The sequence below is a fragment of the Cobetia sp. 29-18-1 genome (assembly GCF_029846405.1).
GTDB lineage: Bacteria > Pseudomonadota > Gammaproteobacteria > Pseudomonadales > Halomonadaceae > Cobetia > Cobetia amphilecti.
Genome location: NZ_JARWKS010000006.1, coordinates 173,015 through 220,049, shown reverse-complemented (window position 1 = coordinate 220,049; position 47,035 = coordinate 173,015). Strand labels below are relative to the sequence as shown.

The 47,035-nt window shown below is 62.2% G+C and carries 35 protein-coding genes (1 of these 35 only partly in view); 16 read left to right on the top strand and 19 right to left on the bottom strand.

Features of this window, described 5'->3' with window-relative positions:
* Positions 1 to 15 precede the first annotated feature (15 nt).
* Both QD208_RS07045 and QD208_RS07040 read right to left on the bottom strand, forming a co-directional pair.
* Positions 16 to 363, bottom strand: a complete 348-nt coding sequence (locus QD208_RS07045; protein WP_279836339.1) for a DUF2971 domain-containing protein — start codon at positions 361 to 363, stop codon at positions 16 to 18.
* A 105-nt stretch (positions 364 to 468) separates the two neighbouring features.
* Positions 469 to 2,565 carry an NADH:flavin oxidoreductase gene (locus QD208_RS07040; protein WP_279836338.1) on the bottom strand — a complete coding sequence of 699 codons (2,097 nt, stop codon included), beginning with the start codon at positions 2,563 to 2,565 and terminating at the stop codon, positions 469 to 471.
* Between the two features lie 229 nt (positions 2,566 to 2,794).
* Here QD208_RS07040 and QD208_RS07035 point away from each other — a divergent pair, with 229 nt between their 5' ends.
* Positions 2,795 to 3,439 (top strand): TetR/AcrR family transcriptional regulator, encoded by a 645-nt coding sequence (locus QD208_RS07035; RefSeq protein WP_279836336.1) that lies wholly within the window; start codon positions 2,795 to 2,797, stop codon positions 3,437 to 3,439.
* A 136-nt stretch (positions 3,440 to 3,575) separates the two neighbouring features.
* Here the strand turns inward: QD208_RS07035 and QD208_RS07030 are convergent, their stop codons facing one another.
* The 3 genes from QD208_RS07030 to uraH all read right to left on the bottom strand — a co-directional run bounded on the left by QD208_RS07030 (position 3,576) and on the right by uraH (position 7,494).
* Positions 3,576 to 5,717 (bottom strand): methyl-accepting chemotaxis protein, encoded by a 2,142-nt coding sequence (locus QD208_RS07030; RefSeq protein WP_279836335.1) that lies wholly within the window; start codon positions 5,715 to 5,717, stop codon positions 3,576 to 3,578.
* 145 nt (positions 5,718 to 5,862) lie between these two features.
* Positions 5,863 to 7,131, bottom strand: a complete 1,269-nt coding sequence (locus tag QD208_RS07025; RefSeq protein ID WP_279836334.1) for a urate hydroxylase PuuD — start codon at positions 7,129 to 7,131, stop codon at positions 5,863 to 5,865.
* A gap of 9 nt (positions 7,132 to 7,140) precedes the next feature.
* Positions 7,141 to 7,494 (bottom strand): hydroxyisourate hydrolase, encoded by a 354-nt coding sequence (gene uraH, locus QD208_RS07020; RefSeq protein WP_153635690.1) that lies wholly within the window; start codon positions 7,492 to 7,494, stop codon positions 7,141 to 7,143.
* A 381-nt stretch (positions 7,495 to 7,875) separates the two neighbouring features.
* Here uraH and uraD point away from each other — a divergent pair, with 381 nt between their 5' ends.
* Positions 7,876 to 8,409, top strand: a complete 534-nt coding sequence (gene uraD, locus QD208_RS07015; protein WP_153635689.1) for a 2-oxo-4-hydroxy-4-carboxy-5-ureidoimidazoline decarboxylase — start codon at positions 7,876 to 7,878, stop codon at positions 8,407 to 8,409.
* A 78-nt stretch (positions 8,410 to 8,487) separates the two neighbouring features.
* Here uraD and QD208_RS07010 read toward each other — a convergent pair whose 3' ends face one another.
* Together QD208_RS07010 and QD208_RS07005 are read right to left on the bottom strand one after the other, a co-directional pair.
* Positions 8,488 to 9,825 carry an allantoate amidohydrolase gene (locus tag QD208_RS07010; RefSeq protein WP_153635688.1) on the bottom strand — a complete coding sequence of 446 codons (1,338 nt, stop codon included), beginning with the start codon at positions 9,823 to 9,825 and terminating at the stop codon, positions 8,488 to 8,490.
* Positions 9,822 to 11,105, bottom strand: coding sequence for an alanine--glyoxylate aminotransferase family protein (locus tag QD208_RS07005; RefSeq protein WP_277876254.1), 1,284 nt, complete (start codon positions 11,103 to 11,105; stop codon positions 9,822 to 9,824). The genes QD208_RS07010 and QD208_RS07005 overlap by 4 nt, the downstream gene beginning before the upstream one ends.
* A gap of 471 nt (positions 11,106 to 11,576) precedes the next feature.
* Here QD208_RS07005 and QD208_RS07000 point away from each other — a divergent pair, with 471 nt between their 5' ends.
* Positions 11,577 to 12,401 carry an inositol monophosphatase family protein gene (locus QD208_RS07000; RefSeq protein WP_153635687.1) on the top strand — a complete coding sequence of 275 codons (825 nt, stop codon included), beginning with the start codon at positions 11,577 to 11,579 and terminating at the stop codon, positions 12,399 to 12,401.
* Positions 12,402 to 12,589: 188 nt separating this feature from the next.
* On the opposite strand, the gene QD208_RS06995 is transcribed toward QD208_RS07000, so the two are convergent.
* The 3 genes from QD208_RS06995 to QD208_RS06985 form a co-directional block, all read right to left on the bottom strand.
* On the bottom strand, positions 12,590 to 13,654 hold the full coding sequence (locus QD208_RS06995; protein ID WP_324692383.1) for a ParA family protein: 1,065 nt from the start codon (positions 13,652 to 13,654) through the stop codon (positions 12,590 to 12,592).
* A 103-nt stretch (positions 13,655 to 13,757) separates the two neighbouring features.
* Entirely contained in the window at positions 13,758 to 14,423 is a 666-nt protein-coding gene (locus QD208_RS06990; protein ID WP_043332715.1) for a 7-cyano-7-deazaguanine/7-aminomethyl-7-deazaguanine transporter, read from the bottom strand.
* Between the two features lie 365 nt (positions 14,424 to 14,788).
* Positions 14,789 to 16,240 carry a sodium:alanine symporter family protein gene (locus QD208_RS06985; protein WP_043332717.1) on the bottom strand — a complete coding sequence of 484 codons (1,452 nt, stop codon included), beginning with the start codon at positions 16,238 to 16,240 and terminating at the stop codon, positions 14,789 to 14,791.
* Positions 16,241 to 16,747: 507 nt separating this feature from the next.
* On the opposite strand from QD208_RS06985, the gene QD208_RS06980 reads away from it, so the two are divergent.
* Positions 16,748 to 18,349 (top strand): Na+/H+ antiporter NhaC family protein, encoded by a 1,602-nt coding sequence (locus QD208_RS06980; protein WP_279836331.1) that lies wholly within the window; start codon positions 16,748 to 16,750, stop codon positions 18,347 to 18,349.
* A 115-nt stretch (positions 18,350 to 18,464) separates the two neighbouring features.
* Here QD208_RS06980 and QD208_RS06975 read toward each other — a convergent pair whose 3' ends face one another.
* A complete protein-coding gene (locus QD208_RS06975; protein WP_279836329.1) occupies positions 18,465 to 20,435 on the bottom strand; it encodes an acetate--CoA ligase in 1,971 nt (656 codons plus the stop codon).
* 567 nt (positions 20,436 to 21,002) lie between these two features.
* On the opposite strand from QD208_RS06975, the gene QD208_RS06970 reads away from it, so the two are divergent.
* The gene (locus QD208_RS06970) at positions 21,003 to 21,317 is read left to right on the top strand and encodes a metalloregulator ArsR/SmtB family transcription factor (RefSeq protein ID WP_054556050.1); all 315 of its coding nucleotides are present in this window, start codon (positions 21,003 to 21,005) and stop codon (positions 21,315 to 21,317) included.
* Positions 21,318 to 21,484: 167 nt separating this feature from the next.
* Here the strand turns inward: QD208_RS06970 and sohB are convergent, their stop codons facing one another.
* On the bottom strand, positions 21,485 to 22,588 hold the full coding sequence (sohB, locus tag QD208_RS06965; RefSeq protein WP_153635683.1) for a protease SohB: 1,104 nt from the start codon (positions 22,586 to 22,588) through the stop codon (positions 21,485 to 21,487).
* A gap of 572 nt (positions 22,589 to 23,160) precedes the next feature.
* Here sohB and QD208_RS06960 point away from each other — a divergent pair.
* Complete coding sequence (locus QD208_RS06960; RefSeq protein ID WP_043332726.1) at positions 23,161 to 23,478, top strand: SCP2 sterol-binding domain-containing protein; 318 nt, start codon at positions 23,161 to 23,163, stop codon at positions 23,476 to 23,478.
* A gap of 124 nt (positions 23,479 to 23,602) precedes the next feature.
* On the opposite strand, the gene nudC is transcribed toward QD208_RS06960, so the two are convergent.
* The 4 genes from nudC to QD208_RS06940 form a co-directional block, all read right to left on the bottom strand.
* Positions 23,603 to 24,376, bottom strand: a complete 774-nt coding sequence (gene nudC, locus QD208_RS06955; protein ID WP_107334885.1) for an NAD(+) diphosphatase — start codon at positions 24,374 to 24,376, stop codon at positions 23,603 to 23,605.
* Positions 24,376 to 25,197, bottom strand: coding sequence for a DNA polymerase III subunit epsilon (gene dnaQ, locus QD208_RS06950; protein ID WP_153635682.1), 822 nt, complete (start codon positions 25,195 to 25,197; stop codon positions 24,376 to 24,378). The genes nudC and dnaQ overlap by 1 nt, the downstream gene beginning before the upstream one ends.
* A 149-nt stretch (positions 25,198 to 25,346) precedes the next feature.
* Positions 25,347 to 25,781, bottom strand: coding sequence for a ribonuclease HI (rnhA, locus tag QD208_RS06945; protein ID WP_054556047.1), 435 nt, complete (start codon positions 25,779 to 25,781; stop codon positions 25,347 to 25,349).
* 341 nt (positions 25,782 to 26,122) lie between these two features.
* Complete coding sequence (locus tag QD208_RS06940; protein ID WP_279836327.1) at positions 26,123 to 26,989, bottom strand: class I SAM-dependent methyltransferase; 867 nt, start codon at positions 26,987 to 26,989, stop codon at positions 26,123 to 26,125.
* A 748-nt stretch (positions 26,990 to 27,737) separates the two neighbouring features.
* Between QD208_RS06940 and gloB the strand changes: the two genes are divergently transcribed.
* The 10 genes from gloB (at position 27,738) to QD208_RS06890 (ending at position 42,285) form a co-directional block, all read left to right on the top strand.
* Positions 27,738 to 28,526 carry a hydroxyacylglutathione hydrolase gene (gene gloB, locus QD208_RS06935; protein ID WP_107334887.1) on the top strand — a complete coding sequence of 263 codons (789 nt, stop codon included), beginning with the start codon at positions 27,738 to 27,740 and terminating at the stop codon, positions 28,524 to 28,526.
* A gap of 208 nt (positions 28,527 to 28,734) precedes the next feature.
* Positions 28,735 to 30,141: a LysM peptidoglycan-binding domain-containing protein gene (locus tag QD208_RS06930; protein WP_279836325.1), complete on the top strand. Its 1,407-nt coding sequence runs from the start codon at positions 28,735 to 28,737 to the stop codon at positions 30,139 to 30,141.
* Positions 30,142 to 30,512: 371 nt separating this feature from the next.
* Positions 30,513 to 32,498 (top strand): extracellular solute-binding protein, encoded by a 1,986-nt coding sequence (locus QD208_RS06925; protein ID WP_279836323.1) that lies wholly within the window; start codon positions 30,513 to 30,515, stop codon positions 32,496 to 32,498.
* A gap of 185 nt (positions 32,499 to 32,683) precedes the next feature.
* A complete protein-coding gene (yejB, locus tag QD208_RS06920) occupies positions 32,684 to 33,772 on the top strand; it encodes a microcin C ABC transporter permease YejB (protein ID WP_107334889.1) in 1,089 nt (362 codons plus the stop codon).
* An 88-nt stretch (positions 33,773 to 33,860) separates the two neighbouring features.
* Complete coding sequence (locus tag QD208_RS06915; RefSeq protein WP_279836321.1) at positions 33,861 to 34,943, top strand: ABC transporter permease; 1,083 nt, start codon at positions 33,861 to 33,863, stop codon at positions 34,941 to 34,943.
* Positions 34,940 to 36,577, top strand: a complete 1,638-nt coding sequence (locus QD208_RS06910) for a dipeptide ABC transporter ATP-binding protein (protein ID WP_153635678.1) — start codon at positions 34,940 to 34,942, stop codon at positions 36,575 to 36,577. Before QD208_RS06915 ends, QD208_RS06910 begins: the two co-directional genes overlap by 4 nt.
* Before the next feature lie 269 nt (positions 36,578 to 36,846).
* Positions 36,847 to 38,157, top strand: coding sequence for an imelysin family protein (locus tag QD208_RS06905; RefSeq protein WP_279836318.1), 1,311 nt, complete (start codon positions 36,847 to 36,849; stop codon positions 38,155 to 38,157).
* A 204-nt stretch (positions 38,158 to 38,361) separates the two neighbouring features.
* Positions 38,362 to 39,834, top strand: a complete 1,473-nt coding sequence (locus QD208_RS06900) for a di-heme oxidoredictase family protein (RefSeq protein ID WP_153635677.1) — start codon at positions 38,362 to 38,364, stop codon at positions 39,832 to 39,834.
* Positions 39,835 to 39,850: 16 nt separating this feature from the next.
* Positions 39,851 to 41,026: an imelysin family protein gene (locus QD208_RS06895; protein ID WP_172978655.1), complete on the top strand. Its 1,176-nt coding sequence runs from the start codon at positions 39,851 to 39,853 to the stop codon at positions 41,024 to 41,026.
* A gap of 92 nt (positions 41,027 to 41,118) precedes the next feature.
* Positions 41,119 to 42,285 carry a DUF1513 domain-containing protein gene (locus tag QD208_RS06890; RefSeq protein ID WP_279836317.1) on the top strand — a complete coding sequence of 389 codons (1,167 nt, stop codon included), beginning with the start codon at positions 41,119 to 41,121 and terminating at the stop codon, positions 42,283 to 42,285.
* Between the two features lie 149 nt (positions 42,286 to 42,434).
* On the opposite strand, the gene QD208_RS06885 is transcribed toward QD208_RS06890, so the two are convergent.
* The 3 genes from QD208_RS06885 to QD208_RS06875 form a co-directional block, all read right to left on the bottom strand.
* On the bottom strand, positions 42,435 to 44,360 hold the full coding sequence (locus tag QD208_RS06885) for a TonB-dependent siderophore receptor (protein WP_240548795.1): 1,926 nt from the start codon (positions 44,358 to 44,360) through the stop codon (positions 42,435 to 42,437).
* A gap of 579 nt (positions 44,361 to 44,939) precedes the next feature.
* Positions 44,940 to 46,697, bottom strand: coding sequence for a multidrug ABC transporter permease/ATP-binding protein (locus tag QD208_RS06880; RefSeq protein ID WP_279836316.1), 1,758 nt, complete (start codon positions 46,695 to 46,697; stop codon positions 44,940 to 44,942).
* 237 nt (positions 46,698 to 46,934) lie between these two features.
* A protein-coding gene (locus QD208_RS06875) for a DNA polymerase II (RefSeq protein ID WP_279836313.1) crosses the window boundary here: on the bottom strand, positions 46,935 to 47,035 show its final stretch. Its footprint extends 2,347 nt past the window's final position; only the last 101 of its 2,448 coding nucleotides appear in the window; its start codon lies off the right edge, out of view; the stop codon is at positions 46,935 to 46,937.

Sequence of the window (47,035 nt, the reverse complement as noted above, 5' to 3'; positions counted from 1 at the left end):
CCCCGTCGGTGGCGATCAGGCACCAACGGCAGGATTTGTGCAGTGTTTCCCTAAGTCTGTAAAGCCTGTACAGTCGACATCAACCCCGATCACTATTCCCCTATGAGAATCTCCATAATGAGACCACATTAAAGCATTAAGAGGATGTCTGGTTAAAGATAAGACACCATATTTTTCAGAAAATCTATTTCGATAAGCGCGCAAAGCAGCACTGGAAGAATTCCCTTCAGCAGGATTATCGGAAAAATCAAAGTATGTACATTCAAAAGGATCGTTAAAGTCTTTCAGGTGACTAAACCCTAGCGTATTACTTGATATTATCTTACGTGCAGCATCAAATGAAACATATTTATACAGAATCATTTTTACACCTATTCAAAATATAAAGAAACATAGAAATTGCAATCTAAAACAAAAAGCATTTATGCGTAAATTTTAACGAATTAAAGCATCCTTAACCATTAATAATTACACCACCTTCATCAGCCTCAGCGCGTCATGGATCGCCGCATGGGTATTGCGGGTCGCGACGGCGTCGCCGATGCGATAGAGCTGGAAGCTGCCCTCTTCTGCGCGCTCGGTGTGTTCCGGGCTCGGGCCGTCCGCCGGTTGGGCGAGGCCTGCGATCAGGGCGTCATAGTCTACTGCCCCGCCATTGCGTGAGTGAGGCTTGAGTTCGAAGTAGAGATCTTCCATCGGGCGGGCACCGTAGTTGACCACTACCTGGTCGACGAGGCGCTGATCCGCGTAGGCACCGGTGCCCTTGCCCTGCGCCACGGCGTCATCCAGATAATCACTGCCGATATGGGCGATCAGCTGGCCATCCTCACTGCGCGTGACACTGCCGAGGCGATAGGTCGGCGTGAAGGTGACGGCGAGACGTTGCAGGCTGCGCATGTAGGGCACCAGGTTCATGGCCATGATTTCCGGCGCGAAGGTGCGATCTGGCGTCATCATCTCGAGCCTGGCACCGGAGTTGGCGATCATCTCGGCGGCCTGAAGCGCAGCGTGATCTCCCGCGTCATCAAACAGCAGCACGTTGCGGCCAGGCGTGACATGGCCCGAGAGAATGTCCCAGCTGGAGACGACCAGCTCACTGCCGACCTGCGGCATGTCTTCCTCGGGATAGCCACCGGTGGCCACGATGACGACATCGGGTTGCTCCGCCAGCACATCCTCGGCCTCGGCGAAGACGTTGTAGCGCATCTCGACGCCGAGCGCCTCACAGCGACTGATACGCCAATCGATGATGCCGATCATCTCGCGTCGCCGCTCGCTCTGGGCGGTGAGGCGAATCTGGCCACCCGGCTGGTCCGCCGCTTCCAGCACCACCACCTGATGCCCGCGCTCACCGGCGACGCGAGCGGCTTCGAGCCCTGCAGGCCCCGCCCCGATGATCACGACCTTTCGGGTGACCTCGGCAGGCGTGATGTCATGGGGCTGCTCCAGCTCTCGCCCGGTCGCAGCATTATGGATGCAGTAGGCGGAGCCGCCCTGATAGATGCGATCGAGGCAATAGTTGGCGCCGACACAGGGACGGATGGTCTCCTCCTGCCCTGCCATCAGCTTGCGCACGATGTGCGGATCCGCCATGTGGGCGCGCGTCATGCCGACCATGTCGACCTTGCCAGTGGCGATGGCGTGACGCGCGGTGGCGATGTCCTGAATCTTGGCGCCGTGGAAGGTCGGGAAATCCATCGCTTCGCGAATCTGTCCGGCGAAGTCGAGATGCGGCGCACTGGCCATGCCCTGGATCGGGATGACATCGGTGAGGCCCGCATCGGTATCGATATGGCCGCGCACCACATTGAGAAAATCGACCTGACCGCTATCGCGCAGCAGTCGCGAGACTTCCAGGCCATCGCTGGCATCAAGCCCCCCACTCAGACACTCATCTCCGGTGTAGCGAACGCCGACGATGAACTCGCTGCCCACCCGTGCGCGAATGGCGCTCAACACTTCCATGGTGAAGCGCAGTCGATTCTCGAGACTGCCGCCGTAGGGGCCCTCCAGGGTATTGGTGAGCGGCGACCAGAACTGGTCCATCAGATGGCCATAGGCCTGCAGCTCGATACCGTCGAGGCCGGCTGCCTGCATGCGCTCGGCGGCGTCGGCGTAGTCCTGGATCAGCCGTGCGATATCCCAGTCCTCGACCCGCTTGGGAAAGGCGCGGTGCGCCGCCTCACGACGATGGGACGCCGAGACCGCCGGCAGCCAGTCGGCCTTGTCCCAACGCGTACGGCGCCCCAGGTGGGTGAGCTGGATCATCACCGCGGTGCCATGCTCGTGACAGGCATCGGTCAGCTCGCTGAGCCACGGCACCACCTCATCGCGATACGCCAGGATGTTGTTGAACACCGGCGGGCTGTCCTTCGCCACCGAGGCAGAGCCCGCCGTCATGGTCAGCGCAATACCGGCACGCACACGCTCCTCGTGATAGGCGCGGTAACGCGCCTTGGGCATGCCATCTTCCGGATAGGCAGGCTCGTGGGAGGTCATCATCAAGCGATTCTTGAGGGTCAGATGCTTGAGCGTGAACGGCGTGAGCAGCGGGTCCTGAGCCATGTGGCCTCCTGATGAGCAGACAGCGAGAACAGGGGTGTCTTTATTGCGTACACCTGTGTACATGTGCTGACTATAGTCCTAGGCTTCAGACCATGCGTCGCCGGACACGCCGTTCTCGCCCGCCTGACGCAGCCAGACTCGTCGCTGTCGCAAACAGCATGCTCATGCTGTCATCGCGCGATCGACCTCACATCAGCCCCACCATCCCCCGCCATTGAGGAGACCGCCCATGCCAGAGTCACCATGCGTCCCCCCGGCAAGTGACGGCGCCCAGGCTGCCGGGCGCGGCAAGGCCGAGGACTGGCTGGAAGCCGCCTATCAGCAGCTGTTGCTGGGCGGCGTGGATTCGGTGCGCGTCCTGACACTGGCCAAGACGCTGGGCCTGTCACGCACCAGCTTCTACTGGAGCTTCAAGGACCGCGACGCCTTGCTCACCGCGCTGCTCGCGCGCTGGGATGCTCACAATACCGCCGGCCTGATCGGTCGCTGCGAGCAATACGCCGCCACGGTGGTGGAAGCCATGCTCAATGTCTTCGATTGCTGGCTGGATGCGACACTGTTCGATTCACGCTTCGAGCTGGCGATCCGCAACTGGGCCTCTCAGAACGCGGAGGTCGCCGCTGCCGTCGCCCGCGCCGATCAGGCACGCATTCAGGCGCTGACCAGCATGCTGATGCGCTACGGCCAGCCCGAGCAACTCGCCAACGTGCGGGCGCGCACCACCTACCTGACCCAGATCGGCTATCTGTCGATGCGCACTCAGGAAAGCGTCAGCGAGCGCATCAGCCGCGTCGCCGAGTATGTCGAGGTCTTCGTCGGCGAGCGCTGCGAGCCTCAGGAGCTGGCACGCTTTGCGGCGCGACACCCGGCCTGAAAGGACAAAGCCCTCACCAACGGCAGTCGGCAAGGGCTTGGCAGAAACATCAACGGCTAGCTGTCACCTTCAATGACGCTCGATCAAGCTCTTGGCGCAGGGGCTAGCTCAGGGTTCAGCTTGGAACAGAGCGCGCTCAGAAGGCTTCCCACTCCTCCTCTTCGCGGCGCCGGGAGCCGCGCGTGGCGCTCGCCGGCGTCGGGTAAGCTGTCTGCTCGGCATCCGCCAGCGGCTGAGTGTTCATATGCGACATGGACTGGTGCGACATGGACTGACGCGACATGGCGTGTGTTGTCATGGTCTGTCCACCCGCCACCTTGAAGCCTGACATCAGCTGCTCCAGTGCCTGAGCCTGGGCGCTCATGCTGCGCGCCGCGCCACTGACCTGATTGACCAGCGTGGTGTTCTGCTGCGTCATCGCATCCAGTTCGCTGACCGCGGTATTCACCTGGCCGACGCCGGCACTCTGTTCACGCGCGCCGGCGCTGATCTCGGCGATCATGTCGTTGACACGCTCGACACTGGAGAGAATCTCGGCCATCGCCTGACTGGCGTCCTTCACCTGCGCCACGCCCTGCTGAGTGTGCGAGATCGACTCATCGATCAAGCCGCGAATCTCGCGGGATGCATCACTCGAGCGCGTCGCCAGGGTGCGCACTTCCTGCGCGACCACCGCAAAGCCACGCCCATGTTCACCGGCCCGCGCCGCTTCCACCGAGGCGTTGAGCGCCAGAATGTTGGTCTGGAAGGCGATGCCATCGATCAGGCTGATGATCTCGCTGATGCGCTCGGCGGAGCGATTGATGTCTTCCATGCTCGCCTGCGCCTTGCGCATGTCGTCATTGCCGCGGCGGGCCTGCTCGGAGGTCGAATTGACCAGCTGACTGGCCTGCTGCGCGGAATCGGCACTGTGCTGCACGGTGGTGGTGATCTCCTCCATCGAGGCCGAGGTTTCCTGCAGGCTGGAGGCGGACTGCTCGGTGCGTGCCGAAAGCTCCTCGTTGCCCTGGGCAATCTCGCCGGCGGCCTGATTGACGGCGCCCGTGGTGCCCCGCACCTGACCGACCACTCTGCTCAAGTCCTCGCCGACGCTGTTCATGGCCGCGGTCAGCTTGCCGATCTCATCCTGACGCTGACTGGTGATGCGCTGGGACAGATCGCCCCGCGCCAGCGCCTGAGCCAGTGACACCAGCGCATCCAGCGGACGACTGATCAGACGCCGCTCGAGGAAGTAGAGGATGCCGGCCACGGCCAGCGCCAACAGCAGTGCCAGCCCGAAGACCTGATTGCGGACCTGCGTGATGCCCGCCGTCACTTCCTGCTTGTCGATCGTGGTCGCCACCACCCAGTCCCAGGCGGGATAGTGCTGGAAGCTGGTGATGCGATCACTGTCTTCACCCGCCAGGCGGTAATCGATCTGACCGCTGTCGGCGGCGAAGAGCGGCGCGAAGGCCGGCTCGCCCTGCGCATTCTTGAAGTCCATCAGCGAGCGGCCCTGCCACTGACCCGTCGTCAGCACCTTGCCCTGCTGGCCCGGCGCCGTGCTCGCCACCAGACTGAAGTCCTTCTCATGCAACTGGATATTGGTGATGGTGGCATACAGCTCATCGATCTGCTCGCCGACATCCATCCCGATGAACGAGGCCCCGATGAGGTTGTCATTGAAGTCGGTGATCGGACGATAGCGCGTCATGTAGTGACGGCCCGCCAGATAGAGCATGCCGGTATAGGGCTGGCCGGCATTCAGCGCATCCTTGACCCCACCACTCAGCGTCAGCCCGAGCAGGCTTGAGCCATCTTCGGTCTTGAGGGTGGTGGCAATGCGCACGAAATCCTCACCATCGCGCACGAAGAAGCTGACCGGCGCACCGGTTCGATTGGCGAAGTCGGCCAGATAACCGGATTGATTGTTGAGCATGAAGCCGGCATTGAGCAGCGCCGGTGCATCACGCTCGCCGATCGGCAGACGTCGGTCCTCGATCAGCGTGAAGTTGTCAGGAATGGTCGCCAGGAAGGCATTGAGCATGCGCGTCACGCTGGACTGCATGGTGGTGTCGAACAGCTCGATGGTGTTGGTGATCTGTTGCTGCTGCTGAGCGAGAGCGCGTTCGGTGCCCTCTTCTACCTGCATCTTGCTGGCCGTCGAGAACACCAGGCCCAGCGCCGTGAAGGCCGCCATCATCAACATCAATACCAGCAAGGCGAGCTTGCTGCCGACACTGGCGCGGGCCAGACGCTTTTTTATTGTCATCACTACGCGATACCCCGATCGATCCATGAGAGAAGTATCACGTCTATCGGCCACCGGACTCAGAACTGTAGCGTTGCTGCTGACGAGTGGGTGCTGACGAGTACTGACGACTGGGCTCAGACCAGCGGCGACTGGAGCGCCGCTGGTCAGTACGCCCGCATTCATGACTCTCTCAGCCATCGCCCCTCAGCGTGTCGCGTGTCGCCTGCCACCAGTCATCCAGCATCTGGCGTTCGGCATCGGTCATCTGGGTCATGTTGGCTAGCGGCATGCTCTTGTCGACCACCGTGCGCTGGTGGATACGCATGGCCTGACGCTGGATGTCATCCCAGCCATTGAAGGCCACGCCGGCTGCCGGAGCCGTCAAGCCGATCAAGTTCGGCGTGTCACTGTGACAGCCGGCGCAGCGTTGCTCGACGATATGACTGACCTTGTCTCGCAAGGCCTGATTCTCCCCCGGGGCCTCATTGTCAGCGGCGCTGCTGGCCGCCACAGTTACTGAAGGCGCGCTTGTCTCGGCAGTTGCAGGCGCCGTCTGTGAGCGCGGCGCGCAGAGCAGGATCACGCCGATCAGCGCCAACACTGCCCCTACGGGTACCCACAGGCGCTTGACGCCCTTGTGGTGATCCACCGTGGCGATGCGGATCAGACCGCCCGTCACCAGCAACAGCAGAATGACGCCCAGGCGATAGTCATTGGCATACAGCAGCGGGTAGTGGTTGCTGATCATCATCAGCACCGCAGGCAGCGTGATGAAGGTGTTGTGCACCGAGCGCTGCTTTGCGCGCTGGCCGTGGATCGGGTCCGGCGTTTCCCCACGCTGGGCAGCAGCCAGCATAGCCTTCTGACCCGGGATGATCACATTGAAGACGTTGCCCGCCATGATGCTGCCCATCAGCGCGCCCATCAGCAGGAAGGCGGCACGCCCCGAGAACAGTTCGGTCGCCACCCACGCTGCCAGCGTCAGCCACACACCGACGGCGACGAACAGCGCCCCGGCATGGCGCTTGAAGGGGCTGCGACACAGCGCCTCGTAGCCCAGCCAGCCGCCGACGAGCACGCCCAGAGCGCTGCACACGGCGAGCGTGCCGCTCATCTCGAACACGCGCGTGTCGATCAGGTAGGCGTGCGGCTGCAGCAGGTAGATCAGCGTGAAAAGTCCCATCCCGGAAAGCCAGGTGACATAGGCCTCCCACTTGAACCAGTGGGTCTCGCTGGGCAGCGTTTCACTGACCCCATCATGGCGAAACAGATGATAGAGACCGCCACCATGCACCGCCCACAGCTCGCCGCCGGGGCGGCCATCTACCGCATGAGCAGCAGGCTTTCGCCGGTTATCGAGCCAGATGAAGAAGAACGATGCGCCGATCCAGGCGATCCCCGCCATGACATGCAGCCAGCGGGTCAGCAGCATCGCCCAATCGAGAAGATATGCGCTCATGCCGGCTCCTTAGCTGCCGCGGTAGACACTGTAGGCCCACGGAGTGACCAGCAGCGGAATGTGATAATGGCCACTGGCCTCGAGGGTGAACTCGACCGGCACCCGGCCGAGCATGCCCTTGCCCACCGTGCGGCTGGCAAAGTAATCCCCGACCTGAAACGTCAGACGATAGACGCCGGAGAGATCAGCGGAAGCCTCGGTTTCCTCAAGCAGCGGCGCATCGAGACGCCCATCGGCATTGGTCGTGACCTGCGCGATCTCGTGAAAGTGACCCTGCGCATCCTGGCGCTCCAGGGTGATATGCACACCGCTGGCAGCGATGCCTTCGGCCTGATTGAGCACATGCGTCGTCAGTCTGGGCATGGCGATTTCCTGTTCTTGTGTGGATGTGGCGGGTACGACTCGAATCTGGGCAGATGGAAGCTGTACGAATGAAGACTGTGTTCTGTTTTCTGGCCAGGCCTGCTCTGGCCTGCCGTCAGCGGTTGGTGGTATTGCACCCGATGAGTGCATTGCTGCATTCTGACCGATCGGTCAAGGTGCAGGCCGTATCGCCCCATGACAGACGCCGCTCGGCGCCGTCAGGCAGGTCAGTGGCGATACAGCCTTGTCGTCAACCGCTGGCATGGCGATGCAGCGTGTGACACAGCGTTGGTCAGACGCGTTGCCAGCGACGGCATGCGCCTTGCAAGCTGATGATTCCGTGAGCTTTTCAAACCTATCCCCCTCTCTGGAGCAAGGCGCATGCCAATCGAGACCCCGATGCACTATCTGGTGATGCTGGACACGCTCAACGCCCTGCCACCCGAGGCGCTGGCACGACGCTTGAGTGGTCTCTATGAGCACTCGGACTGGGTGGTGGAACGCGCCGCGGCAGAGCGCCCGTTCGCGAGCATGGAAGTCCTGCTGACGGCGTGTGCCAATGCGGTACGCCAGGCCAGTGATGCCGAGCGCCACCAATTGATTCTGGCCCATCCTGAGCTGGCTGCCGGCAAGCTGGAGACCCTGACGCCCGCCTCGCAGGGCGAGCAGCGTGGCGCAGGGCTCGATCAGCTCGATGACGCCACCCGTGAACGCTTCCTGACGGCCAATGCCGACTACCAGGCGCGCCATGGCATTCCGTTCATCATCTGCGTCAAGGGCCACAGCGCCAGCAGCATTCTCGAGGAACTGGAGCGCCGCCTGCCGCAATCCACCGAGGCGGAATACCAGGAGGCTCTGGCCCAGATAAATGCGATCGCCGCAGTGCGCCTGCCGGGGCTGCTCGAGGCTAGTTAGTGACCAGCGCCCCTGCGGCCGCCAATGGGTGCTGTCTTACGCGTTCTGTCTCATGCGTTCTGTCTCATGCGTGCTGTCCTACACGTGCCTGACGGCCACGGCCTCGATACTGGCGATCAGTGCCGCCAGGGCCTTGGCGACATCGTCTTCGGTCACCGCCTCCAGCGGGTGGTGGCTGATACCGCGCTCACAGCGCAGGAACAGCATGCCCACCGGACACAGATGACTGACCGCCATGGCGTCATGCCCGGCACCACTCGGCAGCCGGAATGGCGCCTGACCGGTAGCCGCGATACCGGCATCGACGGCCTGCATCAATCCCTCGTCACAGGCCACGGCATCGGCCGCATGCGTCTGCTCGCAGTGGAAGGTGAGGCCCCGTCGCGCCGCGATTCTATGCGCCTCGTTCAAGAGTTCATCCAGCGCACGATCCCGCTGCGCATCGTCCAGCGCGCGGATATCCAGACTCAGTGCCGCCCCCCCGGGGATGACATTCACCGCCCCGGGACGCAGCTCGCAACATCCCACGGTCGCGACCAACGAGTGGTCCGCCATGTCAGCGCGCTTGCCCGCCTGGACATCACACGCCAGCGATTCCACCGCCAGTGTCCACTCCGCCGCCGCACACAGCGCATCCTGACGCAGCGCCATCGGCGTGGTGCCGGCATGCCCCGCCTGGCCGACGAAGTTGACCGCGAAGCGTCGCGCGCCGGCGATGCCGGTCACGGTGCCCAGCGCCAGATTCTCGGCTTCCAGCACCGGGCCCTGCTCGATGTGTACTTCCAGATAACCCAGCGGCGGATTCGCCTGCAGGCTGGCCCTGGCAGCCGTCTGCCCGGAAAGCCCGAAACGTTCGAGCGCGTCGCCAAGCGGGATGCCGTCCTCATCCTCTACCCGCTCCCAGTCCGACTGCCAGCGTCCGGCGATGGCATGGCTGCCGAGCAGGGTCGCACCGAAGCGGGCGCCCTCTTCATCACCGAAACCGACCACTTCCAGCGCGAAGGGCAAGCTCTGCTCGCCGGCATCGGCGCGCTGCCTGAAATGTGTCAAGGCGGCCACCCCGAGCAGGACACCAAGAATGCCGTCATAACGGCCGGCGTCCGGCACACTGTCCAGATGCGAGCCGATCACCAGTCGCGGCACGCCGGCTTCGCTGTCAGCGGCAGCGATGAGAGCGGGTGGACACCAGCGGCCCCAGAGATTGCCGGCGCCATCCTGCCAGCTGCGCAGACCGGCAGCCTTGAGCCAGCCAGCCGTGGTGGCATTGGCGGCGGCGTGTTCCGGCGTCAGATAGCGGCGGTTGATCCCGCTGTCGCTGCTCGAGATCGCCGCCAGGGTGTCGCAGGCGGTCAGCACATCGGCGGCCGTTTCCAGCGGCGCGGTGACGTCCGGGGGTATGGATCCGGCATCACTCATGACTGGCCTCCCGCGCTGGGATTGGCACGGCCATTGGCCGCCTGTCTCTGATGCTCCTGATAGAAGTCCAGCGCGGCGCCAACGCCACCGCCGGCCACTGTCTTGACGCCACCCCGGCGCAGAGTCTGCTCCAGCGCCGCCAACGTGGTCAGTACGGTATCGCGACGCGCGTTGTAGCCCATCACGCCGAGACGCCAGACCTTGCCGTGCAGCGGGCCGAAGCTGGTGCCGATCTCGATGCCGAAGTCCTCCAGCATGCTGCGGCGCAGACCATCGCCATCCAGGCCGTCGGGAATCATCACCGCGCTGACGTTGTTCATGCGGTGGGCCTGATCGCCGAACAGCGCAAGCCCCAGCCCCTTCAAGCCTTCGACCATCGCCTGACCATGCAGCGCATGGCGCGCGATGGCGTTGTCCATGCCTTCATTGACCAGCAGGCGCGCACACTCACGTGCGCCATACAGCATGCTGGTGGCTTCGGTGTGGTGATTGAGGCGCAGCTCTCCCCAGTAGTCGAGCACCATGGAGAGATCGAAATAGTTGGAGCGGATGCGCGCGCCCGGCTCCGCCAGACGATCACTGCCGCTGCTGATGCCCGCCTCGACATGCCGCCGGGCATGCACCACCTCCACCGCACGCGGCGACAGCGTCAACGGCGAGCTGCCTGACGGCCCCGCCAGACACTTCTGCAAGCCTGCGGTGACGGCGTCCAGCCCCCACTCATCGGTCTTGAGCGGATTGCCCGCCAGCGAGGCCGTGGCATCGCTGTAGAACAGCACGCCTTCGCGGCGACAGATGGCGCCGATGTCTTCCAGCGGCTGGCACATGGTGGTCGAGGTATCGCCCTGCACCAGCGCCAGCACACTGGGCTTGACCTCGCGAATGGCGGCTTCGATCTGCTCCGGGCGGAACACCTGGCCCCACTCGCATTCCAGCGTATGCACCTCGGCACCGCAGCGCTCGGCGATCTCGCGCAGCAGATGACCGAAACGGCCGAAGATCGGCACCAGCACACGCTCCCCCGGCTGGATCAGCGAGACCAGCACCGCCTCGATACCGGCACGCGAGGTGCCATCGATCAACAGGGTGGCATCATTGGTGGTCTCGAAGACGCCGCGATAGAGCTGCATCGTCTCGTTCATGTAATACGTCATCGCCGGGTCGTACTGGCCGATCAAGGGAGCGGAAAGCGCTCGCAATACACGCGGGTCCGCATTGATCGGACCGGGGCCCATCAGCAGGCGCTGGGGAGGATGAATCTGGTCAAAGGTCGGGCTCACGGTCGCTCCTCGTGCAGCAGGGCATGGAATGCAGGAAGACTCGCCAACTCGCCGAGCCTCATGCTCAGACTACTGCAACAAGTGCGCCAGAATTTCAGAAATGAAACAAATGTTGAATTTCTGATGTATTCGACGGGCGCCCCCGCCCTGTCATGGCGTGCGCATCGAGGGGCAAAAGGCAACCTGGCAACCGAGTGACAGAAAGCCAGCTCGGCAAAAGACGGCATGCCTGCAAGATAACGCTATAACTCTGGTATCCACACTGACCGGTGTCGCTTTGACAGTGCATCCCTTGCCTGCCAGGCACCATGACGGGGCATGAATGAGCTGAATCGACGCTTTCATTACCTGTTTCATGCGCCGGCGCTCACTGCCCGAGGCTGAACTCGCCACATGAGTCTGTTATACAAGGAGGCATCGGATGAGTGAGGGTTGCCTCATCCGACCTGATCATCGCTGCCGGAGAGCCACATGACGCTGGAACAACGCCTGGAACGAGCAACGGAACTGGCCAGACAGGCTGGTGAACGCATGGTGCAAGCGCGCGAGGAGCAGGGTTTCGCGCACCATTACAAGAAAGGCGATGAGCTGGTCACCGACATCGACGTGGCGATCGATACCTTCCTGGCGGAAGCGCTCAAAGCCGAATTTCCCGAGGATGCGCGCCTTACCGAAGAGCTGTCACCCGAGCGGGATGTGATTGGTACCAAGGGTGGCCTGTGGGTGATCGACCCCATCGACGGTACCGTCAATTTTGCCCATGGTCTGCGCCATGTTGCCGTGTCCATCGCCTGGTGCGAGCGCGGCAAGATCCAGATGGGGGTCGTACATGCGCCCTTCCTCGGCGAGACCTTCACCGCCATCCGCGGCAAGGGAGCCTGGCTCAACGGCGAGAGCATCTCGGTCAGCGAGACCGATGAGATGAGCCGCGCGCTGGTCGCGACCGGCTTCCCCTACAACCGTGACAGCCGTCCGCCGCTGCTCAAGCGTCTCTCGGCCATGCTGCTGGTCTGTCAGGATGTACGCCGCAACGGCAGTGCCGCGCTGGACCTCTGTGATGTGGCGTGCGGACGTATGGATGCCTATTACGAAAGCGTTTCCCCCTGGGACTTTGCGGCGGGCCTTCTGATCGCGCGTGAAGCCGGTGCGCGCACGGGGCACCTGTATCGCTGCCCGGACGGCATTCCCGATGAGCTTTATGGCGAGAATATCGTGGTGGCCTCACCGGCCTTGCATGCCCCGCTCAAGCGCCTGCTGGAAGAGGCCGATGCCAGTTCAGGGCTGCCGGGGCTGTAGTGAAGAACTCACATACAGGACTGTAGTGACGCGGCTGTGATGACATGACTTTCATGACCTGACTTTCATGACATGACTTTCATGACATGACTTTCATGACATGAGTTTAATGAAAGACTGCCGCTGCAATACGCAAGAGCCCCGCCAATTGGCGGGGCTCTGTGTTTCTGGCTGGCTGACACTCGGCATCAATCGCCCAGGTTACCGCCCTTCTTCTTGCCCTTGGCGGCCGACTTGCTGGTCGCCTTGCTGCTGTCTTTGCTGGCGTCTTTGCTGGCAGAATCCTTGCTCGCCGGCTTCTTGTCAGTGCTGGGCGCTTTCTTGCTAGAAGCTGCCTTGCCGGCAGGCTTGGCCGCTGGTTTGCTTGATGCTTCCTTGCTGGCTGGCTTGGCGGCGGACTTGCTGGCCGCTTCCCCTTTGGCGCTGGCCTTGCCGGTGGCAGCACCTTGAGGCGCGGTGGCGGTTGATCCAGCCTCAGCAGTCTTGGCAGCGGCTGGCGCCACCGTCGGCTCCTTGAGCAGGCTCAGCCGTTGGCCGATTTCCTGCCACAGGCTGCGATAGCTGACCGCCGGTGAGCTGTTGCGCGAGAAAGTCCCGATGGGCTTGCGCTCGATTCCCATGCGCTCGACCACGCTGGAATACGGGATAAAGCCACTGAGCTGCAACGGATAATCCTGCTTGAGCGATTCCATCACATCCTTGTGCAATGTCTTGCGGCGATCCACCAGAGTGAAGAACGGCCAGACGGGCACATCGAGATCGATCTCGGCCAGATAGGCGTTCAATTGCTCCAGGGTACGCAGCGACAGAACCGTGGGAATGATCGGCACCAGCAGGGTATCGGCAGAGGCGAAGACCTGCTCGGAAAGACTGGAAATGCTCGGCGGACAATCGAGGATGACGAGGTCGTAGTCATCGCGTACCGGCTTGAGGACCTTGCGCAGTCGGGTGCGCTTCTCTTCCTCGAGTATGTGGTCGAGATTGCGGTAGGAGAATTCCGCCGGCAGGACATCCAGGTTCTGATAATCCGTGGAACGGATCACGCGGGACATGTCCTGCTTGCCGCTGATCAGCTTCTCGACCCCGCCCTTGAGCTTGGGCTTGGTACGCACGTAGAAGGTCGCAGCGGCCTGCGGATCAAGATCCCACAGCAACACACGCAGGCCACTGTTGGCGGCACAATGCGCCAGATTGATGGCAGAAGCAGTCTTGCCCACGCCCCCTTTGATGCTGTACACCGCAGCGATTTTCATGGCTCCCTCCCGTCATTCCAGTTTGTGCAACGTTAGCACAATCCGGCGCCATGTCCCTGACTGACAACGGCGAAACGGGAGAAAATGATATGACAGTTTTATGTCAGACAGGCTCTCGCTCATCGACCAGGCCGCGCTTGAGCAACTGGTTCGTGAGGCGATTGAGCAACAATCCGTACATCGGCAGGAACAGCAATATCGAGATGGCCAGCTTGATCGCGTAATCCACCCAGGCGATCTCGATCCAGTGAGCCGCCATGAAAGCATCGGGCCCATTGCGGAACGCCACCGAGAAGAAGGCAAAGGTGTCAGCGAGATTGCCGAACAATGTCGACGCCAACGGCGCGATCCACCAGTGGGCATTGCGACGCAGACGATCGAACACCTGAATGTCGAGCAACTGACCGATCACGTAGGCAATGAAGCTTGCCAGCGCGATACGGGCCACGAACAGGTTGAAGTCAGCCAGTGCCTCTACCCCGGCAAAGCTGCCCGCCTGAAACATCACCGACACCATGTAGCTGACCAACAGCGCCGGCAGCATGACCAGCGCAATGATGCGCCGCGCCTGATGCTTGCCGAACAGACGCACCGTCAGATCCGTTGCCAGGAAGATGAACGGGAAACTGAAGGCGCCCCAGGTGGTATGGAAGCCGAACAGGGTCATCGGCAACTGCACCAGGTAATTGCTGGCGGTGATGATGAGGATGTGAAACAGGGCCAGGGCGACGAGTGCGCGCTGCGTCTGGGCAGACGAGAGGAGTAGCATTGCAGGTCCTTTTTGGATCAAAGCCGTCGTCCAGGGGTGAGGGAACCCTGTCACGAGCGTGTTGAGGTTTGCGTCGTTGATGCTGACATCAGCTGCCATGGCCTGACATCGGCCTTGACGCCTTGTCGCAGCGATTGAGCGCTGCAGGCATGCGTCAGCCGACATGCTTCACTGACAACCGCCGCGAGGCTTGCACATCGCCAGAACGCAAAATGGCCGCGCATCGTATCACGATGCGCGGCCATTGACAGGTACCTGCGGGGAAAATCTGGCCAGATGGTCAGGCCGTCAGTCTCCCCCGGCGCCCCTTACGTTGCAAAGACAGCGATGCAATGAAATCCATGCAATGAAAGCGAGTGTCAGAGTCACTTCTTCCAGATGCTGGCATCGACCTTGCCCTTGAGCTCCGGGAACTGCTCCGGATCAAAGGTCGGCTCCTTGCCGGCCTTATGCTGACGGTCATAATCCTTGAAGATACGGAAGGCCAACGGCGACAGCAGCAGGATGGCGATCAGGTTGATCAAGGCCATCGCGCCCATCGACAGATCAGCGAAGTTCCAGATGTTCTTCAGGCTGGCGACAGCACCGAGCATGACCATGCCGAGCACGGCGAAGCGGTAGACCATGATGACGGCCTTGGCGTTCTTCTTGCCGGCGATGTACTCGATGTTGGACTCGCCATAGGAGTAGTTCGCCACCAGTGAGGTGAAGGCGAACAGCAGAATGGCGATGGCCACGAAGCCGCCACCCCAGCTACCGACCTGTGAGGACAGCGCTGCCTGGGTGATCTGGATGCCGTCATTGCCGCCATCGTTGCCCAGGGTGCCGCTCATGATGATGATGGCCGCGGTCGCGGTGCAGATGACCAAGGTGTCGATGAACACGCCCAGCATCTGGACGAAGCCCTGGGACGCCGGGTGCTTGGTGGTCGCCATCGCGGCGGCGTTCGGGGCGGAACCCATACCCGCTTCGTTGGAGAACAGCCCCCGCTTGATGCCGTTCATCATCGCTTGGGCAATGGTGTAACCCAGCGCGCCACCTGCGGCCTGCTCAAGACCGAAGGCACTGCGGAAGATGGTGCCCAGCGCCGCCGGCAGCTCGGTGATGTTGATGGCCACGACGAAGATGGCCAGCAGCAGATAGAGCAGCGCCATGAGCGGCACGATCAGCTCGGCGGTACGCGTGATGCGCTTCATGCCACCGAAGATGATCGGCACCATGACCACGACCAGCACCACCCCCATGATCCACGGCGGCACGCTGAAGGCCTGCTCCATGGCCAGTGCGATGGAGTTGGACTGCACTGAGTTGAAGGCCAGACCGAAGGCGATGATCAGACACACGGAGAACAGGATCGCCATCCAGCGCTGACCGAGGCCCTTCTCGATGTAATAGGCCGGGCCACCACGGAAGGTGTTGTCATCGTGGGAGACCTTGTAGGCCTGCGCCAGGGTGGACTCGATGAAGCTGGTGGACATGCCGACCAGCGCCGTCATCCACATCCAGAAGATGGCGCCCGGGCCCCCCAGGGAAATCGCCACGGCAACACCGGCAAGGTTACCGGTACCGACGCGCGCCGCCAGAGAGGTCGCCAGTGCCTGGAAGGAAGAGATGCCGCCTTCGCTGCCCTGACGAGACGTGGCCAGCAGCTTCCACATATGTCCGAAATAACGGAACTGGATACCCTTGGTCATGACCGTGAAGAAGAGACCCGCTCCAATGAGCAGGTAAATCAATACACTGCCCCACAGCAGGCCATTGCCTGCATCGATCAACGCCAGAATCGGCGCTGGAATGATGGACGTTGTTTCCGACATGTCGGTCTCGCTTTGGCGGGTTTTTGGTCTTGTCGACGCTGCCAGGGCAACGGAAAGCCCATGGCTTTCCTGCGACTGACAGCGAGCAACCACTACGATCGGGCTGCTCGACATGCTTTGGTGAGCGCCATTCTTCATATCCCACGGGGATAAGCAAGAAGAGCCCACTGTAAAGCGGACTTCTACGCCCGAATTCTAGGGGAAAAATAGCGCAACGGCGGTGTTTTTCACTGCCACCTAGACTTTAGATGAACACGGTAATGTTTCACGTCTTGTTTGGCTCGGGCATAATGCGCCCCCTTCCGGAAGTCGCCGCCTGCCAGTGGCGGCCCAGGACTTATCGGGCGCAGGCTCGCGACTCATCGATTGCCGTTGCGCAACGGCGATCCCGCGAGTGTGCGCTGCGATCAGGCGGTGCAACTCCCTGACACCCACGCACCATAACCGCCATAACGGCACCCGGTAGCGCGCTTTGTCCCGGCGCCTGCCTTTGATTACAGGTGATACATGGAACTGACCAGCTACGCGGCGTCCCCGCTTTCGCTGCTCGCCCCGATCATAGCCATCGGTCTCGCAATACTGACACGTCGTGTCATGCTCTCCCTCGGGCTGGGTATCGTGTCAGGCGCCCTGCTGCTGAATGATTTCTCGCCGCTCGTCACGCTGCACTATCTCTGGCAGCAGCTGGTGGCCGTCTTCATCGAGATGCCGGACAGCGGTCAGCTTGCCGAGGCCAGCCTCAACAGCTGGAACGTCTATATCCTGCTGTTCCTGCTGGCACTGGGAGCCATGGTCGGCGTGATCACGCTGGCAGGCGGCACCCGTGCCTTCGGCAACTGGGCGCGGGCGCGTGTCACTACCCGCCGTGGCTCGCAGCTGATGACCGTGCTGCTGGGGGTATTCATCTTCATCGATGATTATTTCAATAGTCTGGCAGTGGGCAATATCTGTCGTCCGCTGACCGATCGTCAGGGGCTGTCGCGCGCGCGCCTAGCCTATCTGATCGATTCCACCGCCGCGCCCATCTGCGTGTTGACGCCGATCTCGAGCTGGGGTGCCTACATCATCAGCCTGATCGCCGGAATCCTGGCGACGCACCACATCACGGATGTGAGTCCGTTCGGTGCCTTCCTCGAGCTGTCCGCCCTCAACTACTACGCGATTGCGGCGCTGGTGCTGGTGATCGCCTCGGCGTGGTTCGACATCAACTTCGGTGCCATGCGCCGTCATGCCATCGCGGCGCGCGACGGTGAGCTTTTCGATGCCAAGCGCGGCAATCCGCCGGGCAACACTCACGTGGAAGAATCCGAGCGTGGCCGCCCCATGGACCTGCTGATCCCGATCATCGTGCTGGTCATCGCGACCTTCTTCATGATCGTGCAGACCGGCGCCAGCGCACTGGCCGCCGAGGGTGAGGCCTTCGGCCTGATTCGCGCCTTCGAGCTGACGGATGTCGCCAAGTCGCTGATCACCGGCGGCGCCATCGGCCTGCTGGCCGCGGTAGTGATGCTGCTGCGTCATCGCATGGGCGCTGGTCGCAGCCTGAGCGCCATCGCCCAGGGCGCCAGCTCCATGCTGCCGGCCGTCTATATCCTCGTCTTCGCCTGGTTGCTGACCGGCATCATCGGCTCTCTGGGAACCGGCCAGTACCTGGCCACGCTGGTCGAGGGCGTCGTGTCTCCAACCTGGCTGCCGATGCTGCTGTTCGTGCTCTCCGGCCTGATGGCCTTTGCCACCGGCACCAGCTGGGGCACCTTCGGCATCATGCTGCCCATCGCCGGTGACATGGCGGCCGCCACCGAGCTCGCCATGATGTTGCCGATGATGGGCGCGGTGCTGGCCGGCTCCGTGTTCGGGGATCACTGCTCGCCGATTTCCGACACCACCATCCTGTCCTCGACGGGGGCCAGCTGCCATCACATCGATCACGTGATGACCCAGTTGCCCTACGCCCTGCTGGGTGCCGCTATCTCGCTGATCGCTTACCTGGTGATGGGCCTGACCGACAGTACCCTGTTCGGCTGGTTGAGCCTGGCGGGTCTGCTGGTCATCAGCATTGCCTGGCTTGCACGCCGCGAGATGGCCAATCCGGTCGTGGCACGCACCTGATGCAATAATCGCTGCCTTGCTGAAAAAAAGCCCCCGCCATGTCTCATGGCGGGGGCTTTTTCATTATTGGAGCAGCGCGGGCCGCGTCATGCGTCCGCGATATCACTTCTTCGACTCACGCGCTACGTGCCTCACTCGCCTGACCGACGCCCGCCTCGCTCAGCGCCTCACGCACATCTTCCAGGCTTGAGGGGTCATCTATCGTCGAGGGCACCTGGTATTGCTCGCCCGCGGCGATCTGACGGATCATCTTGCGTAGTATCTTGCCTGAGCGCGTCTTGGGTAGACGCTCGACGATCAGCACCTCCTTGAGCGAGGCAAAGGCCCCGATTTCCTGGCGTATCCGCTGGGCAAGCTCGGCGCACAGGCTGGCTTCATCCCCCTGCCAGCCATCCTTGAGAATCACCAGTCCCAACGGCATCTCGCCCTTGAGCGAATCCTCGATGCCGATCACCGCACATTCCGCGATCGCGGCATGTGCACCGAGCACCTGCTCCATTTCACCCGTCGACAGGCGATGCCCCGCCACGTTGATGACATCGTCAATGCGTCCCATCACGAACAGATAGCCCTGCTCATCGAAGTAGCCGCCATCACCGGACAGGTAATAGCCGGGGTAGGCGGCAAGATAGGCAGCATGGAAGCGTCCGGGGTCCTGATAGAGTCCGGTCAGGCAGCCCGGCGGCAGCGGCTGACGCAGCACGACATTGCCCTGCTCTCCCATGGGCACCTCATCCCCCATGCCATCGAGAATCTGCACATTGAAGCCCGGCAACGGCCAGGTGGCGCTACCGGCACGCGCCTCGGCCGGCGCCTTCACCTCGCGGCTGCCTTCGGTGAACATGTCGAGGCCCAGCAGGTTGCCGGCGATGGGCCAGCCGGTTTCGGTCTGCCACCAGTGATCGACGACCGGCACCGGCAGGAGATCGGCGAGCCAGTGATAGGTCGGCGGGTCCAGTCGCTCTCCGGCCAGGAACAGACTGCGCAGGCTGGAAAGGTCGTAATTGGCCATATGACTGGCTTCCGGGTCTTCCTTCTTCATGGCACGAAACGCCGTCGGCGCAGTGAAGAAGCAGTTGATGCGGTATTCCTCGATCAAGCGCCAGAAGGCTCCGGCATCCGGGGTCTTGACCGGCTTGCCCTCATACATGACGGTACTGGCCCCCATCAGCAGCGGGCCATAGACGATATAGGAGTGCCCGACGACCCAGCCGATGTCCGAGGCCGCCATGAAGGTATCCCCGGGGCGGGTCGCATAGAGAAGCTCCATTGAATAATGCAGCGCCACGGCGTAACCGGCGTGATCACGCACCACTCCCTTGGGCTTGCCGGTGGTGCCGGAGGTATAGAGGACATAGAGAGGTTCGCTGCCCAGCATGCTGACCGCTTCGGTGGCCTGGGCGCTGGCCAGACATTCATGCCAGTCATGATCACGCGGCCCGAGTGTCGCCCGCTGCTGTTCACGCTGCAGGATCAGACAGGCTTGCGGGGTATGCTCGGCAAGCTCGATGGCTTCATCCAGCCAGGGCTTGTAGGGAATGATGCGATCGACTTCCACCCCGCAGGACGCCGCCATGATCACCTTGGGCGCGGCGTCATCGATACGTACCGCCAGCTCCTTGGGGGAAAAGCCGCCGAAGACCACTGAATGCACCGCCCCGAGACGTGCACAGGCCAGCATCGCCATCATGGCCTCGGCGACCATCGGCATGTAGAGCACGACACGGTCGCCCTTCTCCACCCCGAGATTGCGCAATGCCCCCGCCAACAGGGCCACCTCATCACGCAGCTCACGAAACGTGTACTGCCGCTTGCTCTGGGTGACCGGCGAATCCCAGTACAACGCGACCTGATCCGCGCGCCCATTGGCGACATGATGATCCAGCGCGGCATGGCAGATGTTCATCTCGCCATCGATGAACCAGCGTGCATGCTGTTGCTCATCCCAGGCCAGAATGGTCTGCGGCGGGCGAAACCAGGCGATGCGTTGCGCCTGCTCAGCCCAGAAGTCTTCTGGCGTCTCGTTGGCTCTCGCCGTCAGAGCTAGATAACGCTCGCGTGCACAGGAGTGATTGGCGTCGGGCATGGCGTACCTCGTGATCCACGAATGGCTTTGTGGGCATCTCTTGCCTGCCCTGACGCAAGGCCTTGTCTCCGGGGCCCGTTGACCGGACCTCTTTTCATGTCGTCATTGATGTCGCTCGCCAACGGCGATGCGACAGACGACGATGGAGGAAGGACAGGCAGTACAGAGACACCTGAACCGATAGTTACGTTGAAACCTTAGGCCAAAAATCGCCCTTCAAACGTGCTCGGCTCACCGTTTTCAGCGTCTGATGGTCTTATACTCAATCCTTGGTCGCAGACGACCTGACAGCATGAAAGGCGTCATTCGCGCAATAAAACATACGCTTGAACGCGGTCTCACAGCAGATGCGACAAAAAGTCAAAGCCTGAGAACGACAAAGTCGATGATTTATCGTTTAAGATTGTCTTGGACGTAGCACGCGGAGTTATTGATCATTCACTAAAACAAGGTTAGGTCATAACAACATGCCAATGGCCCATTGCGTCCCTCGGGATGCACCAAGATAGACCGACCGGGAGAGACCGCATGAACGCAACACTTTCTACAGCTGCAAGGAATAACCCCATGCCAGTGTCCAGCGATGCCATCACCCTGCACCAGGCCGGTGACCGCGTCATCGAAGAAGCCACTGCCCTGCTCAAGGCGATGGGCAACGAGAACCGCCTGCGCATCCTGTGCCTGCTCAGCGACAGCGAAATGTCGGTGAGCGAGCTCAACTCGCGCCTGGAACTGTCGCAGTCCGCGCTGTCGCAGCATCTGGCGATTCTGCGTCGTGAAGGCATGGTGCGGACGCGCCGCGCTTCGCAGACCATCTACTATTCGCTGCAAGGCCCCAATGCCGCAGGTGTCATTCGTGCCCTGCAGGACCTCTATAACTGAAAAAGGGCGCCAGCCGGTGACTGACGCCCTTTGAGGGGAATGTCGCTGAGTCACGCTGATCGTGACCCGCTAGACATCTGTATCACTCGCCGACTCCAACAAGATCGGGCAGGCCACGGAATGGCCTTCCAAGCCTCTTCTCTTCGCCCGCGACGGCAATCTGTCGCTTATTGCTGATGCCAGCGCGACTCCGCATTGCGCTCCAGCACGCGATCCAGCACACGATCCAGACTCGAAGTCACGCCCTTGCCGAAACGGTCCATCACGCGGCGCGGCTTCTCGAGACTCACCTCGAAGATCTTGACCTCTTCCTTCAGATAGCGTGCCAGCAACGCCTGACTGGTACCGACCTCGTCGATCAGACCGATATCGATGGCCTCACTGCCATACCAGATATCACCCTGGGACACTGCCTCGACGTCCAATTGCGGGCGACGGCTGCCGACATGCTGCTTGAACAGCTCATGGGTGCGCGCCAGGTCCGACAGGAACTTCTCACGCCCTTCTTCACTGTTCTCGCCGAGCATGGTCAAGGTGCGCTTGTAACGCCCCGCCGTCAGAATCTCGACATCCACATCATGCTTCTTGAGCAGACGGTGCACATTGGGCACCTGCGCCACGACACCGATCGAGCCGATGACCGCAAAGGGCGCTGCCACCACGTGGTCCGCCGCACAGGCCATCATGTAGCCGCCACTGGCCGCGACCTTGTCGACCGTGATCGTCAGGCGCGCGCCACTGGCACGCAGACGGTCCAGCTGTGCCGCGGCCAGGCCATAGGCATGCACCAGGCCACCACCGGACTCCAGTCGCAGCACGACCTCATCCTGCTGACCCAGCACGCCTTCCAGTGCCGTGATCTGCTCCGCCAGGCTTTCCACACCGCTGGCCTTGATGTCGCCGACGAAGTCGAGCACGAAGACCCGACGCCCACGCGTACTGGCCGGCGCATCGTCCTTGTCCGCATTGTCGCCCTTGTTGGCTTTCGCCTTGGCCTTGAGCGATTTCTTAAGCGCCTTGGCTTCCTGCTTGTGCTTCTTGGCCCGCGCCTTCTCCTTGGCGGCGTACTCGGCCTCTTCCAGGCCGGCGTGGCTCAATTCGCGTTGATAGCCCTTGATGCGCTCATGCCAGGGACGAATCTTCAGCTTGGGCTGGCGCTCCCCCGCTTCCCCCTGTCGTGCACGTGCAATGATGAGCACGATGGCCGCGATCGCGACCACTACGGTGATCGCCTGGGCCAGAAATAGGCCGTACTGTGAAATCCATTGCATGCACTTGCTCCTGAAACATTGAAGAAGGTGTCTGATCTCTCGCCTGCACGTGAGCGGCGAACGCTCGCTCTCGAGTGCATGGTTGTCAGGCAGAAGGTCAAGGCATCTGCCACACGACCAGGACCCCATAACGAAATCACCGGCTAAAGGGCCGGTGCGGGATGGTACTCGATATGGGGGCAAGCTTGCCCGCCTGCAAGGCTGGCAAGCGCTTGGGTAGATTTCATACTACTCGTATTGTCATGGGACTGGCGTACCGCCTGCGCGGGCTCTCAAGGTGGCCTGGATGCCATCCGTACGTTGTCTCTGTACGCTACTTCTGCACATTATCTCTGCACGTTACTTCTACAGGTTCAGAGCTGGGCGCTGAAGCGCGGAACACGCCAGATCGATCACACGACTTGATTGGAACGCTCGTTTGAAATAGTCTGATGTCAGTCTTGAAGGTCAGCAGCGTGATCACTTCATGGTGAGCAAGGTGATGAACGACACCTTCCCCCTTGCCATGCACGTCATCTTTCCCCGTGATCATTGGCCTTTCTCCACCGCTAGCACTGACAAGGAATATCACCATGGCCGACGCCAACGCCGTCATCGACATGCTCAAGAGCCGTTTCAACCCCGAAGCTGCCAAGGGCATGGATGAGGTCTTTCAATTCAACATCACCGACAGCGATGACTACTACATGGTCGTCAAGGACGGCACTCTGGACGTCGGCGAAGGTGAGCACGATGACCCGTCCGTGACCCTGAGCACCGACAGCGATACCCTCAAGGGCGTGATGAAGGGCGAAGTCGACGGCATGCAGGCCTTCATGACAGGCCGCCTGAAAGCCACCGGCAACATCATGCTGGCCACCAAGCTGACGTCTCTGTTCCCGAACAAGTAAGCGTCTGCTTGAGCAGGTGCATCGTTGCGAACAAGCCCGATGGTAAGGTTCGCTTTATGCACCAGCCAAAGAAAACGCCCCGACCAATGGTCGGGGCGCTTTCTTTGGGGAGAGGCGCGCACTATCAGCGGCCCGTCGCGACCGAGCGCAGGAAGTTGTCGATCAAGGCATGCGAGATCGAGAACTTCGGTGGCAGCCCCGGCAAGTCTTCCGGCGTGAACCACTGGGCATCCTCGATCTCGACACCATCGATGGTGATGTCGCCACCGGCATATTCCGCGTAGTAGCCCAGCATGAACGAGTGCGGGAACGGCCACGACTGGCTCTGGAAATAGCTGACTCGCCCGACCTCGACACCGACTTCCTCGTGCACCTCACGCCGCACGGCTTCCTCGGCACTTTCACCGGCTTCGATGAAGCCCGCCAGGGTCGAATACATGCCCGGCCCGAAGCGCGGACTGCGGGCCAGCAACATCTCGCGGCCCCGGGTGATCAGCGTGATGATGCACGGCGAGATACGCGGGTAGCTGCGATGCTGACAACCGGTGCAGTGCATGGCGAATTCATGCTCCAGTCGCTTCATGCGCTTGCCACAACGGCCACAGAATCGATGGTCGCGCAGCCATTTGAGCACCTGCAACGCACTGGAAAGCAGCGGAAACTGATCACGTGGCAGCGTATGCAGCCACTGACGTGCGGCGGGCCAGTCGGCACTGCCATTCTCACCGAACACCGCAATCGGCGCGCCCTGCCATTCCCCGAGGGCCACGGCGCCGCTGGGCCAGTCCGCGATGGGCTGGATGATGCCGCCATCCGGCGCAGGTGCCACGCCATCACGCCCCACGCGAATCAGATAACCATGGCGCTGGGTCACACGCGAGAGATCACGAATCAACATCAGGCGTCGTCTCCGCGGTTGCCTCGGCTGTCCAGACTGGCACCCTCAAGAGTGGCGCCATCAAGACTGGCACTATCAAGACTGCCCAAGGCATCGATCGAGAGGCGATCGAACAGGCACTCATCCGCCTTGCCGCGAATCTCTTCACACCAGGCCGAGTGACGCTCAAGTTCCAGCGCGGAAAGCCCAGGCGTGACCAGACGTGGGCGATCGGCACGCAGGCGACGAACCCCGACGATACCGCCCTCCTCGCCATCGCCTTCCTCTATCACGTCCAGGCCCAGCGCCGTCTGGCCACCGGTCATCGCCAGATAGACATCGCCGAGAATCTCGGCATCCAGCAAGGCGCCGTGCAGCACACGATGCCCGTTGTCGATATCGTAGCGCTTGCACAGCGCATCCAGGTTGTTGCGCTGTCCGGGGTGCTTCTCTCGGGCCAGCTTCAGGGTATCGAGAATGGCGCAGTGATCGGCGACCGGGCCCAACGGGTTGGCACGCCCGGAATTGATCAGCCCGAATTCGTGATCGATGAAGCCCACATCGAAGGGCGCATTGTGGATGACCAGCTGGGCACCCTTGATGAAGTCCCAGAAGGCATCGGCAATCTCGGCGAAGACCGGCTCGTTGGCGACTCGCTCATCGGTGATGCCGTGTACCCCGATCGCCTCTGCATCGATCAAGCGCTCAGGATTGACGTACTGATGGTAGGTGCGTCCGGTCAGGCGGCGGTTGATCATCTCCACCGCGCCGATCTCGATCAGGCGATGGCCTTCCTTCGGATCGATACCTGTCGTTTCGGTATCGAGAATAATCTGACGCATCTCAGACCTCTTGGTAAACAGTGACAGCTCCCTGATCGATCCGCCTCAAGCTTCGGGCCGCGCATCAGGGTGCCTCAATATCGGATCCTGCATGTCCGTGCTCAAACACGGCTGGCCACCACGCTCGGTGTACCTGCCAGCCGAGGCACTCAGCGGCGGCGCTGCATCTCGTCGATGGCCTCGTTGGCCAGCGCATCGGCGCGCTCGTTGCCCTCATCGCCGCTATGACCCTTGACCCAGCGCCACTCGATATCATGACGCTCACTCTGGGCCAGCAGTGCCTTCCACAGATCTTCATTCTTGACCGGCTGCTTGGCTGCCGTCTTCCAACCGCGCTTGACCCAGCCATGCACCCACTTGGTGATGCCGTTCTTGACGTATTCGGAGTCGGTCCACAGCACCACCTGACAGCGCTTGGTGAGCGCAGTGAGCGCCTCGACCGCCGCCATCATCTCCATCCGATTGTTGGTCGTCTGGGCCTCGCTGCCATTGAGTTCCTTGCGATGCTTGCCACTGACCAGAATCGCGCCCCAGCCACCCGGACCCGGGTTGCCACGACAGGCACCATCGGTGTGGATGACCACGCGAGTCGGCGCCGCCTTGGATTCGGACGTCGCAGCAGCGGAGGGATTCTGGGATTCGGGCGTGGATGCACTCTGGCTCACAAACGGCACTCTCGACAAAGGAAACGAAGACGGGCAAGTGCGACGGCGCTGGCTGTCACGACAGGGGCAAGCCTGGCCCGCAGAGGCGGGGCTTGGAAACCGCCCCCTGACAATCACTCTCCGGTAGCCGTCGCTAGGCAACAGCAGGCCTCGCCACAATGAGCGCCATTCTACCCACTCGCATGCAGCATGGCCAAAGTCCCTGTGTTTTTTTACAGCTTCCGCCAGACTGAAGCCTTGAAGAAAAGGGAGCCCTCGAGCTAGCCACGCTCGGACAGATCTCTGCGCGACTCACGCTTCACATGCCCCTCCCGGGAATGCACCCGCGTGGCCTGGCCGATGGAGACACCGGGGATGGCGACTCGCGGTCGCTTGGCATTCAAGGGTTGCACGTACCCGACATTGCGCCGCGCCCGTATCAACATCAGGCTGCCCAGCGGCAGGTTGTAGCGGCGCCCCATGCGTTCAAGCCAACCGTGTCGCAGGCGTAACCCCGGCAGGTGGAAGCCGGCATAGTCGATACGCTCGATCTCGAAATCCACGAAGGCCAGCCAATCGCGCAGGGCCGCCGGCGTCCGCCAGCTTCCCTCCCAGGGAGTGATGTGACGACGGCGCGGGTCCAGACGCAGCAGCCCCTCACCGGAGAACGGCTGCCAGGCGACGATGACCAGACAGCCACTGGAGCGCAGCACGCGGGCCGCCTCACGCAGCAGTCGGTGCGGCTCCGGCGCGACCTCCAGTAAATGGTGGAGCATCACCAGATCCATGCTCTCGTCCGGCAAAGCCAGCTGCGTCAGCGGGCAGATCAAGGTGGAAGGCGACTCGGCAAGCGCCGCCTCGGGGCTCCATTGGATGGCATGGCGGATGGCGGAGAGTGACAGGAGGTCATTGCCCCCCGGGCCCAGGTTCAGGCTGTGAAAACCGAAGCAGCGCTCGAACAGCGGTGACAGCATCTCGCGCTCCGCCGTCAGGATGTCCTGCCCATCCGGACCCTCGAAAAAGGCACGCATGGCGCGCACATGGGCACTCAATTGGCGCGCATGCTGGCGCTGGCGCTCCTCGGCGGTCAGGGACGCGCTGGCCTTGTCCGCACCGGAGTCATTCACACCAAAGGGGCCTTTCCACATCTTGCATCTCCCGGGCTTCAGGCGGGGAGACACTCCCCACGGCATAGACAGGCTTTGACACTTGTCTACATTCTCACACCATAAGAGGTTTGACACTTACCTGCTGGCTCGTCAGGCTTGTTATCCGGAAAATTCAGATTCCCGCCACGAATCAATCCACTGGGCATCATCGTGCTGGCTATTGGCCTTGCGATTGATGGCGCTCATGGACTTTGGCACCGGCGGCCAGTCGTGACTTTTCCTGCAGGACTCTTCTTGTTGGGCTCTGCGTCAGCCACTCGGCGCCTGATCGCACATGGCGAGCCTGACCGGGAACGAAATGCCGACAAGCGAGTCTTGAACAGGACTGCGGGCACCGAGCATCTCGACACGCCCGGCCCGACACTCAGGATAGAGTGAAGCAGGGTGTTGCCCAACATCCTGCGAATGTCCCATAAATATGCGTTGTCGATCATAGAGCATACGGATTGCCCCTCCCGCCCACATACGCGGCCAGGGGAGCGGCCAGGAGCACGACCATCCTGAGCCGTCTCTGAGCATGACTTTATGCTGCTTTCGACAACTAACTCTCAGTAAGGAGTCGATGGAACCGCTTGCCCATCAGCATTGCAGGCGACGATGACATGCCATGTTCATCTGCTTCAGCCTGGCCGATTCCTCGGCGAGGACGTATGAAGCCCCTTTTAGCGTCACTGGCCTGTCATTGCTTCGATCGACGACTGCAAGACATCAAGAGCACCTGACCACCATGATGAGCGTAACGCCCATAGCGGCCTTTCAGGACAACTACATCTGGTTGATACAGAGCGACGACAACCCCCGCGTGGCGGTCGTCGACCCCGGTGATGCACGCCCGGTGATGGAGGCCCTGGAGTCCAGAGGCCTGACCCTCGACACCATCCTCATCACCCATCACCACCAGGATCACACCGGCGGCCTGCCGGAGCTGATCGAACGCTATCAACCTCGCGTGGTTGGCCCGCACAATCCGGCCATCCACGGTATCGACGAGCGTGTCGGCGATGGCGACAGCTTCCGCCTGCAGGGCCGCCTCTTCGAGGTGATGGAAGTGCCGGGCCATACCCTGGATCACATCGCCTTCGTCAGCTCCGGCATGCCGGGGCTGCTGTTCTGCGGCGACACCCTGTTCAGTGGCGGTTGCGGTCGCCTGTTTGAGGGCACGCCGGAGCAGATGCATCACTCCTTGTCGCGCCTCGCCGCTCTGCCGGAAGAGACGCTCGTCTTCCCGGCACACGAGTACACGCTGGCCAACCTGGCCTTCGCCAGTGCCGCCGAGCCGAACAACCCCGCGCGAGACACCCTCAACGCAGAATGTGAACAGCTGCGTTCACTGGGCCGCCCCACGCTGCCCACCCTCATCGGCCGAGAAAAGCAGATCAATCCGTTCCTGCGCAGTGATGAGGTGGCGCTGCAACGCCACCTCGAGCAGGAAGGACGCCTCTCGGCACCCTCGGGTCAGGAAGATTCCCCACTGGCGGCCTTCACGGCACTGCGTCAGTGGAAGGACAACTTCTAGCCCTGCTGCCCGCGTGCCATTGCCCCCGTTCCGACGCCACCCAGGTGAGCGGTTGGAGCGCGGCGTGAATGGCATTTCGCGTGACAGCGGGTCGAGAACAATCCTGATCTCGATCAGCCCCCGCAGTCACTGATTCGTGCCGGCATGACCGGCCAGCCGAGCCGCTGCTGACCCATCCAGCCGCGGCTCGCCAGAGAGTATTTCGTCAATGCATCAGCAAGACCTCCGTACCGACGGCCAGATGGCCGCCGACACGCCGTGTCGTGTCACTCCGACCCAGGCCCCCTTCCGTCCGGCTCGACTGCGTCACCTGATTGGCCTCGCCTCTCTGGGTGCCACCCTGTGCCTGATGCCGCTGACCGCCAGCGCCAATTCAGCGATGGTGTCCGGGGTCTCGCCCACCAGTAAATATCAGCGCGCCCCGCTGAACTTCATGGAGGCCGTCGACGCCATTCCCGCGCACTACGACGACGTCTGGGAGCGCCTGCGCGCCGGCTATCAGCTGCAGCAGGACACCGGTCGCCCACGCGTGCGCAAATGGATCAGCTGGTATCAGGAGCACCCCCACCACGTGGAGCGTATCGCGGAACAGGCCCGCCCCTGGATTCGCTACGTGACACTGCGCACCGAAGCACGCGGCCTGCCGGCAGAGCTGGCACTGCTGCCCTTCATCGAGAGCGCCTACGATCCGGATGCCGCGCATCCGGGCGGTGCGACCGGCATGTGGCAGTTCATGCCGCGCACCGGTGACGCCATGGGGCTGACACGCAACCGCTGGTATGACGGTCGCAAGGACGTGTTGCTGTCCACGGATGCCGCGTTGGATTACCTGGAAACCCAGGGCGAGCGCTGGTATGACGGCGACTGGGAGCTGGCGCTGGCCGCCTACAATGCCGGTGCCGGCACCGTGAATCGTGCACGCCGCCGCGCCGGTGGCGATGAGGATTACTGGAACATCAAGCTGCCCAACGAGACCATGGAATACGTGCCGAAGCTTCTGGCACTGGCCGCGGTGATTCGCGACCCTGAGGAATATGGGCTCTCGTTGCCGAAGATTGACGACAGGCCGGAAATCGCGGCCGTCGAGACGGGCGGACAACTGGACCTGTCCACCGCCGCCAAGCTGGCCGGCATCAGCGAAGACGAGCTGCGCGCCCTGAACCCGGCCTACAAGCGCTGGGCCACCACGCCGGGTGACAGCTCGCTGGTGATTCCCGCCACCGCCCGCGACACCTTCCTCAGCCAGCTGGCCACGCTGCCTGAAAAAGCGCGCCAGAGCTGGGCCAGCTATCGCGTCAAGCGCGGCGACACCCTGTCCGTCATCGCGCGCCGCAATGGCCTGACGCTGTCCGAACTGAAGCAGAAAAACCGCCTCTCGGGCAACACCATCCGCATCGGCCAGGCACTGATGGTGCCGGACCGCGGCGCCTCGGTGGCCACCCAGCTGGCCTCGGCCAACGGCGAGAAGAAGGTGCGCGTGAAGAGTGGCGATTCCCTGTCATTGATCGCCGCACGTCACAATGTCAGCACTCGCCAGCTCGCGCGCTGGAACAAGCTGTCATCTGCGGATTACCTGCGCCCCGGTCAGATGTTGACCCTTTACAGCGCCAACTGAGTCAGTCGATTCACGCGTCGTTGCACGACGCTTGATAGGCGATTCCTCAACGCCCCTGCCATCCGTGATGGTGGGGGCGTTTGCGATTCAAACGCCGCAGCATGGCCGCTGACAGGGAACTTCGTTACTCTTGGCGGGGTCGATGCAAGGAGACCGGCCGCAGCCCGGCGCGTGGCGTGCACCTGCTGCACCGCTTCTGCAGTTCTCCATCAGCTCATCGCAGCTCACGGTCGACAGCTTTGCAGTCAGCCGCTGAGGCCACCCAAGCCAGCGGAGTTGATGGCGAGTCAGGCGCAAACCAGCCGCTGCCCAGATGCCGGTCATTTCATCACGGCCGCGAGGCCCGGGTCATTCAGTCAAGGAAGTCTTCGATGCAGCGTGTTTCTTCACTCACCCACCGTCGCTGGGCCGCGCTACGTGCGCTATGCCTGGGGGCGCTGATGGTGAGCGGCTCGTTCACTGCCACGGCCAACGCGGCTGAGCCCAATGCGAATAGCGAGCAATCTGCCGATTCACGCCCCAGCGCCGAGACGGCGTCAGGCACGCAGGCAACCAGCGCGCAGGCAACCAGTATCCCCACCTCGAACGTGCAGACACCGCTGGACGTCCCGACCGTGCATGGCCTGGCCATCTACGGCGAGCCCGTCCACAAGCCCGGCTTCACGCACTTTCCTTACGTCAATCCAGAGGCGCCGGTCGGCGGGCGCATGACGCGCGCCGCCATCGGCAGTTTCGACTCCACCAATCCCTTCATCCTCAAGGGCAATTCGGTGGCGGGGCTCAATTACTTCGGCGGACTGATCTACGACACCCTGATGATCCCCTCCGCTGATGAGCCCTTCACCGAATACGGATTGCTGGCCAGTGGCGTCCGCCTGGCCGAGGACCGCAGCGCCATCGAATTCGATATCGACCCTCGGGCGCGCTTTCACGATGGCGTGGCGGTGACTGCCGAAGATGTCGTCTTCACCTATCGCCTGCTCAAGGATGAGGGCCTGCCGTTCTTCAAGAGCTACTACCACGATGTCACCGGTGTCAGCGTGATCGATGCCGACACCGTGCGCTTCGAGATGGCGCCAGGCGCCGCGCGCGAATTGCCGCTGATCATCGGCCAGCTGCCGGTATTGCCGGAGCACTACTGGAAGAGCCGCGACTTCACACGCGCCACCCTGGAACTCCCGCTGGGTTCCGGCCCCTATCGCATGGCGTCTCTGGACGCCGGCCGCCAGGTTCGCTATGAGCGTGTCGACGACTACTGGGGCAAGGACCTGCCGGTCAACAAGGGCCGCCACAACATCCAGACGCTGGTCTACGACTACTACCGGGACCAGACCGTGTCGCTGGAAGCCTTCAAGGCCGGCAGCATCGATCTGCACGTCGAAAGCAGCGCCAAGAACTGGGCAACCGCCTACGACACTCCCGCGCTGCACGAGGGCCGCCTGAAGAAGCTGGAAGTCCCGGACAGCAACCCGGCAGGCATGCAGGGCTTCGTGCTCAACGAGCGCCGCGAGCGCTTCCAGGACCCGCGAGTGCGTGAGGCACTGGCGCTGGTCTTCGACTTCGACTGGATCAACCGCAACCTCTTCTACGGCGCCTACCAGCAGACCCACAGCTATTTCGAGAATTCGGACATGGCCGCGGATGGCATGCCCACCGGCAAGGAACTCGCGCTGCTTGAGCCCTTCAAGGATGAGCTGCCCAGCGCGGTCTTCGACAAGCCTCTGCCGATCGATGAGCCACAGGAATTGCGCCCTCGCCTGCGCAAGGCGTTGGGACTGCTGCGCGAAGCGGGTTATGAAGTGGTCAAGGGCCAGCTGGTCAGCCGCAGCAGCGGCAAGCCGCTGACGCTTGAGGTGCTCAACTACGACACCCAGTTCGAGCGCATCATCCAGCCGTGGATTCGCAATCTGGCGCGCATCGGCATCAAGGCACGGATTCGCACCGTCGACGTCAATCAGTACATCAACCGCCGTCGCAGCTTCGACTTCGACGTGGTGGTCGGCAGTTATCCGCAATCCAACAGCCCCGGCAGCGAGCAGCGTGAATACTGGACCAGCGACTATGCCGACGTGGCCGGCTCACGCAATCTGATCGGGCTGAAAAGCCCGGTGGTGGACGCGCTCACCGATGCCCTGATTCAGGCGCAGACCCGCGAAGACCTGCTCAGCGCGACACGGGCACTCGACCGCGTACTGCGTTGGGGCTTCCATGTCGTGCCCCAGTGGCACCTGGCGGCGACGCGTATCGCGCTCTGGAACAAGTTCGGCTATCCGCAGCCCTTCCCGGAATACCAGCTGAGCCTGGACAGCTGGTGGATCGAGCCCGACAAGGATGCATCACTCGAACCGGGAGAATGAACCAGGTGAATAAGCCGGGTGAACATGCCTGCTCAGCAAGCCTGAAGAACACGCTCGGCGCATATGCCAGGCATAGACGCCTGGCGGGACTGACGCCTTGCTGATGCGTCCACGACACCAATAACCGATGTCCCTTGCACCGCACATCAGATGCCGGCGATGAGGGGCACGCAGGGAGATTGCCATTGGGTGCCTATATTCTGCGCCGGATTCTGTTGATGATTCCGACGCTGCTCGGAATCCTGTTGCTGAATTTTCTGATCGTTCAGGCCGCCCCCGGTGGCCCGATCGAACAACTGATGTCACGTCTGGACGGCATGAGTGCCGGTGCCAGCACCCGCCTCAACAGTGGCGGCGGTGATGGTGTCACCAGCGGTGGCGGTGGCTCCTCGACCTATCGCGGCGCCTCAGGGGTCGACCCGGCCTTGATCGAGGAGCTGGAGCAGCAGTTCGGCTTCGACAAGCCGGTCTGGGAACGCTTCACCGACATGGTCGTCGACTACGCGCAGTTCGATTTCGGCGACAGCTTCTTCCGTGATCGCCCGGTGATCGACCTGATGCTGGAGCGCCTGCCGGTCTCCATCTCGCTGGGGCTATGGACCACGCTGCTGGTCTATCTGGTCTCGATCCCGCTGGGTATCCGCAAGGCACTGGTGCATGGCTCGCGCTTCGACATCTGGACCTCCGGCGTCGTCATCGTCGGCTACGCCATTCCGGGCTTCCTGTTCGCGATCCTGTTGATCGTGGTGTTCGCCGGCGGCAGCTATCTGGACTGGTTCCCGCTCAGGGGGCTGACCTCGCCGGACTTCGAGGAGCTGTCCACCGCCGGCAAGATTCTGGATTACTTCCATCACATCGCCCTGCCCGTGCTGGCCTCCGCCATCGGCAGCTTCGCGACCCTGACGATGCTGACCAAGAACAGCTTCCTGGACGAGATCCACAAGCAATACGTCCTGACGGCACGCGCCAAGGGGGCCAGCGAGAACCGCATCCTCTACGGGCATGTCTTCCGCAACGCCATGCTGATCATCATCGCCGGGCTGCCCGCGGCGCTGGTAGGCATCTTCTTCACCGGCTCGCTGCTGATCGAGGTGATCTTCTCCCTCGACGGCCTGGGACTGCTCGGCTTCGAGGCTGTCCTGCAGCGCGATTACCCGCTGATCTTCGGCACCCTGTATCTCTATACCCTGATCGGTCTGATCCTGAAGCTGGTCTCTGATCTGATGTATGTGTGGATCGACCCGCGCATCGACTTCGCGACACGGGAGGCCTGACATGCGCCACGAGACAACGGTTCACGAAACGTCGGTTCATGAAACGTCGGTTCATGAAACAAAGCGTCACGAGACACCCGCTCACGACGTGAGCGACGAAAGCCAGCAGGCGCAGCAACGCCCGCGCGCCTCACGCCTGTCGCCCATCACCCGACGGCGCATGGCGGCCTTTCGTGACAACCGTCGCGCCTGGTGGTCGCTGCTGATCTTCGGCGTGCTGTTCGTGCTCTCGCTGGGGGCCGAGCTGATCGCCAATGACCGTCCGCTGCTGGTCGAGTATCAGGGCGAGACCTATCTGCCGATGCTGCACGAGTATCCGGAGACCACCTTCGGCGGCTTCCTGCCCACCGCCACCGACTATCGCGACCCCTATGTGATCGAGGCCATCGAGGCGCAGGGCTTCATGCTCAACACCTTGATTCCCTACTCCTACGACACCCTGGATCTGAATCTGGGCTCTCCGGCGCCGTCGGCCCCCAATGGCCGTCATTGGCTGGGCACCGATGATCAGGGCCGTGACGTGCTGGCGCGCGTCATCTATGGCTTCCGGCTGTCGGTGATCTTCGCGCTGGTACTGACGGCGGGCTCGCTGGTGCTGGGGGTGGTGATCGGTGGCGTGCAGGGCTACTTCGGCGGCAAGGTCGACCTGATCGGCCAGCGTCTGATCGAGGTGTGGTCCGGCCTGCCGGTGCTGTTCCTGTTGATCATTCTCGCCAGCATCGTCGAGCCGAACCTGTGGTGGCTGACCGGCATCATGTTGCTGTTCTCGTGGCTGGGCATCGTCGATATCGTGCGCGCCGAATTCCTGCGCGCTCGCAATCTGGAATACGTGCGTGCCGCCCGGGCCATGGGTCTGCCCTCGCGGCTGATCATGTGGCGTCATGTGCTGCCCAACGCGATGGTCGCCACCCTGACCTTCATCCCCTTCCTGTTCACCGGCGCCATCACCACCCTGACCGCGCTGGATTTTCTTGGCTTCGGCCTGCCAGCAGGCTCACCCTCGCTGGGCGAGCTGGTCGCCCAGGGCAAGAACAACCTGCAGGCACCGTGGCTGGGCATGACCGCCTTCCTTAGCCTCGGCATCATGCTGACGCTGTTGGTCTTCATCGGCGAAGGGCTGCGCGATGCCTTCGACCCACGTCATATCAGTGACCGGGAGCAGAACGCATGAGTCATCCCTCTTCACCTGCGGACAACACCGGCACCGCTGCCAGCGTGCTGAGACTCGACGATCTCTGCATCCGCTTCGGCCAGACACCCGTCGTCAGGCATCTTTCCCTTGAGGTCCGACGGGGGGAATGTCTGGCCATCGTCGGCGAGTCCGGGTCGGGCAAGTCCGTCAGCCTGTTGGCGAGTCTTGGCCTGCTGCCGGGGCATGCCCATGTCACCGGGCAGCGCGAATTCACGCGGCCTGACGGCAAGACGCTGGATCTCGCCGCCCTGACGCCACGCCAGTGGCAGCGGGTGCGCGGCGGCCAGATCGGTTTCGTGTTCCAGGAGCCGATGACCTCGCTCAACCCGCTGACGCGTGTCGGCGAACAGATCAGTGAAAGCCTGCGCCTCCAGCAGGGACTGCGCGGCAATGCCGCCCGCCAGCGCGTGCTGGAACTGCTCTGCCAGGTGCAGCTGCCGCGTCCCGAGGAGTTGATCGACGCCTGGCCACACCAGCTCTCCGGCGGGCAACGCCAACGCGTGATGATCGCCATGGCGATGGCCAATCAGCCACCGCTGTTGATCGCCGATGAGCCGACCACGGCGCTGGATGTCACCGTGCAGCAGGAGATACTCCAGCTGCTGGATCGCCTGCGCCGCGACCAGGGCATGGCGATGGTCCTGATCAGCCATGACCTCAATCTGGTGCGCCGTCATGCCGACCGCGTGATCGTGATGCGCGACGGGGAATGCATCGAGCAAGGGCGCGTCGACGAGGTATTCGATGCGCCACAGGCCGATTACACCCGCGAGCTGCTGGCCGCCGAACCCGAAGGCCTCGCCAGCGACTTGAGTGCCGAGGACGCCGCGACACCGGTTCTCGCCGCGCGCAAGCTGGAGGTGCGCTTCGCTCGCAGCAAGAAGCTGTTCCAGAAGCGCCCCGCGGACTTCGTCGCCGTTCATCCGCTGGATCTGACACTGGCCCGCGGCGAGACGCTCGGCGTGGTCGGGGAATCGGGGTCCGGCAAGACGACACTCGCCCTGGCGCTCTTGAAGCTGCAGGCCGCCAAGGGCGAGATCCACCTCGAGAACGAACGCATCGATACGCTGGATCGCAACACGCTGCGCCTGCGTCGCCGTCAGATGCAGATCGTCTTCCAGGATCCATACGGCTCGCTGTCGCCACGCATGCCGGTGGCGGACATCATCAGTGAAGGTCTGCGCTTTCATCATCCAACGCTCAGCGAAGACGAGGTTCGCCAGCGTGTGGCGCAGGTGCTGGAGGAAGTCGAACTGCCCTCGGTATGTGCCGATCGCTATCCCCACGAGTTCTCCGGCGGCCAACGTCAGCGGATTGCCTTGGCGCGCGCCCTGATCCTCGAGCCCAGACTGCTGGTGCTCGATGAGCCCACCTCGGCACTGGACCGCAGCGTGCAGAAACAGCTGATTGCCCTGCTGCGTGAACTCCAGACACGCCGAGGCCTGAGCTATCTGTTCATCAGTCATGACCTGGCGGTGGTACGCGCGCTATCCCATCGAGTGATGGTGTTGCGTGAAGGACGCCTGGTGGAGACGGGCACGACGGCAGAAGTGCTCGGCAATCCCCGCGAAGACTATACGCGCGCCCTGATACAGGCCGCGGGTCTGGCCTGACACGCTCTGCTCTGCCATAGCATGCCGATCGCCCTGCTCGGGTAGCCACAGATGATGAGCAGGGCATTGCCGCATTGCAGTCAGTGCACCCCTGCGTTGCAGGACGCACGTTTTGTCGATTGCAAATAATAAAGGTTCTCAATATGATCCAGTGAGATGCGGGCCGACCATCGAGAGACCGTGTAATGACTTCCCGCCCTCTCTCGAGCGGCCCCACGCACTGCCGTTCTGCGCGCACTGCATAACAACAGACCGATCAAGGGATCCACATGACTGCCTCTTTCCGTTTTGCCTCACGCAAGCCGCTGGCAGCTGCCATCGCATTGTCAGCCTCCATGTTCACCGGTGCCGCTCTGGCAGAGCATCATGGCGACGCCCATGACAAGGCGCTGACGGCCGACGCTGTCGTCGCCCAGTACGCCAACGTCGCGCATGCCACCTACAGCGATGCCCTGGCCAGTGCCAACGCCCTGCGCGCCGCCAATGCCGCGCTGATCGAATCTCCGTCCGAAGAAACGCTGGCCGCGGCACGTGCCGCCTGGAAGCAGGCGCGCGTGGCGTATCAGCAGAGCGAAGTGTTCCGCTTCGGCAATGCCATCGTCGATGACTGGGAAGGTCAGCTGAACGCCTGGCCGCTGGATGAAGGGCTGATCGATTACGTCGAAGGCGACGGCTATCAGGCCGAGCTGGGCAACCCGGGTGCCAGCGCCAACATCATCGCCAGCGACAGCGTGCAGATCGGTGCCGACAAGATCGACACCACCGAGATCACCCCGGAGCTGCTGGCGTCCCTCAACGAGCTGGGCGGTTTCGAGGCCAACGTGGCCAGCGGCTACCATGCCATCGAATTCCTGCTCTGGGGCCAGGACATGCACGGCTTTGAGGCCGGTGCCGGCGAGCGCCCGGCGACCGACTTCGCCAAGGGCGATGCCTGTACCGCCGACAACTGTGACCGTCGTGGCGCCTACCTGCTGGCCGCCAACGACCTGCTGATCAGCGACCTGGAATACATGGTCGGCCAGTGGGCACAGGGCGAGAAGGACAACTACCGCGCGGAACTGACTTCATTGCCGGCCGGTGAAGGCCTCGAGAAGATGCTGTTCGGCATGGGCTCCCTGTCACTGGGCGAGCTGGCCGGTGAGCGCATGAAGGTCGCGCTGGAAGCCAACTCCTATGAAGACGAGCACGACTGCTTCTCCGACAACACCCACTACTCGCACTTCTACAATGCCAAGGGCATCCAGAACGTCTACGAAGGCAAGTACGTGACCCTGGACGGTCGCACCTTCGAAGGCCCGTCACTGCATGCACTCGTCGCACAGAATGACCCGGAACTGGCCGAGAAGATGCACGAGGCGCTGGACACCACCATGGGCCAGCTGCAGGTGATGGTCGACACGGCAGAAGCCGACGGCGGCATGAAGTTTGACCAGATGATCGCCCCGGGCAATGCCGAAGGCGCCGAGATCATCAATGCCAGCATTCAGGATCTGGTCGCCCAGACCCGCCTGATCGAAGAGATCGCCGGCGATGTCGGCATCAGCGGCATGAAGGCCGATACCGCGGACCATGAGTTCTAAGCACACGCTCGAGATTGCCAGTCCATGGGGTGACGATTGATCCTCCCCATGCAGCGCAGCCCCACGCCCGAACCCGTCTACGCACAGGTTCGGGCGTTGATGCTTTTCGCGCCAGCATTTGATGCGCGTCTGCTGATTCTTTCAGGCTGCTGCGCAGCACCGGAAGAACCTGCAGCCTGACCGCGCAAGCCAGGACCTACATTGATGCCACACGTCGTCCCGAAACACCCCACACTCCACGCGTTGTCTCTCGCCATCACGCTTGCCGCCCTGCCGCTGGGCGTAGCACAGGCCGCCCAGCCAGCGCTGACCGTGAGCGCGTATCTGGCCGAACTGCCATTGCAGGTCACCGACAGAAGCGGTGGCGACGGCAGCGTGCCCAAGCACGACACCAACGCCTACTCCCTGCCGGCCAAGAACCTGAGCTTCGATCAGCGCCTGTCCTTCAGTGTCGGCAACAGCTTCTTCAAGAGCCCCTGGGTGATCGCGCCCGCCAGCACCACCGCGCGCGATGGCCTCGGCCCGCTGTTCAACACCAACGCCTGCCAGAACTGCCACGTCAAGGATGGCCGCGGCAGCCTGCCGGCCGAGGGCGATCCCTCGGTGGGCCTTTTCCTGCGCCTGGGTCTGCCGGACAGCCACGAGGACAGCTGGAGCGATGAGGAGCGAGAATTCCGGCGTATCGCCGGGGTGATGCCGCATCCTGTCTATGGCACCCAGCTGCAGAATGCCGCCGTGCCCGGCATCGAGCGCGAAGGCCGCATGCAGGTGGATTACGAGGATGTGACGGTGACTCTGGCGGACGGGGAAGTCATCGCGTTGCGCAAGCCGCGCTATTCCATCGTCGAACCCGGCTTCGGTGACCCGGGCGCCATCGCGCTCTCCCCACGTCTCGCCCCCGGCATGGTGGGGCTGGGGCTGCTCGAGGCGGTCAGCGACGAGAACTTGCTCGAGTGGGCCGACCCGCAGGATGCGGATGGCGACGGCATCAGCGGGCGCGCCAATACTGTCTGGTCACTCGCCGAGCAACGCGAGGTCATGGGCCGTTTCGGCTGGAAGGCCGGTCAGCCCGATGTGCGACAGCAGAGCGCCAAGGCCTTCGCCGGTGACATGGGGCTGACCTCCCATCTGGTCAGCTCCACCGACTGCACCCCGCTCCAGAAGTGCAAGACATTGCCCGATGGGGGGGAGATCGAGGTCGACGACAACGTGATGGACAACGTGGCCTTCTACTCGCGCAATCTGGCCGTGCCCACCCGACGTGATATCGATGACCCGACGGTGCGCCAAGGCGAGCAACTGTTCCGCGAGCTTGAATGCGCCAGCTGCCACCGTCCTCGCCTGACCACCCAGTCCGGCGGCGTGGCGGAACAACTGGCCGAGCAGACGATCTGGCCCTACAGCGACATGCTGCTGCATGACATGGGCGAAGGACTGGCGGATGATCGCCGCGAATTCGAGGCCAGCGGCCAGGAATGGCGCACGCCGCCCTTGTGGGGCATCGGCCTGGCCCAGACGGTCAACCCTGCCACGGGCTTCTTGCATGATGGCCGTGCACGCACCCTGCTCGAGGCCGTGCTCTGGCATGGCGGCGAAGCCCAGCCAAGCCGCGATGCCGTCGTGGCCCTGCCGACTGACCAGCGTGAAGCCCTGTTGCGCTTCCTCGAGACTCTCTGACAAGGAATACCCGTTCATGCCCCGCGCCACCTTCACCCCAGCTGCAACCCCGATGAAACCTGCCCTGCGCAAGACCTCGCCCCTGGCCCTGATGGCCTGTGGCATGACACTGCTGGGCGCCGCGCTATTGCCTACGAGCACACTGGCGGCGACGGACTCTTCTGCTGCCAACACAGACGCCGCCACAGACACCAACAGCGCAGCGGCCGTCAGCCAGTTTGCCGCTGACACGCTGAGCGAGGCGCACCAGCTACTTGCCAGCCGCCTGCAACAGCTCGCGCAGCATACTCAGGCGTTCTGCTCCGCCGAGGGTGACGTCAGCCTCGACACCCTCAAGCAGGACTGGCGCAGCGCCATGCTGGGGCTGAATCAGGTCAACTGGGTGGAAATGGGCCCGATCCTGCAGAACTCGCGTCAGTGGCAGCTGTATTTCTGGCCGGACAAGAAGGATCTGGTCGCGCGCAAGACCCGCGCCCTGCTCGCCGGTGATGTCCCGATCACGGTCGAGAGTCTGGCGGAGCAATCCATCGTCATGCAGGGGCTGGGCAGCGTGGAGTATCAGCTGTTCGATGCCCGCTATGCCGACTCGCCCCTGACGGCCGACTCGCGCCGCTGCGAGTTGATGACGGCCAACACCGCCTACGCCGCCAATACCGGCAAGACGCTGCGTGATGAGTGGCAGCAGTTCGCACCGCAACTGGCCGAAGGCACTGGCGCCTTCAGCGATTCTCGTGACGCCGTGCTGTCTCTGGTTCGCGCGCTGACCGTGCAGCTGGAAGCCATCAAGGACCGCAAACTGCGCCGGCCGATCGGCCTCGACAACGGCGGCACGGCCAACCCCTATGCGGCTGAGTCCTGGCGCGGCGGCATGGGGCTTGCCAACATCGCGGCGACCCTGGCGATGATGGAACGCCTCTGGCTCGGCAATGACGAGGCCGCTGGCATTCAAGGCTACCTGAATGGCCAGGTCGACCCGCGCATGGTGGCCTCCACCACCAGCGATTTCGTCGATGCCCGCCAGGCCTTCGCCGCCCTGCCGGATGACCTCGCCGGCATACTGCGCGATGACCCGCGCAATGGTGAGCTGCAGCAGGCCATGATCCATGTCGAGACCCTGCAGGCCGGTTTTGCCGACACGCTCAACCCGGCGCTTGGCCTGTCACTGGGCTTCAACAGCACCGATGGCGACTGATCAGGGCGGGGAATTGTGAATGGCAGTGGCGAATGGTGAATTGAGAGCGGCGAATGACAACTGACAAGGGGCCAGGCGAGATGCCTCACGGCATGACAGACACACACGCAGCCGACGCCCGCCAGCGACGTCAGCTGCTCAAGGCGTTGGCCTGCACGCCCCTGATGGGCATGCCCGGCGGCATGGCCGTGGCGGGCGGCAACAACGCCGCCAGTGCCCAGGGGCGCGAGCCACTCGGTGTGGCCATCTCGGCATGTGACGATGACACAGGGCAGCACTTTGCCAGCTGCACCAGTTATCAGGGAGTGGAGCGCTGGCGCCAGCCGATACGCCAGCGCGCCCACGGCGCCACCCGACATCCTCACAAGCCGTGGGCGCTGATCTTCTCACGGCGTCCGGGGACGGAAATCAATGTCTTCGACCTCGATAGCGGTGAGCGGATCGCACGCATCGAAGCCGCACCGGGCCGCCACTTCTATGGGCATGGCGTATTCAGCCCGGATGGCGGCCTGCTCTACACCACCGAGAATGCCATCGCGCCCGGAGAAGGCCGCATCGGCATCTACGACGTGAATCGCGACTTCGCGCGGATCGGCGAGTTCGCCAGTGGCGGGATCGGCCCGCATGAAATTCGCCTGCATCCGGATGGCCAGCAGCTGATTATCGCCAATGGCGGGATCCTGACGCGGCCTGACACCGGTCGGGTCAAGCTCAACCTGGACAGCATGCAGTCGAATCTGACCTTGCTCGACCGTGTCTCGGGTGAGGTACGATGGCAAGGCGAGCCCTCCCATCACCAGCTGTCATTGCGCCACCTGGACGTCAGCCGTGAGGGCACCATCGTCGCGGGCTATCAGTACCAGGGCCCCGCGGCGGACCACCGCCCGCTGGTGGTGATGAAGCATCCCGGCAGTGACCGCTTGCAGGAACTGCCGTTGCCGCGGGAATACGTCCCACAATTCAAGCAGTACATCGCCAGCATCGCCGTCTCCCCCGATGGGCGACTGGCCGTGGCGACCGCCCCGCGCGGCAATCTGATCACGCTCTGGAATCTCGCGACGGGAGAGCTGGACACGACTCTGGACTTTGCTGACTGTGCAGGCGTTCTGGCCGTGCCGGCCACGCAGCAGACGCCGGCAGGCTTCGTGGTCAGCAATGGTCGTGGCGAGTGGCTGCTGATCGATGAGGAGGGGCTGCCGGCGCTTGGCCCGGTGCGGCTGGCGAATACCCACTGGGACAATCACCTGGCGCTGATGTAGCAAGCGGTAACCATGCCCCAAACGCGCATGTCTCAAGATGACAATGCCTCAGGAACGACAAGGCCTCGCAGGTAGCTGCCTGCGAGGCCTTGTCGTTGATAGATTGCCATGCTCTCACGAGCATCAGCACTCAAAAGCAGCCAGCTGCCTCAGAAGTGATAGGTCAGACTCCCGATGATGCTGCGAGACTCTCCGTAATAGCACCAATAACTGCAACTGGCGACATACTCCTTGTCGGTGAGATTGCTGACATTGACCTGCGCACTCAACTCGCGAGTGAAGTCATAGCCGACCATCGCATCGAACAGCAGATAGTCGGACACGGTGGCATCGCCATCCACTGATTCGCCGACATAACGGGCACCCGCCCCCAGACGCAGCCCCTCCAGGGCACCACGCTCGAAGGCGTAATCCAGCCAGCTGGAGGCCTGATGGCGCGGTATCAGCGGGGCACGCACATCGTTTTCCAAGCGTGCATCGGTATAAGTATACGCTGAAGTCAGTTTGAGATGGTCCGTCAGATAACCGACCATCTCCAGCTCGAAGCCACGCGACTGGCGTTCCCCTTCCTGAACCTGAAAACCTCCGGTGGTGACAAGAGTATTGTCCTCGGTGAGTTCAAAGACGGCAGCCGTAAGATACCCATCCCAGCCCGCAGGCTGGTACTTGGCGCCCAGCTCCCACTGACGACCTTCGCGAGGCTCATAGAGCGAACCGCGATCATCGGTCGCGCTGATCGGCTCGAAGGATTCGGTATAGCTCAGATAAGGGTTGAGGCCGAAGTCACTCAGGTACATCACCCCGCCCGACCAGCTGATCTCGTCATCATCGGAGCGCTCACGAGACCCCGTCGTCTGATTGACGTTCTCGGTCTCGGCCTGGTCGTAGCGCACCCCCGCCAGCAGTACCCACTTGTCGTCGATGCGCAGCTGATCCTGCACGTAGAGACCGATCTGCTCCTTGTCGATATCGCGCCGCGTGATCTGTTCATCGCTCAATGCGGTGTAATTGCCGTATTGCGGATCAAACAGATCGATCGGGTCGCCGAAGGCATAGTCATCCGCTTCCTTGCCCGACAGGCTCAGATTCTGATAATCCACGCCCAGCAGCAAGGTGTTCTCGGTGCGCTCGCCATACCATTTGCCGATGGCCCGGTTGTCGACGGTATAGCTGTCGATGGTGCCCTCGCGGTACAGAAGCCCCCGCTGACCTTCGCGCGCCGAGGACTGATAGAGGATGTAGCTGCTGATCAGGTCGAGATCCAGCTGGCTATAGCGGAAATCCTGCTCCAGCGCCCAGGTGTCGTTCACTTGATGGCGCAACTCATAGCCCAGGGATGTCTGGGTACGCTCATCCTTGTCATACCCCGGTTCACTGTAATTGGTCTGCGGGTCCACCTTGCCGAACGGCGTATCATCATTGGTGCCATAGGCCAGCTTGAAAGCGTTGGTAGGTACGCCATCATCCTTCTGGAGGCTGGCGAGTAGCGTCAGCTGGGTCGCATCCGAAATGTCCCAGGTCAGGCTCGGTGCGAAGTAGTAGCGCTCGTTCTCAGTATGATCCAGATCCCCATCACGTTCGCGATACAGCCCTACCAGACGATAGCGCACATCCCCGTACTCGCTCAGATAACCACTAGTATCGAGCCCCGTCTGGCGAAGACCGCGATTGCCGATCTGCAGCTGCAGTTCCGTCTGGGGCTCATCGGTCGGGCGCTTGCTGATGGCATTGATCAGACCGCCAGGAGGCGCCTCCCCATAGAGGATGGAGGAAGGCCCCTTGAACAGATCGACCCGCTCCAGGCCCCAGGTCTCCGGCAACCACTGATAGAACCCTTCACGGTAGATGCGCAGGCCATCCTGATAGGTGGATTGATCAAAGCCACGCACCTTGAACCAGTCGGTATTGTTATCGGATCCATAATGGCCAGACAGGACGCCGGCACGGTAGCGGAAGGTTTCATCGAGCTGCTGGACGTTACGCGTGTCGAGCTCTTCGCGATTGACCGTCGAGACCGGACGCGGCGTCTCCACCAGCGGCGCATCGACTTTCAGTGCCGTTCCGACCACGACCATGGTGTCATCGGTCTCGGCGGCCAGCACGATGGCGGACTGTGACAGGAGCCATGCCGCGATGCAGAGCCGTATGGTGTGAGACAGTGGGGCTTGTGACAGAGCGGCATATGAATACGGTGCAGGTGCCGGCCGGGCAGCTGCCTGTCGTGATGATAGGTATCTTGGCATGTCGTGTTCCCTTGTAACGATCGTTTATGGTCAATCTCCCCTTCCGTCTCGTGGCGTCTCTCACTGGCACGCTCATATCCAATGCGGAATGGAATTAGGATGATTCGTATTCAACAAATGTAATTTGCGGTGACACACCGTTCTGCATGCACCTGCATGCAATCCCGAGAATGGCGCGTCTTACCGACTGCAACACCCCGAAGGCGATTCACTCTGCAGCCGGACATCATCCCTGACACATCACATGAGACCGTCTCCTGGGCTCACGTCCTGGCGTTGCGACTTCTTGCGCCTGCTACCTGCATCGCGTCTTCCATCTTCGTCCATGTTCTTCTGCCCAGCGCTCAGACGATGCCCAGCCCGTGTGACGTCTTGCAGGGCATCGGCAGGTATGCGCTTTCGTCTTCCCGGTCACGCTTCATCCAGGCGCGCCACAGCGTCCCGACTGATACGATCACGCTGGGCACCCGACAACTCCTGCAACTTGCCGGCGCGCATCTCGAACAATCTATCCGCTTGCCCGAAATAATGATCATCGTGACTGATGGCGAAGACCGTCTTGCCCATCTCGCGCAGACGCGGCAGCAGATCACGATAGAAGATGCGGCGGAATTGCGGGTCCTGATCTGCCGCCCATTCATCCAACAACACGATGTCGCGACGCTCTGCCACTGCCATCAACAGCGCAAGTCGCTTGCGCTGCCCTTGAGACAGCTCGGTATTGATCACACGGTTTTCCTCAAGCACCAGCTTCTCGCGCATCTGCAGGTAGTCGACCCACTGCGCGATCAATGCCGGGTCTGCCGGCCCACCGGTCGGACCCAGCAGGCGATCGAACTGATGGAAATCAGTGAAGACCGCCGAGAACTGCTGACGCCATGCTTCCCGCTCGTCTTCGCCTGTCGGGTGCCCGTCCCGCAAGAGCGTGCCTGAGCTTGGCCGATAGAGGCCGGTCAGAAGCTTGGCCAGGGTCGACTTGCCACTGCCATTGCCACCGATCAGGAAGACCAGCTCTCCGCGCCTGAGGGTAAGATCCAGCGGACCGACGCAGAAGGCCTGCGTGTCATTGTTCGCAATGTCCTGTCCCATATTCTCGCGGCCGGCGTAGCGAAAGCAGACACCCTGTAGACTCAGGGTCTGCCAGTCAGACTCGGCCGAAGTGTCTGCGGTTGAATCATGTCCGCGCGGCTCAGGATGTCGAGGAGACGCGAAATCGGCGTTGACCGGTGCCAATGCCAACTTGCGCAGCTTGGCAAAGGCCACATCAGCCCCCAGCAAGGTGGGCAATGCCCCCACGGCCTGGATCAAGGGCGTGCGCAGAAACAGCAGAGTCAAGGAAAAGGTCGCGGCGACTTCACCACTGGCCCATCCCAGGCCATTGGCCAGATAGAAGACAATACCGATGGCGCCCAGCATCATGATGTTGGAGAAGTTGACGGCGCTCAGGTGGTAGGTGTCCGCGCGCACGACGTGATGGCGATACTCACAGGCATTGACACTGTAGCTGGTGTCGAAATAGTCACGCGCACGTGGACGATTGAGCGCCAGCTCCTTGCGCCCGTCGATGACAGCCTCATAGTCGGCATAAAGGCGACTCTCCACTTCACGCACCTCGGCCAGGTGGCGATAGACTCGCGTGACCATCCAGCTGCCCCCCATAATGGTCAAGGTCACCCAGATGGCGGTGATCAACATCATGCCGAGAGACAACCAGCCAAGATAGAACACGGCTCCCAGGGTCAGCACGATGCCTTGTACCAGTTCTGGCAGGCGCACGAACGCCAGGGTGATGTTGCGGATGTCACTCGAAAGACTCGCCAGCAGGTTGGCGCTGCCGAGCTGCTCGAGCCGCTCGATATCAGTATCGAGGATCTGCTTGACCAAACGCCCGCGCAGTCCATGCACGAAATGATGCCCCAGCGTCGTCAATGCCAACTGTGCACCCAGCGTGATCGCAAGCAACAGCAGAATCAGCCCAAGAAACTCCGGAAGCACCCCGACATGGGCCGCAAGCCCCTCGTCCAGGGGGACGGTGGCAGAATGCGCGATGAGTCGCTGGTTGATATAGGCAATGACACCGATGCCTAGCCCTGCACTGACAAGGCTCAGAAAGATCACACCAAGAAAGGACCAGCGATATTGGGCAAGAACCACTTTCAGTAACGTCACACCTGCTCCCGGACATCATGGCAATCAGACCGCCACCAAAAGGCGGCGACGCAGGTCATGTGACTGCGCCGAAAGAGGATCTTACGGCGCGCATACTTTAATGCAAGAAATAATGAGAAATATTATCACTACGGAATAACGACTATAGATGCCGTCGCGCGCCCCCCCCCCCCTCTTCTTGCACCACTCCCCGATAGGAGCACCCCCGCTCATGGGCCACTCATGTGGCCGCAAGTCTCACCACAGCGTCATCTGACGATCCAGCAGGCGATCGAAATCATCGTCGACGAACGGCAGGATGCCATCGGCGACGGGCTTGAGCTGACGACTCAGGTAGT

What these genes read in the sequence shown, in the direction of transcription:
- QD208_RS07045 (WP_279836339.1), bottom strand. Translation starts at nt 363, where the DNA reads ATGATTCTGTATAAATATGTTTCATTTGATGCTGCACGTAAGATAATA.
- QD208_RS07040 (WP_279836338.1), bottom strand. Translation starts at nt 2,565, where the DNA reads ATGGCTCAGGACCCGCTGCTCACGCCGTTCACGCTCAAGCATCTGACC.
- QD208_RS07035 (WP_279836336.1), top strand. Translation starts at nt 2,795, where the DNA reads ATGCCAGAGTCACCATGCGTCCCCCCGGCAAGTGACGGCGCCCAGGCT.
- QD208_RS07030 (WP_279836335.1), bottom strand. Translation starts at nt 5,717, where the DNA reads ATGGATCGATCGGGGTATCGCGTAGTGATGACAATAAAAAAGCGTCTG.
- QD208_RS07025 (WP_279836334.1), bottom strand. Translation starts at nt 7,131, where the DNA reads ATGAGCGCATATCTTCTCGATTGGGCGATGCTGCTGACCCGCTGGCTG.
- uraH (WP_153635690.1), bottom strand. Translation starts at nt 7,494, where the DNA reads ATGCCCAGACTGACGACGCATGTGCTCAATCAGGCCGAAGGCATCGCT.
- uraD (WP_153635689.1), top strand. Translation starts at nt 7,876, where the DNA reads ATGCCAATCGAGACCCCGATGCACTATCTGGTGATGCTGGACACGCTC.
- QD208_RS07010 (WP_153635688.1), bottom strand. Translation starts at nt 9,825, where the DNA reads ATGAGTGATGCCGGATCCATACCCCCGGACGTCACCGCGCCGCTGGAA.
- QD208_RS07000 (WP_153635687.1), top strand. Translation starts at nt 11,577, where the DNA reads ATGACGCTGGAACAACGCCTGGAACGAGCAACGGAACTGGCCAGACAG.
- QD208_RS06995 (WP_324692383.1), bottom strand. Translation starts at nt 13,654, where the DNA reads ATGAAAATCGCTGCGGTGTACAGCATCAAAGGGGGCGTGGGCAAGACT.
- QD208_RS06990 (WP_043332715.1), bottom strand. Translation starts at nt 14,423, where the DNA reads ATGCTACTCCTCTCGTCTGCCCAGACGCAGCGCGCACTCGTCGCCCTG.
- QD208_RS06985 (WP_043332717.1), bottom strand. Translation starts at nt 16,240, where the DNA reads ATGTCGGAAACAACGTCCATCATTCCAGCGCCGATTCTGGCGTTGATC.
- QD208_RS06980 (WP_279836331.1), top strand. Translation starts at nt 16,748, where the DNA reads ATGGAACTGACCAGCTACGCGGCGTCCCCGCTTTCGCTGCTCGCCCCG.
- QD208_RS06975 (WP_279836329.1), bottom strand. Translation starts at nt 20,435, where the DNA reads ATGCCCGACGCCAATCACTCCTGTGCACGCGAGCGTTATCTAGCTCTG.
- QD208_RS06970 (WP_054556050.1), top strand. Translation starts at nt 21,003, where the DNA reads ATGCCAGTGTCCAGCGATGCCATCACCCTGCACCAGGCCGGTGACCGC.
- sohB (WP_153635683.1), bottom strand. Translation starts at nt 22,588, where the DNA reads ATGCAATGGATTTCACAGTACGGCCTATTTCTGGCCCAGGCGATCACC.
- QD208_RS06960 (WP_043332726.1), top strand. Translation starts at nt 23,161, where the DNA reads ATGGCCGACGCCAACGCCGTCATCGACATGCTCAAGAGCCGTTTCAAC.
- nudC (WP_107334885.1), bottom strand. Translation starts at nt 24,376, where the DNA reads ATGTTGATTCGTGATCTCTCGCGTGTGACCCAGCGCCATGGTTATCTG.
- dnaQ (WP_153635682.1), bottom strand. Translation starts at nt 25,197, where the DNA reads ATGCGTCAGATTATTCTCGATACCGAAACGACAGGTATCGATCCGAAG.
- QD208_RS06940 (WP_279836327.1), bottom strand. Translation starts at nt 26,989, where the DNA reads ATGTGGAAAGGCCCCTTTGGTGTGAATGACTCCGGTGCGGACAAGGCC.
- gloB (WP_107334887.1), top strand. Translation starts at nt 27,738, where the DNA reads ATGATGAGCGTAACGCCCATAGCGGCCTTTCAGGACAACTACATCTGG.
- QD208_RS06930 (WP_279836325.1), top strand. Translation starts at nt 28,735, where the DNA reads ATGCATCAGCAAGACCTCCGTACCGACGGCCAGATGGCCGCCGACACG.
- QD208_RS06925 (WP_279836323.1), top strand. Translation starts at nt 30,513, where the DNA reads ATGCAGCGTGTTTCTTCACTCACCCACCGTCGCTGGGCCGCGCTACGT.
- QD208_RS06910 (WP_153635678.1), top strand. Translation starts at nt 34,940, where the DNA reads ATGAGTCATCCCTCTTCACCTGCGGACAACACCGGCACCGCTGCCAGC.
- QD208_RS06905 (WP_279836318.1), top strand. Translation starts at nt 36,847, where the DNA reads ATGACTGCCTCTTTCCGTTTTGCCTCACGCAAGCCGCTGGCAGCTGCC.
- QD208_RS06900 (WP_153635677.1), top strand. Translation starts at nt 38,362, where the DNA reads ATGCCACACGTCGTCCCGAAACACCCCACACTCCACGCGTTGTCTCTC.
- QD208_RS06895 (WP_172978655.1), top strand. Translation starts at nt 39,851, where the DNA reads ATGCCCCGCGCCACCTTCACCCCAGCTGCAACCCCGATGAAACCTGCC.
- QD208_RS06890 (WP_279836317.1), top strand. Translation starts at nt 41,119, where the DNA reads ATGACAGACACACACGCAGCCGACGCCCGCCAGCGACGTCAGCTGCTC.
- QD208_RS06885 (WP_240548795.1), bottom strand. Translation starts at nt 44,360, where the DNA reads ATGGTCGTGGTCGGAACGGCACTGAAAGTCGATGCGCCGCTGGTGGAG.